The following is a 57,671-nucleotide window of genomic DNA, read 5'->3' on the forward strand; positions in this document are numbered from 1 at the left end:
CACAGCGGCGGCTTGTTCAAACTCTAATTCTTTAGCATGGTTAATCATTTGTTTTTCAAGCTGTGCAATGCTCTTTAGCAAGGACTCTGGTGATAAAGCAATATATTTTGATTTAGGCTCGGCAGCCATAAGTGTTTTGCTTTTACCAAAGTTACTTATATCCACCACTTTTTTATTGAGTTTTTGTGGAACGATGCCATTTTCCAGATTGTAACTATGCTGAATTTCACGACGCCGCTTGGTTTCACTGATGGCTTTTTCCATAGAACCAGTGATTTTATCCCCGTACAAAATAGCTTTACCTTGCGGGTGGCGAGCAGCCCTACCAATAGTTTGTATTAATGAGCGTTCTGATCTCAAGAAACCCTCTTTGTCTGCATCAAGTATTGCCACCAAGGACACTTCTGGCATGTCTAAGCCTTCACGCAGTAAGTTAATGCCTACCAATACATCAAATACACCTAGGCGTAAGTCTCGGATAATTTCAACCCGCTCTACGGTGTCAATATCGGAATGTAAGTACCTTACTTTCACCTGATGCTCAGTGAGGTATTCACTCAAATCTTCAGCCATACGTTTGGTGAGTGTAGTGACCAGCACCCGCTCATTAATTGCAGTGCGAATACCAATTTCTGATAGCAAGTCATCCACTTGCGTATTCACTGGACGAACTTCAATTTCAGGATCCAATAATCCGGTGGGCCTAACCACTTGCTCTACGAACTCTTGGTTGGTTTTATCTAGTTCAAATTTACTGGGTGTTGCCGACACAAATATAGTTTGTGGGGCAATAGCTTCAAACTCGTCAAATTTAAGGGGGCGATTATCTAAGGCCGAGGGCAACCTAAAACCGTAGTTAACTAAGTTTTCTTTACGTGATCGGTCACCTTTATACATCGCGCCTATCTGCGGAACAGTAACGTGAGACTCGTCTATCACCATCAGACCATCATTGGGTAGATAATCTAACAACGTTGGAGGTGGCTCGCCTGGTGCACGATTTGATAGGTATCTGGAGTAGTTTTCGATCCCCGAACAATAACCTAACTCGTTCATCATCTCGATATCAAATAATGTGCGTTGCGAGATCCTCTGTTCTTCTACCAATTTGTTGGCCGATAACAGCTGACTTTTACGCTCGTTCAACTCTTCTTTAATAAACGAAATAGCATTAAGGATGGTTTCTCGCGGGGTAACGTAGTGAGTTTTAGGAAAGATAGTCGTTCTGGCCATTACGGCTTCTTCGGCACCAGTTAAGGGGTCAAAACTGGTTAAGCGCTCTACTTCACCGTCAAATAATTCAATTCTTACTGCATTTTTATCAGACTCAGCGGGAAATACATCAATCACATCCCCTCTTACTCTAAAAGTAGAGCGCTGAAAAGCAGCGTCATTTCGGGAGTATTGTAACTCGGCGAGTCGACGTAAAATTGCGCGCTGATCAATCAGATCGCCAACACTAAGGTGAAGCATCATTTTTAAATATGATTGAGGATCACCCAAACCATAAATGGCAGACACAGACGCCACTAATATTACGTCTCTTCTCTCTAATAAGGCCTTGGTGGCGGATAGGCGCATTTGCTCGATATGAGAGTTTACTGATGCGTCTTTTTCTATAAATGTATCGGTGGTTGGTACATAAGCTTCTGGCTGATAGTAATCGTAATATGAGACAAAAAACTCTACGGCGTTATTTGGGAAAAATTCTTTCATTTCACCATACAGTTGCGCAGCCAAAGTTTTGTTCGGCGCTAACAAAATTGTTGGGCGATTTTGTTCAGCAATAACATTGGCAATAGTGAAGGTTTTACCAGAGCCTGTTACACCAAGTAAAGTCTGGTGAGCGAGTCCATCAACCAAACCTTCATTTAAACTGTCAATCGCTTTTGGCTGGTCTCCGGCGGGCTTGTAATCAGACACTAATTCAAAAGATTTTTTCATTGCATAGTAACCAGTCATCAAAAATCAATAAGTTTACATTCTACTTTAATAGACGCCAGATTAAACATCAGTATTGTATCTCACAATCATTTCCTAATGACTCAGAATACTATAGTGGCATTTGGCTTTTTGTAGCAGAAACGGCTATTTTGGGGACAGTAACGTTATTGTAATGAAAAGTAATGCACACTTTTTTTTACATGTACATAAAAAATTTTAGTCGCGGCTATTTTTTGAGCTTTTACTCCAAATATAATGTAAGTCATTGTTTTTAATAAGTAATCACAATAAACAGATTTAGATCAATTTTACGCTGATAGCCTATATTCATTGGGCTACAGAGAGATTGTTTAATTTGATGCACATAGTTATCCACAAAATCAGTGGATAACTATCGCAAACGGGCAGCATCAAAGGCTTTTAGAAGTTGTGTATAAAAAAACTCAGTGTAAGCTAACTGAATGTTGCTTATGTTTTATCTTCATTTACACTGCTGACCAATTTTTGTACCAACAGATCGAGTTTTGATCAGCATTTGCTCATAACTGCATGTAGTTTGAGCAAACAGACACAAAATCTCATTTTTGATGTAGAAGTAGTTGACAGCTATAGGGGCAATTATTACTATGCGCCCCGCACTTAAGCAAAGCGATTCCCCAGTAGCTCAGTTGGTAGAGCGGTGGACTGTTAATCCATGTGTCGTTGGTTCAAACCCAACCTGGGGAGCCAAATCCTAGTTTAAGTACAAATCAAGATTCCCCAATAGCTCAGTTGGTAGAGCGGTGGACTGTTAATCCATGTGTCGTTGGTTCAAGCCCAACTTGGGGAGCCAATCTTGATTACAATAGGTTAGACCTTATATGATTCCCCAATAGCTCAGTTGGTAGAGCGGTGGACTGTTAATCCATGTGTCGTTGGTTCAAGCCCAACTTGGGGAGCCAATCATATAATTAGATAGATTTTAAGAATTCCCCAATAGCTCAGTTGGTAGAGCGGTGGACTGTTAATCCATGTGTCGTTGGTTCAAGCCCAACTTGGGGAGCCACTTAACTATCTAGATATACCTTATAATTCCCCAGTAGCTCAGTTGGTAGAGCGGTGGACTGTTAATCCATGTGTCGTTGGTTCAAACCCAACCTGGGGAGCCAAATTCCAGAAAAAAGACGTCTTATGACGTCTTTTTTTGAATCTCCTCCTCGCCATTTCCTATTGATAAATGTGCTAACTTTAGACCTTTGAGCCAATAGATAAACAGCGACACTATCTCTGTGGTTTATCGAACGGAATCTCCATCGTGGCAAGCAACTACATCATCTACAGCCAAACCCAATCTGTTAGGCTAACTAAAAGAAAAGAGTTCGCGCCAACCGTAGACTTGAACCCTACCCGCCCCTTTGTTCATTAGGCAAATCCCACTACCCCCTCCCATTATACTCAGATTATTTTCTGTCTTTCTTTTGCGGTTTTCGTAACCAATCAAGGAAGACTTAAGTCGATAGGTAATCAAGTCACACACCAAGCGCGCTATAATATTTTGTTAAGGGGAATCAAACCATGAAACCAAAGCGATTCACTCAGCTATTTATTACACTTATTATAATTAGCAGTAGTACTTTCGCACTGGCCAAATCCATCGAAGAACGGCCTACCTTCCAACATGGCGAATATCGATTGCTGCTTATTACAAAACATCAGCCAATACGGAATAGATAAAAGGAGTCGTTTTTTATAACGGGCGATGGCGAAATGCCCTATGACACTAATGAATACTACGACGTTACTAGCAAGTGATACTCGACGCTGGCTTTGCTGTTTTTAGTTGGGATAAGCCCGGCCTTGGAGATGAAAGTGCTTATTCTCCTGCATTTTTGGCCACGCTGCTGGAATGGCTAAAAGCACGTAAAAATTAAACAATTAGTGTACTAATTCTCGTCTTTTCTTGCATTTCTTTAGCAAACCAACCATCTTAATATTATATTTAACTGCTAAACAGCTAACCATCTGATAGATAAGTCTATTGTTTGCATGTATCATAGGCGGTTACGGATGATGCTTTATTGTACAGGATGTATATGAAAGGTCTTAGAACATTCTTTGTTGTAAATGCTTTCTTATTTATCGCATTGTGGGTTGCGCTGGTTGGGGTACACGTACAGCTTTTTAAATTAGATTTAGCACGAGAAAACCAGCAAATTAACGCCCTACTCAGCTTACAGTTAAGCGAGGCAAGTCAACTTAATCAAGATTATCTATCAGAGCTTCGAGACCATCATAAGCTTAGCTTTATTTCTACTCAGTTAGCGATAGATAATACTTTGGCGCTGGTGGGACCAACTCAACACTGGCTAGTAGAGCTTGCCGAGCCCGCTAAAACACGCTTGCAGACCATTCAGGTTGGTAAATACCAAGTCAACTTCAAACCTTCCTTTGAGTTTGTTAGTGACGGGTATTTAAAGCTGTATTTAACCATCGCTAGTTTATGTGTTTTGGGTTACTTTTTGACAAGTATGCTGTACTTGCGTGCCATTTCCCGGGTCAAATCAAAACTCAAAAAATTAATTAGTGCCGAGCGTTTAGTTGATGAGAAACCTGTGTTGGGCGCTGTTGGTGAATTGATAAAAGAACAAAAGCTAGAATTAACTCAGCAGATTCGTCAACAAAAGCACGCCATAAAACAATTAGAAAAGCAGGTAGCTTTAGATCCTTTAACCGGCCAACTAAATCGACATGCTTTTCGCCAGCAGATGCAAGGCCTATTAAAAGAAAACGCTAAAGATACCGTTTTGTTTCTAGTGAGGGCCTCACAGCTTCAAGATATAAACAAAGCCCGCGGCCATCAAGCAGGTGATGACTACATTAAAGATGTGGCAAAGATCGTTGATTACTGCCGCAAAGAATACCACAGCAGCCTGTTATATCGCCTGCTCGGAGCAGAGTTTGCGCTAATTATACCTCACTTTCCTGCTAGCCGCGTGAGTCAAGTTGCCCAAGGTATTAAATCATCTCTGAACGACTACACCAACAATAAGCAAATGCAAAGTGCGGCATATACCGGTATCACCGAGATAAAACCTGGCGATAGTATTGAGAAGGTCATTGCCCGTGCAGACGCCGCTGTAGCGATAGCTCAGAGCTTATCGCCTAATGGGTGGGAGATAGTACTAGAAGACAGCCAAACGCTAGAGAACAGTGAATTACAATGGCACAGTACTATTAGTTCGCTAATTGCCAAGAAAAACTTCCGCTTAGCAGCTCAGCCGATACAATCCTTACACAGAACCATGCCCGCTTATCATGAAGTGTTCATCCGCTTCTTGTCTGATAGAGATCAACAGTTACCTACTGAAACCACTTTAGTCATGGCTCAGCGCCTAGATATGATAGTGGCATTAGAAAAAGCCACGATAGCCTTCATATTAAAAACCATTGCTAACCAAAAAGCAGAGTACCGTTGGGGTATTAACCTAAGCAAACTTATTTTGATCGACCCAGAGTTTTGCGAATGGCTAACGCAAACACTGCTGACCTACCCCACGTTAAAATCTCGAATCGTGTTTGAACTTGAAGAAGAAGTGTTAGACATGTATTTAAATAATGCCAAGAAGCTATTTGAAGTATTGCGCCGTAATAGTTGCCACACCGCAATCGCAGATTTCGGAAATGGCATTGGCTCATTTAAGTTATTTAAAGAGCTAAAACCCAATTACGTGAAAATTAGTAGCGATTTAGTTCATCAACTTGAACAAGATAAAACCAACCAACAGTTTGTCAGTATGCTGGTTGAAGTATCACATCGCTTAGGCTGTCAGGTTATCGCTCAGGGCGTTGAAACCCTTGAACAAAAGCAATTATTAGAATCTATGTATGTTGATAGCTTACAAGGCTACTTAATCGCTCGACCTGAGCTAATTAGCTAGTTGTGCAGAGGTTGTTGGTAAATGACTTGGTTACTACTTCCACGCCACTGCAATTTAGGATCGGCTAAGGCTTGCTCATATTTTCCGTCTATTAAGGTATCAACAAGCTTAACTACTGCTTGTTGTTTGGCGGTTAGATCTGCCAATAGATAACCCGTCCACAACCAAATATCTTTGCCTACACACTCGGTTTTTACCCGTTGAACTAAACGATGCACCGCTGCTACGTTGTTCGGATGTAAAGGGTCTCCGCCACTAAGGCTTAAACCTTTACGCCGAATACGAGGATCGTTTAGGTCATCAATAATTTGTTGTTCAAGTTGTTCGGTGTACAAGTGGCCTGAATTGCAACTCCAAGATTTTTGGTTGTAGCAGCCACGACACTGATGCTCGCATCCAGCAACGAACAAGGTACAACGGGTACCTTGTCCATTTACCACATCAACCGAATGATAACTTAGATAATTCATTTACAGGTGTTTGACTCGTCGTTTAACTTCTTCTTGCTTACCGTAGTTAAACGGGCGCGCATCGGGGCTGCCTAAATAGCCGCATACTCGTCGTGTCACTGACACCTTGCTAGCTTCTGAATTACCACATGATGGGCACTCAAAACCTTTACTGGTGCAGTTAAATTCGCCGGTATAGTCGCACTCATAACACTCATCAATTGGGGTGTTAGTGCCGTAATACGGCACTCGACTGTAGCTATAGTCCCATACGTCTTCCAGTGCTTCAGTATTATTTTGCATATTCGGGTATTCACCGTAGCAAATAAAGCCACCACTGGTTACCGACGGATATGGCAATTCGAAGTCAATTTTATCGAATGGGTTTACCTTTTTCTCTACGTCTAAATGAAAGCTATTGGTGTAGTAGCCTTTATCGGTAACATCTTGAATTACGCCAAACTTTTTGGCATCTAAACGACAAAAACGGTCACACAAGTTTTCACTTGGTGTGCTGTAAAGACTAAATGCATAGCCACTTTCTTTTTCCCAACGTAACGTGGCTTGTTTTAGAGCCGTAACAATACCTAAGGCTTTTTGTTGCAGCTGTTTGTTGTCATAAACGTGGTGGTCGTTACCATATAAGGCGTTAACCGTCTCATGAAGACCAATATACCCCAAGGAAATTGAAGCTCGACCATTTTCAAAGATTTTAGAGACGTCATCTTCAGCTTTTAGCCTCACACCACATGCCCCTTCCATGTAGAGAATTGGTGCAACTTTGGCTTTCACCCCTTTTAATCTCTCTATGCGAGTATCTAAGCCCATTTTGGCCACACTTAAACGCTGTTCTAATAGTTCAAAAAAGCGCTGTTCATCGCCCTTTGCTTCAATCGCTATACGAGGCAGGTTTAAACTAACCACGCCTAAGTTGTTACGCCCGTCATGTATGTCTTTGCCATCTTCTTGGTAGGGACCTAAGAAACTACGACAACCCATAGGGGTTTTAAATGAACCCGTTACTTCCACTACCTTTTCGTAATTAAGAATATCGGGATACATACGCTTAGACGCACATTCAAGGGCCAGTTGCTTAATATCGTAACTTGGGTCGCCCTTCTTGTGATTTAAGCCATCTTTAATGGCAAACACCAGTTTAGGGAATACCGCTGTTTTGGCATTTTTGCCAAGCCCTGCAATACGGTTTTCTAGAATAGACCGTTGAATAAGGCGTGAAGCCCAACACGAACCTAAGCCAAATCCGAAGGTAACGAACGGTGTTTGACCGTTAGCGGTATGTAAGGTATTTACTTCATATTCTAGCGATTGGAATGCGTCGTGACATTCTTTTTCTGTTTGCGCCTTAGCGTAAGCATCTGCGTCAGCAATATTCCACTGTTTAGCTGTGGCTAAATGTTTTTCGTGACTCTTTAATACGTAAGGAGACAAAATTTCGTCAATACGATTGATGGTTGTGCCGCCATAGATATGGCTAGCTACCTGGGCAATAATTTGTGCCGTAACCGCGGTAGCCGTCGAAATCGACTTTGGCGTCTCGATTTCGGCATTGCCCATCTTAAATCCACCGGTGAGCATTCCTTCAAGATCAATCAACATACAATTGAACATAGGAAAGAATGGGGCGTAATCTAAATCGTGAAAATGAATTTCACCCGCTTCATGGGCTTTAACTACGTCTCTTGGAAGCAAGTGAGTTTTAGCGTAGTGCTTAGCCACAATACCTGCTAATAGATCGCGTTGAGTAGGAATGACCTTGCTGTCTTTATTGGCGTTTTCATTTAATAAAGCAGCATTGCTTTGTTCAACTAAACCTCTAATTTCACTATTAAGCACACTACGTTTGTCGCGAGCCACGTCTCTATCGTGGCGATATTCGATGTAAGCACGAGCCAAAGTTTTGTTGTCGCTCTCCATCAAACAGTTTTCTACCGACGATTGAATATCGTTAATATCAACTTCTGTTTGAGTTAAAAACTGCTCGGTGACCTGTTGGGCAATTTGTAGTGCAACTAAGTTATCTTTGACACCTAGAGCTTCAGCAGCTTTCAGTACTGCGTCTACAATCCGCTTTGCGTCGTAAGGTACACGGCTTCCATCACGTTTTATCACGACTGTTTTCACGATTTATGCTCCAATTTATCTCACTCATTTAACTAAAAAAACACTGGACATCACGCTACTAAAGGGCTGGAAAGACAAAAGGTCTGAAAAAAGCCAAGCGGAGCGCTTATCCACATATTGTGGTGACAAATTGTAGATCCCACTAGATATGGTAGTCGAGTGATTTAATCGTTAAAGCAAATTCAAATGATCAAGATCAATCGAAGCTAAATAACTTAATTTGTTTGCTCAGAAATGTATCATTTATCACGGCAAATTATTGGTTCCTTTCCCACATTGAACTGACGGTTGTTATACGGTGATTAAACGAGGATAATAGCCGCTGGTTTCGCTGCATCTTACTTAAATGACTGAATATTTGTTGTTATTGATTAGTACTGTACTGGTCAATAATTTTGTACTCGTTAAATTTTTGGGCTTATGCCCCTTCATGGGCGTTTCTAGTAAAGTAGAGACGGCTATTGGTATGGCCTTGGCTACAACCTTTGTACTGACTTTAGCCTCAATGAGCTCTTATTTAGTGGAGCAATATATATTAGCACCACTAGATATTATCTACCTGCGCACTATGAGCTTTATTCTGGTGATTGCGGTAGTCGTGCAATTTACCGAGATGTTTGTGCAAAAAGCCAGCCCTGCTTTACATAGAGTATTAGGTATCTATTTGCCATTAATAACCTCAAATTGTGCGGTTTTAGGGGTGGCCTTATTAAACATCAACGAACAGCATGATTTGTTTGAATCAATCATCTATGGTTTTGGTGCAGCTGCAGGCTTTTCTCTAGTGTTGATTCTTTTTTCCGCGATGCGAGAGCGCTTAGTTGTTGCAGATATCCCGGTTCCGTTTAAGGGTGCTGCGATCGCCATGATCACAGCCGGATTAATGTCTTTAGCCTTCGTCGGGTTTGCCGGCTTAATTAAGTAGTATTGGAATATGTTAGAAGCCCTAGTAGCAATCACTCTATTAGCTTTGATATTTGGCGCCATTTTAGGCTACGCCGCGATCAAATATAAAGTCGAAGGCAATCCGATTGCCGATCAAGTAGAAGCCTTACTACCACAAACTCAATGTGGGCAGTGTGGTCACCCCGGCTGCAAACCCTACGCTGAAGCCATTGCCAATGGCGAAGCCATCAATAAGTGTCCTCCTGGCGGAGAAGAAACAGTCGCTAAAATAGCCGAGTTATTAGGTGTTGAAGCCATTCCACTGGATGAATCAGCGGTTAAAGATGATGACCGAAAAAAAGTGGCCTTTATTATTGAAGATGCTTGCATAGGTTGTACAAAATGTATCCAAGCCTGTCCAGTAGACGCGATAATGGGCGCGAATAAACATATGCATACGGTAATTACTAAAGAGTGTACCGGTTGTGAGTTGTGTGTTGCTCCCTGCCCTACAGATTGTATTGAAATGCGTGCCTTGCCTACGACGACTAAAAACTGGGATTGGCAACTAAACCAAATTGACGTAGCAATCATTGAGGAACAAAAATAGATGGTTGCTTGGATAGAAAAAATTAAACAAGGTTTCACTTGGGGCTACCAAGGTGGTGTGCATCCTGAAACCAATAAGCAAAACATTAACTGTGATATACCAGAACGCATCGCTGACCCCGAAATATTGAGTATTCCTGTACAGCAGCATATTGGTAGTGCCGGAAAATTATTAGTGTCGATTGGCGAAAAAGTTTTGCGTGGTCAAGCATTGACACAATCGCAATTTTTCCAAGCTCCGCCAGTTCATGCTTCGTGCGCTGGCGAAGTGATTGCTATTGAACCAAGAGTGAGCGCTCATGCATCGGCAATACCAGAGCTGAGCGTAGTGATTAAGGTGGATTCAGAGCAACAAGATGCGCAATGGCCGGCCCCTTTAACTGAAGAACAACAAACACCAGAGTTAATCTGCCAACGGGTTCACCAATCTGGCATTTCTGGCATGGGTGGAGCAGGTTTTCCTACTGCATTAAAGATCACTCCACATAAGCCACTAGACGTATTGATTATCAATGGCGCAGAGTGTGAACCTTATATCTCGGCCGATGATTGTTTAATGCAAAATTATGCTGAAGAGATTATCAAAGGTGTTCGATTACTACAGAAAGTACTTAAACCTCAACTCACTATAATCGCGGTTGAAGACGATAAGCCCGCGGCTATTCATGCGCTAGAGGCGAATACCGATGAAAGCATTGTTATTCGAAGTATACCGACTAAGTATCCCTCTGGTGGAGAAAAACAGTTAATCCAAGTGCTCACAGGTAAAGAAGTTGCTGCTCAGCAATTACCGCTAGACCTAGGAATGCTGGTTCAAAACGTAGGTACCGCTTATGCAATACATCGCGCGGTAGCACTTGGGGAGCCTCTGATATCTCGAATTGTTACCTTAGCCGGTGATTTAGTTACCTCTCCGAGCAATTATTGGGTACCTATAGGCACCTCGGTGGCTGACGTGATAGCGAACAAATTGCAAGCAGCCAGTACCACTCCAACAATTATGGGCGGCTCAATGATGGGCTTTATGCTACCAAGTAACTCGGCTCCGGTAGTAAAAACCACTAACTGCTTAATCGTTAATGATCCTCAAGCAGCCGCTAAAGAATCCCCATGCATTCGCTGTGGCGAGTGCGCGCAAGCCTGTCCTATGGGTTTATTGCCCCAGCAACTATATTGGTTCGCTCAAGGTAACGACTTATCAAAAGCACGTGATTTCAACATGATGGACTGTATCGAATGCGGTGCTTGCGCCTTCGTATGCCCTAGCCAAATTTCTTTAGTGCAACACTACCGAACAGCTAAAGCCAAGATTAAAGCCGAAGACGTCGCTCAACAAGAGGCTGATATAGCCAAGCAACGCTTTGATGCTCGCCAAGCTCGTTTAGAGAAAGCCAAGCAAGAACGTAAAGCTAAACACCAACAAGCAGCATTGCGTAGACAGAGCCAAACAACTAGCGACACCAGTAGCTCGAAACCCGATCCGGTCGCTGCGGCTCTCGCTCGCGTTAAACAAAAAGGCACTGAAGCGCCAAACGCAATACAAACAGAAACTGGCGAATGGATCCCCGACAACCAAGATGCCATTGCTCAGCGAGAAGCCCGCAAGGCTAAACGCCGAGCAGAAAAACAAAATAATGCGGGCTCGTCTAACCCTGCAGTGGCGGCCGCGATTGCTCGTGCAAAGGCTAAAAAGAGTATTAACCAGACTGACGCTGACAGTACGACAGAAGATGCCAACAGCCAATCGTCTAATCCCGCCGTTGCAGCGGCTATTGCGCGTGCCAAAGCTAAAAAGGCAGCGGGTAAACCGGTTGCGGAAGAGGCTAAGGAAGAGACCAGCGCTAAAGCGACAAACCCCGCTGTAGACGCTGCTATTGCAAGAGCTAAAGCGAAAAAACTCGACGCCAAGCATCTCTCTGAGCCTGCAGAAGCCAACCAACAAGCAGAGAAAAAGGTTAACCCTGCGGTAGCGGCTGCTGTCGCTCGAGCCAAAGCCAAAAAGTTAGCTGAAACAACAGAGACTGCTGACGTATCTCAACAATCAGAGAAAAAGGTTAACCCTGCTGTAGCGGCTGCTGTCGCTCGAGCCAAAGCCAAAAAGTTAGCTGAAACAGCAGAGACTGCAGACGTATCCCAACAAGCAGAGAAAAAGGTTAACCCTGCGGTAGCGGCTGCTGTCGCTCGAGCCAAAGCCAAAAAACTCGCCAATCAACAAAACGAAGAGAAACTAAACGATGAGTAATAACAAAATCCAAAGCTCTCCGTTTGTCCGAACACCACTTAAAACCAACACCTTAATGTTTTGGGTTATTTTATGCTTAGTACCGGGTTTATTGGTGCAAAGCTATTTTTTTGGCATAGGTACCTTAGTTCAAGTTTTATTGGCTAGCCTCATGGCAATATTCAGTGAAGCGCTTGTTATGGTACTGCGTAAACGCCCAGTGTGGGCAACGCTCAGTGACAATAGCGCCCTAGTAACCGGTGTACTTATAGGTTTAGCCATGCCGGCTTACGCGCCTTGGTGGATAACCATTATAGGGAGTAGTTTTGCCATTTTAGTGGTTAAGCACCTATACGGCGGGTTAGGCCATAATATCTTTAACCCCGCCATGGCCGCCTACGTATTGTTATTAGTTTCTTTCCCCGTCACGATGACCAGCTGGATGCCTCCGCAAAGCTTACTGACGGAAAGCTTGAGTAGTGTAGATGGTATCTCACTTATTTTTAGTAGCTTTACACTAGATGGTTTTAGCATTAAACAAATCGCAAGCATTGATGGCCACACCATCGCAACACCTTTAGATGAAATGAAAACTCAGTTAACGTTGGGCTTTACTTCAACCGAAATTGCGAGTCATTCGGTATTTGGTCGCTTAGCTGGAATAGGTTGGCAATGGATTAACTTAGCCTATTTGTTAGGCGGTTTAGCGCTGGTTTATTTAAAAGTGATTCGTTGGCATATACCAGTAGGCTTTCTGGGCACTTTACTGCTACTCAGTTTATTATCGAGTGCGATAAATCCTGATCATTCGATCCCGACACTTATTCAGCTATTTTCGGGTGCAACTATGATTGGCGCATTCTTCATTCTTACCGATCCCGTCAGCGCTGCAACCAGTAATCGAGGACGCTTAATTTACGCCTCGCTGGTGGCATTACTGGTATTTGTCATCCGTAACTATGGTGGTTATCCCGATGCTATTGCCTTCGCGGTGTTACTCAGCAACATGGCGGTACCAATGATAGATCATTTCACCAAACCGAGGGTTTATGGTTACGGCGAAGGAAGTAAAAAATGACGACTAAACGTCAATCTATAACGAAGAATGCTGGCATGTTGGCCCTGTTTGCTTTCGCTTGTACCCTGTTGGTTGTAATCGTCAATTACTTTACTGAACCGCGCATCGAAGAGCAGGTACAAAAGCAATTACTGAGGTCCACCAACGAAGTGCTATCAGCCTCATTAGCAGCGAGCCTCTATACTCAACGTTGTTACCAAGATATTAACCAGCAATATTTGGGCACTGATAAACCTCACTCAATTCGCTTAATCACATTGGATCATCAAACCAAGGCCTATGTTTATCAGGTTACCGCACCCGATGGCTATAGTGGAGCCATTCGACTATTGGTCGGAATCAATGTAAACGGAACGGTTAGCGGCGTAAGAGTAGTACAGCATAACGAGACGCCAGGTTTAGGTGATAAAATTGAAACCCGTAAATCGGATTGGATCTACCAGTTCGAGCAACAGCAGCTGTTAAGCGAAACGGATACACGATGGGCGGTGAAAAAAGATGGCGGACAATATGATGCATTTACCGGCGCAACCATTACGCCTAGAGCGGTGGTTAAAGCGGTGAAGAATGTGTTGGTTTACCATTCACGTAATCAACAAAAAATAGAACAGCTAGCCGAAGGGTGTTAAGGACTGCAATGACTGAATATAAAAAATTAGCGTGGCAAGGCCTTTGGAAAAACAATCCCGGCTTAGTGCAACTGCTTGGTTTATGCCCACTGCTTGCAGTCACCTCTACGTTAACCAACGCCCTGGGCTTAGGCCTAGCAACCATGTTGGTGTTGGTTGCCTCTAATACTACCGTTTCCCTGATTAGAAAATGGGTTGCTAAAGAAATTCGAATTCCTGTGTTTGTCATGGTGATAGCTTCATTTGTTACCTGTATTCAGTTACTCATGAATGCCTATACTTACGGCTTGTATCAAAACCTAGGAATTTTTATACCCTTAATCGTCACCAACTGCATAATTATTGGTCGGGCTGAAGCCTTTGCAGCGCGAAACCAAGTAAAAGCAGCCGCTTTTGACGGATTAATGATGGGTCTTGGTTTTGGTTTGGTTTTAGCGCTTGTAGGGGCAATAAGAGAGTTATTAGGCAATGGCAGTCTATTCTACGGGATTGAGTTACTACTAGGAGACTGGGCTTCATTTCTCTATGTTCAATTGATTGATTTTAATGAACACTTTTTAGTCGCAATCTTACCACCCGGCGCATTTCTAGTGATGGGGTTCATCATTGCGCTTAAAAACATTATTGATAACCGTGTACAAGCCAAACAACAAACCGCAGTAACCACCACGGAAAGTACTCAGCAACTATGAACAAACAAAAGCGCTTAGAAATCCTCACTCGGCTTCGTGATAACAACCCTCACCCCACCACAGAGCTAAACTTTAGTAGCCCTTTTGAATTATTGGCTGCGGTACTATTATCAGCCCAGGCTACCGACGTGTCGGTAAACAAAGCTACCGACAAGCTTTACCCCATAGCGAATACCCCTCAAGCTATTTATGATTTAGGCGTAGAGCAACTGAAGGGTTACATCAAAACCATAGGGCTATTTAATTCAAAAGCTGAAAACCTCATTAAGACCTGCAAAATTCTGCTTGAACAGCATAACGGCATCGTACCCGAGAATAGAGAAGCCCTAGAAGCCTTACCTGGCGTTGGTAGAAAAACCGCGAATGTTGTCCTTAACACTGCTTTTGGATGGCCAACAATAGCCGTAGACACCCATATCGACCGCGTGTCTAATCGTACAAAATTTGCTATGGGTAAAAACGTTAAAGAGGTTGAAGAGAAACTAATTAAAGTTGTTCCTGCCGAGTTTAAGGTTGATGTGCATCATTGGCTTATCTTACACGGGCGTTATACCTGCATAGCCCGCAAACCCCGTTGTGGTAGTTGTATTATTGAAGATTTGTGTGAGTTTAAAGATAAGGTGGAGCTGTAAGCTCCACAACATTATAGTAGGTCTTTTCCTAAAGATATCACTACCCTGCGGTTTCGATCCCGACCACGAATATTGCTATTAGTAGCAACGTGGCGTCGTTCACCATGAGCGGAAACTTCGATCACGCTTTCATCTAAACCACTAGACTTAAAGTAACTTTTCACCCAGTTAGCTCGTTTCTCGGAGAGTTCCTGATTGAGCCATTTTCCACCATAACTATCGGTGTAAGCATCAACCAATACCACGTCTATCTCAGGGTCATGTTTTACATAATTACCTATCAATTGAAGACGTTTCTGAGAACGAGGAGTCAGTTCATCGCTATTACTTTTATAGGTTAATACCGTGAAGGCGATGTCATCAAAGGAATACGGTAATAAGCGCCCTACGCACTTAAGGAAATCATTATATTGTTGTTTGAAGTTAATTGACGAAATACCGACAGCGGTTGTTTTATTATTCGCGTACCAATCGTCAAAGTAAAAAGTAGGCACGTTCCCATCTTCAAGTTCACTTAACATCTGCCAAGCCGGTTGTGCCGCGACATAACCGTCGAACTGCTGGTAAAAGGACAACTCACTAATTTGTCTTGAACTTGCACCTGGCTTCCATAATGGAGGAACACTACGGAGAGAGACTTGATGGGTTTCAGCCGAAATTTTGTACATGTCTAAATAGAAATCTAGATTAACGTCTTTAGAGGCTTTACTGACGAAGCTAGCGACACCAAAAGATGGAATAAAATGGTCCATACGGCATTCAATTGGCGTTTTATTTGAGATCACCCAAGTAGAATCATCCAGTGACGCAGAATAGTTGCGCACATAAGCATGTGACGAGGCCGCGTGTAGTGCCAGAGTTAACAACAAATAACGTTTCATTAGCAGAAATCCTCTCTTCTAGATAAATTATCGGCATTCAGCCAATTATCTTTAAAGCAAATTCGCGATTCTTTTCAGCTTTTGTAATAATGCGCGCCTATATGCACAGTTAGCCACATTATGACCATAACAGAACGTACTACCCAGCTTATGTCTAGCCGTTTTAGAGGCTATTACCCTGTCGTTATCGACATCGAAACCGCCGGCTTTAACGCAAACACCGATGCATTGTTAGAAATTGCAGCCTGTTTGCTCAGTTTTAATGATGCCGGAGAACTTTATGTGGCTGAAAGCGTTCAGTTTAACGTTGAGCCTTTTGTTGGCGCTAATCTTGAGAAAGCAGCCTTAGAATTCACCGGGATCGATCCTGAAAACCCCTTACGGGGTGCGGTAACTGAAGATACCGCGCTAAAAGAAATGTTTAAACCCATCCGCAAGGCTTTAAAAGCCCATGGCTGTAACCGAGCGGTCATGGTGGCACATAACGCTGCGTTTGATATGGGCTTTTTTAATGCGGCAGTAGAACGCTGTAAAATAAAACGTAATCCTTTTCACCCATTTGTCAGTTTTGATACCACCAGTATCAGCGCTTTGGCGCTAGGACAAACAGTGTTAGCCAAAGCATCGCGTGCAGCTGGTTTAGAGTTTAATAACGATGAAGCGCATTCTGCTTTATATGACGCACAAAAAACGGCTGAGCTGTTTTGTTTAATCGTAAACAAATGGCAAGCTCTAGGTGGGTGGCCATTACCTGCTACAGACGCCAATAGTGACCTAGGAACAGACAATGTTTAACCCCGTTGTTTTATCCGTTTGTTTAATGTTGGTGTTAAGCCTTTTAAGGGTAAACGTTGTTTTAGCGTTATCTATTAGTGCCATCGTTGGAGGCTTAGTATCTGGTATGCCCTTGGCTGATACCATAGCCAGCTTTGAGGGTGGCCTAGGTGATGGCGCCAATATCGCCCTAAGCTATGCTTTGCTTGGGGCGTTTGCCGTGGCGATATCCCGTAGCGGCTTAACTGATTTAATCGCCCACAAAATTGTTAGTGCCGTGGATCAACATCGCGACAAACGTTTGGCCTTGGTTAAGTGGTTGATGCTATTGGCGATCATTCTGATGGCGGTCTCTTCTCAAAACTTAGTGCCCGTACATATTGCTTTTATACCAATATTGATCCCCCCTTTGTTAGCAGCATTTAACCAGCTCAATATTGACCGACGTATCATTGCTTGTTGTATCACTTTTGGTCTCGTCACCACTTATATGTGGTTGCCCTATGGCTTCGGTAGTATTTTCTTAAATCAGTTGTTACACACCAATATCGAAAGTGCCGGCTTAGTCATAGATAAAGCGCAATTACCCATCGCCATGACAATTCCTGCTCTCGGTATGATTTGTGGGTTGTTTATCGCTGTGTTTGTATCCTACCGTAAACCGCGTGTTTATCAGACTGTAGCGCTAAGCAAACATTCTCAAGGCTCAGCAGAAGTCATCATCAGTGCGCCCCGTTTATGGCTTAACCTTGCCATCATCCTGATTGCTCTTGCTGTCAATGTGTACACCAGCTCGATTATTATGGGCGCTTTGTGCGGATTTTTATTACTGACTACAGCCGCTGGTTTACGGCCGCAGAATAGCCAAGACCTATTTGTCGAAGGCGTAAAACTGATGGCGCTTATCGGCTTCATTATGATTGCAGCAAATGGTTTTGCCGGAGTGATGAAAGCAACGGGCGGCGTACCCGACCTAGTCGACAGCGTGGGGCAGATTTTGGGTAGCAACAAAATGTTTGCTGCCGCTGTACTACTAATAATGGGGTTACTGATTACGATGGGTATTGGGTCGTCATTTTCAACCATTCCGATCATAGCCGCTATCTACGTGCCACTGGCTTTGTCCTTAGGTTTCTCTGAATTAGCCACTGTAGCGCTTGTCGGCACGGCTGCAGCGCTAGGGGATGCCGGTTCGCCAGCTTCAGACTCCACTTTAGGTCCAACAGCGGGCTTGAATAGTGACGGGCAACACGACCATATATGGGATACTGTGGTACCCACTTTTTTACACTTCAACCTCCCCTTATTGGTTTTTGGTTGGATTGCAGCTATTGTCTTATAAACAAGCGTTAACAAACTGTTTTAATGCGTTATTCAGGCATTCTGTTTAGCCCTACATATTTACTGGAAATCTAATTTGACTGACTTTTCGATACCAACTGAGCAACTAAGCCCTCACTTTGAATGTGATAATCTTGAGGTGAACACTCAAGTGCAATGGGCAAACTTATTACCGGTGGCAAAAGCTAGCTTCGACTATTTTGCCTCGCAGAACTTTGTTCAGCCTTTTTTGGTATGCCAAGCTCCCAGTTTTTTACAGCAAAAATCTATCATTAGCGCCTTAACGGCCAATCTGCCAGAGACTAAACCAGCTACCTACACAATGCTTTTTGATCCCAATCAGCCGACTCAGCCGTTGTTTTTCGAGCTGAAAGAGGATTGTTTATTACAATTTGATACGGCAATGTCTAAGCTAGCAGCCACCATTAGCAACGACAAGCTATCAGTAGAATTACTCGCTAACGAATTCATTGATGATGAAGCACTATTGAATGCTGCACATGTTCAAAATTTTAACGCGATGCTTGAACAAATCATCCTTTATCAAAAAGATCCAGGTTTAAGCGATGCGGTACATAATCTTTGCCAATACCTCGCCGCCGACACTAGCCAAAGTAAGGTGTGTATCGCTAAGTATTATAAAGCTTGGCAAGGTTGCCCAGGGCTAAACGTATGCCAAGATTTTTCTAGAACCTCGTTGTTTGGGTCGCTTTTACCTTTCTCTAAACAGGGCTTTGATTTCGCCAGCATTAAGTTGGGTCTTTTACACCATTCAGTTGGCAGCATCTTAATGTTGAGTTGCGAAGATGTATTAGCAGATCCTCAACTTTGGTTTGACCTAAAGGCCTCTATCAACACACAACATTTGTCTTGGTCTAAGGCTACCAGCACTAAACAAGCAACCATGCCAAACCCAATGCCTTATCAGCAAAAAGTGATTTTTGTTGGTAACGGCAATGCAGTAGCAGACCTGTATGAGTTAGATCCAGACATCGTTCAGATGAGTTTAATCGAAACAGAATTGCCTCACGAAGTCGTTGCCAATAAAGAAAACCTAGGCTACTACTTAGGGCAACTGCACTGTCTTTCAACACAGCAAGCGCTAGGTTTTGGACCCAGCTTGTACCACAGTGTATTAAAGCTCGCCACCAAGTTTTGTGAACACAACCAATTATTGAGTTTAGACTTTAACGCTGTTTTAAAACCATTACGTTTACTCGCACATTTAGGGCTTAACAGTGATAGCGCAGGCTTTAACCAAGCGTGTTATGCACTAGAACAAAACATAAACGCTCACCAAAAGTTTAGTGACCTTGCTTACAAAGACAAGCAAACAAAAATTGAAGTATCAGGTAAACAAGTAGGTCAAATTAACGGTTTGTCGGTGATTGATTTCAGCGGCTTGGGCTTATCGTTCGGTGAACCGATCAGAATTACCGCCAGCGCCCACCAAGGGGATGGTGATTTTACCGATGTAGAACGTAAAGCTGAGTTAGCGGGCAACATCCACGCCAAATCAATGATGATTATTCAAGGTTACCTTACTAGCCTATTTGCACGTGATCATCACTTCCCTCTTTCCGGCAGCATCGTCTTTGAACAGTCTTACCAAGATATAGACGGTGACAGTGCCTCGCTAGCGAGTACCTTATGTATGTTAAGTGCCTTAAGCAATGAACCACTTCATCAACATATCGCCGTGACAGGCGCAATGGATCAAAAAGGAAACGTGCTAGCAGTCGGCGGTATTAATGAAAAAATCGAAGGATTCTACAGAATCGCAACCTTAGATGGCAACACCGAGAAACACGCGGTGTTATTACCTAAAGCCAACGTTAGCCAACTCAATTTAAGTGAACAGGTAATACAAGCTTGTGAAAAAGGGTTGTTTACTGTCTATGGGGTTGAACACATCGATCAAGCTATTGAAATCATGTTCGGGCTAAAAGCAGGCTCACTGTTTGAAGAACAGACTGTTTACGGCAAAATTAATAAGCTCGTTGGTGCGAATGAAGCAGAACCTAGTGCATTAACATGGTTACTAAAAAAATTGTTCGGCTAAATCAAACTCTGGCAAATAAATCGCTGATCGGACTTGTTTAGCGCACACGTGTTCGCTAAAGTATCGGCAAATTTTCTAAAGGTAAAATTCATGACTCAGGTTTCACAAAAAGAACTCGGTAAAACTAGCTACGATCGCCAAGAACTGCTTGATTGCAGCCAAGGTCTTTTATTTGGTGAAGGAAATAGCAAGCTTCCAGCACCAAATATGTTAATGATGGACCGCATCCTAAAAATTACCCACGAAGGTGGTGAATTTGGTAACGGCGAAATTATTGCTGAGTTAGATATCACACCTGATCTATGGTTTTTTGATTGTCACTTCCCTGGCGACCCAGTGATGCCTGGCTGTCTTGGACTAGACGCAATGTGGCAATTAGTTGGATTCTTCTTAGGTTGGAGTGGTGGCCCCGGTAAAGGTCGTGCATTAGGCGTAGGCGAAGTTAAGTTTACCGGGCAAGTTTTACCTACCGCTAAGAAAGTCACTTACAAAATACAAATGAAGCGTGTAATCATGCGTAAGCTAGTGATGGGCATAGCCAATGGTGTTGTAGAAGTCGACGGAAGAGAAATTTACTCTGCGAATGATTTGAAAGTGGGTTTATTTACTGATACTTCAACTTTTTAAATTTCGATTCTATTTAGCATTAAAAAGCCCTGTCATCAGGGCTTTTTTGTATCTTCTTTTAATTTGCATCTAATCCTGAAACGCGTTCTTCAACAGCCTCTCGCCACCCACCGTACCAATAACCTCTTGCGTCTGCTCCACCATACGGACAGGTTTCTTTCGACCTACCTGACAAACCTGCTTGATAACCTTTGGCATGCGCTCTTTCTAAACGATCGCGTTTTTGTCTTTTCATAGACTATTCCTCATCAAGATCAGAAAAAAAATCAGAAGCCACTAAGGACTCCTGATCTACTATCGCTTATCGTTTTACAAAGATCAAAAACTATATTTTTTAGTTCTCGCTAACTAATTGATCTTTTTGTTGCATAAAAAAGACAATTTAGCTTTTTTTGAAGCGCCTCACAAAAACCAGAGGGAGCAATAACAGCAACCACAGTGAACTACTGGCGCCTTTGCGCTCATATTTAACTTCTTCTACATTAGGACATGCCGCAACGTCATCAATATCGGTAACATTAGGGTTACGTGTTAGCTTAAGTAATACCGCTCGAGGGTTAATCCCATAAATAAAATCATTGGCAGACTCATAATGAAAGCCACTAGCAAAAATATCGCCTTCTTCAGTAATATGAGTCGCATGTTCAATTCGATAATAAGGTATCTCTGCTTCACCATCTTGTTCATAACAAGTTAAGTAATTTAAACGCCAAAAATAAGAACTATCACCTTCCTTATAACGATTAATATCTAGCAAGATAGCTGACTGCCGCCTAGTTGTGCCGTTGTATGAAGGTTGATCTTCACCAAGACCATCCACCCAACCGACGAGTAAACCGTCATTATTTATACTGCTAAATTCACTGTTTGCGCCAGAAAACGGTTTATTTCTTAAGGGCCAAACTACACTTTCGTAGTCATCGGAATTTTCGTCATTGTCGTAAATAAAACCTTCGACAGCCCTATTTCTAGACTTAACTTCAACAAAACGTAAGTTTCCGATAACTAACGAAGAATCATTAATATCGTTAGCCCATGTATGGGATACAGCATCTTCGAAGTTACTATTATCACCATCAATTTTTATATTAGGAATTTTGTTGACGGTATAAGTGCCGTCTTCATTCTCAGTATAAAAGGCTGCACGACCGCGAGAGCCGTTGGTGCTGTTGTATACATCGTCTGATGAGGTGCCTACAAAAACACTGCCATTACCATTTTTCAATAAGTTGTAACTCGCCGCTTCTCCATAACGAGAGCGCACGTACCCGTCCACCAACTGAGTACCTTCGACTTGAGCACCATCATCAGCATCTGTAATATCCCACACCCAAGCTTGGGTATGAAAACCTGAACAACGGTAGTAATTTTCTCTGTTGCCAGTTTGGCATTCATTAAAGCTGTCGGTATTCCCCCCCGCATAACCAGTACTCGCCATACCTATAACTAGAGTTTTCCCATCTTTTTCAATAACTTGCAATCCTGATGACACGCCACCGTTATCATCGCTTAACTCGCCGCTAGTACTAAAGGCTGTGGGCAGCAGTGTCACTTTTGCTTGGTCACTTAATCTATACGCAAAGCCGCGCTGGATAAAATCTCTAGTATAACTGGTGCCTGAATCGTCAATAAAAGGGGCTGAATCATAACCTACCGCCCAGCCAAGGGTATTATTGATACTATTAACTCGAGTGTCAGTGGTATAAATCTCATTACTAATGTCATCGAAAACATACAATTTTTCTTTTACCGTATCCCAAGTGGGTAAAGGCTGGATGTTTTTACCGTCGGTGTGGTTGCCACTAACACTATTTTCGGCGACAAAAGACAAAACATTAGACAGATACTGAACCGACTTCTGTTCTCTTAGCCTGTCGCGGTAAGTTTCATAAAAGCTATTATCACCATATAAAAATAAACGACATACTTCGCTGGCATACTGACAGCCATAGTCATAAGTGGTGCGGTCAGAAAAGTCGTAAAAACGAAATGACGTGCGAAAGGTAAGTACATTACCTGCTACATACTCACCTTCTTCGCTGACGGCGGTAATACTAAGGTTACTATTAGCTTCTGCCAGCCCTGTTTCTGAGTCAGCAGAAAGTGGGATTTCTTCAATAAGGTAATAAGATTCGGTTTGTGCAGCATGCGCTAAACTGGCTGACAAAACTAAAGGCGCGAATACTAAGCTCATAGAGCAATTTAAAATAGACTTCTTCATGAATTTTTAAGTTCTTCCAATTCTTCCCAGCGTGAGTAGAGGTTTTCTAATTCCTCTTCTGCTTGAGCTAGATTACTTAATGCCGTTTGAACCAAGTTCTGTTCTAAATTAAAAAACTCGGGTTCATTTACTTGTAATTGTAGTTGCTCTACTAAATTTTCTGCAGCTTCCAATTTTTGTGGTAACTGGTCAAGCTCAAGCTTCAATTTATATGACAACTTCTTAGTTTGTTTTGTAGAACGTGGTGCGGCATCTACTTTTTCAGCCACTTTAACCGCATCAAATTGAGATTGCTTAGCAAGATAGCTTTCTACTTCTGAATACCCGCCAACGTGAGTACTAATGTTACCTTGGCCATCAAAATGCCAAACGTGGCTAGCCGTATTATCGATAAAACTTCGATCATGACTCACCAACAGCACGGTACCTGGATATTGGCTTACTAACTCTTCAAGCAACTCCAGCGTTTCGACATCCAAATCGTTGGTTGGTTCATCAAGTACTAACAAATTTGCCGGTTTTAAGAAAAGCTTGGCGAGCATCAAGCGATTTTTTTCACCTCCAGACAAGGCTTTTACCGGTGTAAATGCGCGTTTAGGATGGAATAAAAAGTCCTGTAAGTAGCCCATAACATGCCGTTTATTGCCGTTTATTTCTACTTCTTGTTTACCGCCGGCGAGGTTATCTAGCAAGGTTTTCTCTGGGTCAATATCTTGTCGATACTGATCGAAATAGGCAACGTTGAGTTTGGTACCTATTTTTAGGCTACCGCCACTGGCTTTCAGTTGCTCAAGCAAAATTTTAATTAGCGTTGATTTACCGCAACCGTTTGCCCCGACTAAGGCAATTTTATCGCCACGTAACACCAATAAATCAACTGGCGAGATGATAGGATGTTGGTCATTCGCGTAACTGAAACTAAGGTTTTCTGCTTCAAAAACAATTTTCCCAGAGCGTAAACCATCATCAATCTTCATATTGGTGGTGCCCTGACGATTGACGCGTTCGCTTCGTTCATTTCGCATCGCTTTAAGGGCCCTGACTCTGCCTTCATTGCGGGTGCGACGAGCTTTGATGCCTTGGCGAATCCATGTTTCTTCTTCAGCTAGGCGTTTATCGAAAAGCGCGTTTTGCTCTTCTTCAACACGTAACCATTCGGCTTTACCCTCTAGATAGGTGTCATAATTACCTGGCCAAGAGGTTAGTACTCCACGATCAATATCTACAATACGGGTAGCTATTTTTCGAATGAATTCTCTGTCGTGGCTGATAAAGACGATAGTGCCTTTAAAGTTAAGCAAAAATTCTTCTAACCATTGTATGGTTTTAATATCCAAGTGGTTAGTAGGTTCATCAAGTAACAATATATCTGGCTCGCCAGCTAAGGCTTTGGCTAAGGCGACTTTCCGCAGCCAGCCACCAGACAAGCCCTTCAGCGTTGCGTTGCCATCGAGCTTAATGGTGGTGAGTACTTTTTGAATATCACTATCAAACTTCCAGCCATCGACGACGTCGAGCTCGTGTTGAATATGCTGTAAACGCTTCAACTCGTTATCACTGGTGTCTTCAGTAATATCTGCGGTGAGTTGATAGAACTCCGTTAATAGCTTACCTATATGTGGCTTACCTTCAGCTACATAATCAAAGATACGTTGTTCACTGGCTTCTGGTGGGTCTTGTTGAAGTCTGGTGATTACGACATCGTTAACCAGCTGACGTTGCCCAGAATCGAGTAATACAGCACCTTCTATAACTTGTAACAAGGTACTTTTACCGGCCCCATTACGCCCCACTAAACACACCCTTTCAGCTTTATTAATTTGTAGGTTGGCTTTATTAAGGAGTGGTGTATCTCCATAAGCCAATAATGCATCTTGTAAATTAACTAACACGTACAACTCTCTATAAACTGTTCTAGTTGGCTAGAATCAAAAGGCCAATTTAATCGTTGTTGACTAGGTATATGGCAAAGTACTGGAATGCTATACCGATATTGTTCAACCAAAGACTCGTCGTCGATGATATCTTGCTCGCTTAACTCAATAATATTGGGGCTAGCCAAAATGAGTGCTTTTGCATCTTCACATAAATGGCAACCATCGGTACTGTATAACACCCAAGTCATAACACTAATCCTTGTGAATCATCCAACAATTATGGATTTGTTTATTTCTTTCAAAATCTGGAGACAACGACTGGCTAGAGACATTTTCTATTCTTAAACCGTGGCGTGCTAAAGCTTCTGCATCGATCTTAAATTGTCGCTTATTATTGGAAAATATCAGCTGCCCACCCGGATTCAACAGGCGTGAAACTGACAACAATAAATCTACGTGATCTTTTTGAACATCAAACACTTCATCCATTTTCTTTGAATTAGAAAAAGTAGGTGGATCAAGAAAAATCAAATCCCAACGTTGCGAGATTTGAGTTTTCAACCAGGCCATACAGTCAGCACGAATAAATTCATGTTTGTTCAAAGACAATTGATTCAATCTAAAATTGTCTTTTGCCCAATTTAAGTAAGTATTAGACATATCTACCGTGGTGACTTTTGAAGCCCCCCCTATGGCAGCATGAACACTGGCAGACCCCGTGTATGCAAATAGATTCAACACCGATTTTTTGTCACTATGCTGTTGAATATAATGGCGCATATTACGATGATCTAAAAACAATCCCGTATCGAGATAGTCGGTCAAATTGACATAAAATTGAGCGCCGTATTCCTTAACAACAAAGCGTTCTTTCTCGTCGCTGTTTCGCTCGTACTGTTGTTTGCCCTTCTGTTGAGCACGCTGCTTGATCACCAGTTTATCGTTATCAACCAAACCGCTTTGCAGTAAACCGGTTAATAAATCTAATAAACGGCGTCTTGCTTTGTTAGGGTCAATGGTTTTAGGTGCGCGATACTCCTGCACAATCACGTAGTCTTCATAGCAATCTACCGCAACGTTATACTCGGGCAAATCTGCGTCATACAGCCGGTAGCAAGTGATGTTGTCACGTTTGATCCACTTCTGTAGTTTCTTTTTGTTTTTCAACAAGCGATTTACAAAATCTTGAGCATATTGGCGTTGTTCCGAGTTACCGGCTTCACCAATTTGGTAAATTTTGAGCACACAAGCTAATGCGCCGTTAAAAAATTTATATTGTTTATCACTACGCAGGCGTAGATAGTCGAGTAGCTCAGGCGCCGCGGTGAATAGTGATAAACGCCATCCCGCATAATTTTCTCTAACACTCGCCCCAAAAGATAGAAAGAGACCTATCAGTTTAGTTAACTCACCTAATCGCTCACCGTAAGGCGGATTAGATAGAATTAAACCCGGTTCGTTGGGCGCACTGGGTAAGTTAGCGGCATCGTGGACATGCACTGATATCAAATCGCTTAAACCCGCTCTCTCAATATTGGCCTTGGCAATGGAGACCATTCGTTTATCTACATCATATCCGATTAAACGTTGAGTACATTCTGCCTTGCCTTTTATAGCTCGTGCTTCTGCTTCTGCTTGAATTTCTTGCCATGCACTAGCGGCAAAGTTGCTTAATCGTTCAAAGCCGAAACGACGTTGTATACCTGGGGCAATATCAGCGGCTTGCATGGCGGCTTCAATCAGTATGGTTCCCGAGCCACACATCGGGTCTACGAGGTATTTTTCTTGCCAAGCACTTCTGGTAACTAATGCTGCAGCTAAGTTTTCTCGGACTGGTGCTTCCCCCTGCTCGGTTCTGTATCCTCTTCTATGTAATGAGGTTCCCGATAAGTCGAGAGATATCGCTAAGTGCTTACCGGCAATACGCACAACTATACGTGCATCTTCATCCGTTTTAGCTACGTTTGGTCTAGAGCCAACATTGTTTTTAAATTGATCAACAATTGCATCTTTTACTTTTAAAGCACCAAATTGGCTGTTGTCGATAAAGTGGTTAGTGCCAGTACAGTGAACCGAGAAAGTCTGGTCAACGTTGAAGTACTTACCCCAGTTAATGGTAAGGGCACTATTGTAGAGATCATCCACATTGTCAGCCTGCGTCTCAACAAGACGTAATAATATTCGGGATGCAAATCGGGTCCACAAACAAATTTTATAAGCCGTTGGCCAATCACAACTAAAACTAACACCTGCAATTGTTTGTTTGCACTCTTCAGCGCCCAATGCTTTCAATTCATCTAAACACAAGCTTTCTAAACCTTTAGCGGTCGAAGCGAAAAAATCAGCCATTTTTATACTCAATTAGTTTAACCCGTCGATTATACCTTTTTTGGTAAGGATCAGTAGTAAAAGCCTCATACGGACAAATAATCGGCAACCAATAACATTAAGCAAATAATCTCTTGTAATATTGGTGTTCTCTGCGTACTATCCGCTCCGCATTAAACGGACGCGGGATGGAGCAGTCTGGTAGCTCGTCGGGCTCATAACCCGAAGGTCGTTGGTTCAAATCCGGCTCCCGCAACCAATTCTTACTTCGGTATGAATTGCCTAGCTCGAATAACTAGGCCGAACAACTATTCAAATCACTTAACTGATTCAGTTAAGACCGGACGCGGGATGGAGCAGTCTGGTAGCTCGTCGGGCTCATAACCCGAAGGTCGTTGGTTCAAATCCGGCTCCCGCAACCAATTCTTACTTCGGTACGAATTTCCTAGCTCGAATAACTAGGCCGAATAACTATTCAAATCACTTAACTGATTCAGTTAAGACCGGACGCGGGATGGAGCAGTCTGGTAGCTCGTCGGGCTCATAACCCGAAGGTCGTTGGTTCAAATCCGGCTCCCGCAACCAATTCTTACTTCGGTATGAATTACCTAGCTCGAATAACTAGGCCAAATAACTATTCAAATCACTTAGCTAAATCAGCTAAGACCGGACGCGGGATGGAGCAGTCTGGTAGCTCGTCGGGCTCATAACCCGAAGGTCGTTGGTTCAAATCCGGCTCCCGCAACCAATTCTTACTTCGGTATGAATTACCTAGCTCGAATAACTAGGCCGAATAACTATTCAAATCACTTAACTTATTCAGTTAAGACCGGACGCGGGATGGAGCAGTCTGGTAGCTCGTCGGGCTCATAACCCGAAGGTCGTTGGTTCAAATCCGGCTCCCGCAACCAATTCTTACTTCGGTATGAATTGCCTAGCTCGAATAACTAGGCCAAATAACTATTCAAATCACTTAGCTAAATCAGCTAAGACCGGACGCGGGATGGAGCAGTCTGGTAGCTCGTCGGGCTCATAACCCGAAGGTCGTTGGTTCAAATCCGGCTCCCGCAACCAATTCTTACTTCGGTATGAATTACCTAGCTCGAATAAGTAGGCCAAACAACTATTCAAATCACTTAGCTAAATCAGCTAAGACCGGACGCGGGATGGAGCAGTCTGGTAGCTCGTCGGGCTCATAACCCGAAGGTCGTTGGTTCAAATCCGGCTCCCGCAACCAATTCTTAGTTTTTCTATACCTTCTTTCAGTTTATTATTCAAAACAGCCACCTTTTGCAGCTGCTTTTCATTGATAATCTCTAAAATCCATACAAACCGATATTTTCTAGCTGCACACGTTTAGGCTGTCTAAGCACAAACAACGCTGATTCAGCAAGATCTTCAACCTGCAACCAACCTGGTTTTATTTCACTTTCGCTCGTCGGCGCTGGTACTTGAACCAAGCCAGGACACAAACTATGTACCTTGATACCGTATTCTCTTACTTCTTCTTGTAGAGCTGCAGCTAAACCCAGTACCGCAAACTTTGCCGCGCAATATGGACCTGCATTGGCGTAACCATTTTTTGCTGCTTGCGATGCAATGTTTAGAATATGACCGCTTTTTTGCTCTCGCATAGGGGGTAATACAGCCTGGCTAGTTAAGAAGGTGCCTTTTGTGCACGTGTCTACCACCAAATCCCAATCATCTTCACTGCAGTTTTCAATGGTATCGCCAACACCCAAGCCACTATTGTTAACAAGTATGTCTATTTTTCCAAAGCGGCTTAAGGCGAAGTTTTTAAGATCGTGTACTTGTTGCTTACTGCGTATATCAGCAGCAAAAGGGAGTACCTTCGCTCCTGTCTGTTTACTTAGGCATTCCGCTGATTGTTTTAGCTTGGCAAAATCTCTTGAGCTAATCACTACACCTACGCCCTGCTCTGCCAAAGCTCTTGCTATTGCCAATCCAATACCACTTCCACCGCCGGTGACAATCGCGACTTTTCCACTCAAGTTTTCCATATGTTGCTCCTTATGGGTAAATTTACAGCTGGTATTTTGCTCCTTATAATCCTAGAATCAACACTATAAGACTAATTACCTCGAACTATAGTACTACTATTCGAGTTTCAACCAATGAGTCGCAATGAGTCAGTTTTCCGAAAGATTACAAGAGTTGATGGGTGAGCAAAGTGTCAGTGGTTTTGCCCGTAAAGTAGAGCTTAATGAAAGCCTAATTAGAAAATATTTAAAGGGTTCCGAACCTAGTTTATCTAAGGCAAACCAGATAGCACAGAAGGCTAACTGCTCGTTAGAATGGTTAGCGACTGGAGAAGGTTACCAATACCGAAAAGCTGAAGTTGTAGACATGGAAGCCCTTGAAAAAGCAGTCGAGCTCACTTTAGCTGCAGCCGAACAACATGACTTAAGTGTTGAGAACGAGAAAGTTATGAAGGTGATTGTCGCGACTTACCAGTATTTAAGAACTACCCGCAAAAAAGACGGATATTTTGATCTACAAGAAGCAAGACCTTTTGTTCGATATGTCATGGGGTTATGCGGCTAATAAAAAGGCCGAGTTTATACTCGGCCTTTGTTACTGACTATTATCCAATGCCTAGAACTGCTTGTAATCTCGATAGCTTATTTTAAAGAAAATCACGTACAACACAGGAACAATCAACAAGGTTAGTACCGTAGCGACACCTAAACCAAACATTACCACTGCAGCCATTGACTCAAAGAATACATCTGAAATTAGCGGCGCAACGCCAAGAATAGTAGTAACAGCAGCCATACAAACAGGGCGTACTCGGCTAACCGCAGAATCGAATACCGCTTGATACGTCTCTTTACCCGATGCAATGTCAGAATTTATTTGGTCTAGTAACACGATACCGTTTTTAAGTAGCATACCCGATAAACTGAGCATACCTAGTAAGGCCATAAAGCCAAACGGCTTACCTAAAAACAGTAAACCTGACGTGATACCTATCATAGCCAACGGCACGCAACACCATATAACCAAGGGTTTCTTTACCGAATTAAACAAGAACACCGTGATCATAAACATGATCAAATAGCCCATTGGCAACGAAGCAAATAGCGCTTCCTGTGCGTCCCCTGATGACTCATATTCCCCGCCCCACTGCAACTCGTAGCCTGACGGTAATTCTAAAGCATCAATTTGAGGTTTGATCTTTGCAAACAATTCAGCCGGCAATATATCATATTCAAAATCGGCATCTGCGAATACTGTTAAGGTTCGCTTCTTGTCGCGACGTTGAATAATGGGATCTTCAAATCTTACATTAAAGCCATTCACTACTTGTTGAATCGGAATGTAAGTTTTTAAACTTGGGCTCCAAATTCGTAACCCTTCTAGGGAGTCGATATCGATACGCTCGGCTTCCGGTAAACGGCCGACAATAGGCAGCAAAGTGGTGCCTTCGCGATACAAACCAAAACTTGTGCCGGCAAAAGCAAACTCAAGTGTTTGGTCTATATCCGCCTTATTTATACCTAAACGCCTAGCTTGGGTTTCATTAAACTTTGGTTCGATGTATTTAACTCTATCACGCCAATCATGGCGCACGTTTACTGTTCCAGGGGTGTTATCAAATATAGCTTTGATATCACCAGCTATCGAGCGCAATACATCTGGATTAGAGCCTGAAATACGGGCTTCGATCTTGGCGTCAGTAGATGGACCAATTTCAAGGTTTTTAAATTTGAACTGTGCTTGAGGAAATTGCTGTTCGACCTGCTTACGCAGTGAGGACATCGCTGCCGCTGCAGTTTCAGCATCACTGGTTCTAACTGCAATTTGTGCATAAGAGCCATAACTCTTCTCCGGAGCATAAGTTAGCATAAAGCGCTGAAAACCTTTACCCACCGACGATGAAACAAACTCAACGGCATCTATCTGTCGGGCCATGTTTTCTATGCTAGATACTGACTGATGAGTCTCACGTATATCAGTACCTTCTGGCATCCATACGTCAACTAGAAATATCGGGGTTGATGAAGGTGGGAAGAAAGATTGCTTCACATAGCCAAAGCCGAATACAGACACTACAAACAAACTAACCACTACGATAAGGGTTGGCCATTTAAAACGTAAGCAGAAGTCTAACAGCGCTTTATAGGCATTAAAAAAGGCACCTTTATACGGGTCGTTATCATCTCCTTCGGTTTGCGCATCTCCTTCTTTGCCAAAAAACAACTGCGCAAAGAACGGCGTAATTGTGATAGCCGTAATCCAAGATAGAAACAGTGAAAACAACAGAACCCAAAATAACGAACCGGCAAATTCGCCGGTGGAATCAGGTGACAAGCCAATCGGAGCAAAAGCGGTAATGGCGATAATAGTCGCCGCTAATAAAGGCCACATCGTTTGGCCAACAATTTCTTGGGCCGCATCAAGGGTACTTAAGCCCTTTTTTCGCCCCATTAAAATCCCTTCTACGACGACAATGGCGTTATCGACTAGCATCCCGAGAGCAATAATGAGCGCCCCAAGTGATATGCGTTGCAGTTCAATCTCGGCTTGTTTCATCAGTATGAATGTACCTAAACATGTTAGGAACAAAATCAGACCGATCAAAATGCCACTTTTCAAGCCCATGAACACCAATAACACCACGATGACAATCACCACCGCTAAGATTAAATTCCAAACAAATGAGCTGACCGACTTATCAACTTCTTGCGGCTGGTTATACATAGACTCAATGGTCATACCCGCGGGTCTTGCGTGATCAATGTCGTTTAGTTTGGTTTCAATATTTTTACCTATTTCCACCACATTGACACCGCTGGTAAACGACACGCCAATATTTATCGCTTGCTGCTGATTAAAACTTACCAAGTTACTTGGGATCTCCTGATAACCTCGGCTTACTGTGGCGACGTCTTTAAGGTAAATCAGCTTATCACCGGTTGTGCCAGGGATAATCAGGTCACCGAGCTCCTCAACTGATTTAAAGATACCTGTGGGTCTAATAGTCAACTGATCGCCGGCTATCTTTATATTACCAGCTGATGTCACCATGTTTTGTGAGTTAAGCAAACTAGTAATAAGCGCTGGGTCAAGATTAAAGGTGGCGAGCTTTTGAATCGAAATTTCTATAAAAACTTGTTCAGTCTGTGCACCTGCTAAAGTTACCTTACCCACACCAGGTACTAATTCGATTTCACGTTTAACGTAATCTACATAATCTTGTAGATCTCTATAATCGTAGTTTTCCCCAGACACCATATACATGATGCCGTAAACATCCCCAAAGTCATCATTAACTAATGGTGTAGACACGCCTGGCGGCAATTGTGAGGTCATATCACCGACTTTACGGCGTAGTTCATCCCAAATCTGCGGCAACTCGTCAGGACCGTAAGTGTTTTTCATGGTCACGGTAATTTGCGACATGCCGGGGGTACTAAGTGAGACTATATAGTCTACATAAGGCAGTGCTTGTATCGCTTTTTCAATAGGGTAAGTGACTTCTTCTTCAACTTCTGTAGAAGTGGCACCGGGGTACATGGTAACCACTACTGCATCTTTAATCGTAAAAGGGGGATCTTCCAATTGCCCTAAACCACTAAATGACAAGACCCCTCCTATCAATAAAATTAGAGTGAACATCCAACTTATGATTGAGTTTTTTACAAAATAGCCTGCGATGTTCATTGCTTATCCTTCTTTAAAACCACTTTTTGACCGTCAACCAGTCGATTACCGCCAAGTGACACAATAACGTCACCATTTTGAAGACCCTGATTAATTTCAACCATGTTGCCGGTAAGGGTTCCTAGCACCACTTCTTGTTGCTCTACGGTGTGATCTTCTTTATAACGCCAAACGATGGGTCGTTGATTACCTATCGAAGACCCATCAGGCATAACCACCGAAGCAATAGGGACTAAAAAGTCTCGGTCATAGGTATAGGTCAAATCTGATAGGTCGATTGAGACTTTAGCCGGCATTCCTTCTAACACCCCAAACTCTTTATCAAAAGGCACTAAGAACGTAGCAATATAACTACGAGTACTTGGGTTTTTCTCTAGATTCAGTTCGTAAGGCACTGCTTTAAATACTTTGTCAGGAAAAGCTTCATAGACAACTTCAACCTCTAAGCTTCTAATTCTATCTGCTCCTAATTTAGCAACAGCGAGAATCATGTCGGGTAGTTGCACGTCAATTTCTACGTAATCCACTTTATGCATGCTCAATACCGCTAAACCAGGTTGAACATTGACAAAAGGGTCGGCAAACACGTCTCCAATAATGCCATCAAAGGGGGCTCTCAGTTCGGTATAGTCAAACATTAACAAAGCATTCTTATACTCTGCAGAAGCGACTAAATACTCTGCACGCATTTTGTCATATTCGCTTTGTGATAATAGCGCTTTGTCGAGTAACGCTTTGGCACGTTTAAACTGCTGCTCAGTGAGGGTTAAACGGGCTTTTCGGTCATCGACTACAATTTGGTAATCGCGTTTATCAAGCGACGCTAGCAGCTCTCCCTTTTTAACTTTTTGGCCCTTATTGATGTTTATTGATTTAATTTCGCCTTCAACACGAAAAGAAAGTTCAGCTAAATCATGTGCTCGGGTAATACCATTAAAGTCTCTTTCTACCGCATTAGTGGTGTCGGGTAAGCTATATACCTCGACTGTTTGAATGGGTAAATCAATATCTTGTTCACCACCACAGGCGGTTAATAGAGTGGCAAATGCGCAGCTAGCGATAAGTTTAATTTGCATGTTAAAGCCCTCTCTCTTTAATCCACTGCACGGCGGCTTGGCCGTCGCTAAGTTCTTGAGCCCCAGCTTGCACTAACCAATCACCATCATTTAGCCCACCAGTAACAATTCCCTTTTCTAGAGTAATCGCCTTTTTGTTTACAATGTTTTTTTCAGGATCCCAAATGAACACGAAGTTCAGTCCGGATTCTTCAACGAGCCCGCCAGCCGGCACAAGCAATTTATTTCCGCTAACTGCACTAGAGGATTCTATTTGCACTAAAGTAGCCATTCCCGGAAATATGTTAAGTTCTTCAGGTATTGGCATAGTTAAAACAATGGTGTAACTAGCAGTAGATGGATCTGCGACGGTACTCAATTCTTTAAGCGCAGCGGTGTACCACTGCTCTCTACCCTGAAACTGTACCGCCAAATTAGGCGCTAACTGTCCATTTCTTCGAGCATCTTGAAAGATACCAATTAAGCGTTCAGGCAATTGAAAGTTTACATCAATGGTTGATTCTGTTTGTAGGCTAAGCACTTGTTGTTTTTCGTACACAAATTCAAATTGCTCGGCATATTTACTGGCGATAAGCCCATCGTAAGGCGCCAGCAAAGTAGTATACGTTAAGTTGACTTCGGCTTTATCTAACGCGGCCTTGCTGATTGCATACTCGCTTTTTGATTTATCATAATCGCTACGAGAAATAACACCTTTATCAACCAACTGTTTCGAGCGGTCAAATAACACTTTGGCTAATTGATAATTTGCTTTGGCTACTTCATGCTCTTGGTTGTACATTGCTGGGTCCAAATTTGCCAGCGTTTGCCCTGCTTTTACAAATTGTCCGGGTTTCACTAAGATTTCGTCTAAGCGCCCCGCTACTTGAAAAGACAGAATAGCGGTATCAGAAGCAAATGTTTCACCAGGTAGGGTTCTTATGCGAGTCCCTTTACCAATCTCCACTTGTTCTACTTTAACCGGTCGTGGAAAGTTATTGACGGACTCTACGGAGTCGTTGTTACAAGCGAGCAGCAACAGGCTACTGGCAAAAACAGCTAGACCGCGATATGCACGAAATGTCATAGGGATCCCTAAGTTGATTGCAGAATACTTATTCAAAGTTAGTCGCTAAGTGCCTAATCTTCAAAATAATTGTGTGTATCTTAGACGCCGCATACAACAAAAGTTCAATAAATCGGAAAATATTGAATTGTTAGGGAAAAAGTTAGCGCTGTAACGGGTACAACGCTGAGTAGACAGCCGGATGCCTTAAGTTACTTTGGCTTCACCATCACCGTTAACCGTGAACTACACACTAAATCATTGGCTTGATGAATATCGATTTGCCAAACTTGCATGGTTTTAGCGATTTTAATGGGTTTTGCAGTAGCCACCACTTCACCACTACGTACCGCTTTTAGATGATTAGCATTGACCTCTACGCCTACGACAAAAGCACTGCTACCGGCAACACAATAAGCCGCGCAACTGCCTAAGCTTTCAGCTAGCACTACACTAGCGCCCCCGTGCAACAAGCCCATTGGTTGCTTAACCCGATCTGTAACGGGCATAGTAGCGACTAAATAATTGTCGCCCACCTCGGTAAACTTAATATCCAGAAAAGCGAGCATATTGCCCTCGCCCATCTGGTTTAAGCTCGCCAAGTTCATTGGCAAATTCCAAATACTCAAGGCAGTAAGCTCAACAATATTTGTAGTGGATGTTTAGGCTTTGTCCCCTCTAGCCGTTTTACCTGGCTACGGCACGAGTAACCAGTCACCATGCAACGCTCTGGCGGTAAGCTGGCCATTTTCTGCTTCCAACTCAAGTCGTAGATAGCCTTAGACGTTTCATATTGTTTTGCGTCATGCCCGTAAGTTCCAGCCATACCACAACACCCCACGGCGACATCTTCGAGTTTAGCTCCAAAGCGGCTGAAAACATGTTGCCATTGTTTGAAGGCGTCTGCTTTTAAGGCTTTCTCAGTACAGTGACCAAATAAATACCAGGCCTCTGTATCACTCACTTGTTGTGATTCAACATGCTGAGGGGTGAGTGAATCTAGCCACTCTTGAACTACTTGTACTTCGAAGTCACCACGTTTATCACCTAAGGCATGGTTGTACTCGTCGCGGTAACACAGCACTAAGGCGGGCTCTACCCCAACCATTTTTATCCCTAGTTCTGCGACTTGATTTAAAAATGCGGCACTGGTTTGTGCAGACTTATTAAATTTACTCAGGAAGCCTTTAATGTGTTGTGGCTTGCCATTGGGCTTAAATGGCAACAGTACTGGTGTAATGCCCAATTTCTTCGCTAAATCAATGAAGTCTGCGACTAACTCAGCTTCGTAAAATGTTGTGAAAGGGTCTTGAACGATGAGTACCGTATTTTGTTTCTGTTCATCGCTTAAAGCTTGTAAGGCTTTATAGTCATATTTAGAGCTTAAACTTTCAGGTACTCGTTGCGCTAAAGTAGGAAAACTCAAAGCTGGTATATCGACCATGCCAATGGTTTTTGTCACTAAACCATTTACCCATTGTGGGGCCATTAAGGTATTAAATAGGCGTGGTGCTTTTGCCATTAGTGGAGCGTAACTTTCAACATAAGCAACAAAATAGTCTTTTAAGGGACGCAAATATCTGCCGTGGTAAATATTTAGAAAGCGCGAGCGAAAAGTCGGGACATCCACTTTAATCGGACATCCTGTAGTACATGCCTTACAGGCCAAACAGGTCTGCATCGCATCGTAAACTTCATGGCTGTAATCGTACTCGCCTTTAGACTTAGCAATACTATTACGTATTTTTAGTAAGAAGCTTTCAGGAGAAATAAAGCTTGAATTGATTTTTTGCTCTTGAGCTAAGGGGTCTATTTTAAGCGCCGCCAATTGCCTCAGCCATTCGCGCATTAAGCCTGCACGACCTTTAGGAGAATAGCGTCGATCACCGGTTGCTTTAAAAGAAGGGCACATCGGACTGCTAGTATCGTAGTTAAAACATAAGCCGTTACCGTTACATTCCATTGCATTTTTGTAGCTATCTCGCACTTCAATGGCAATTGCTCGGTCATACTCACCACGTTTTGTACCGTCTACAGAGACTAATAATTCTTTACTATGTAACGGGGTACATATTTTTCCCGGATTAATTTGATTGTGAGGATCAAATGCCGCTTTAATTTTCCTTAGCTCGGCGAATAACTCATCGCCAAAAAACGCTGGGCTATATTCAGAGCGGAAGCCCTTACCGTGTTCACCCCACATAAGGCCTTTATATTTTGCTGTGAGTGCAACCACTTGGTCTGATATCTCACGCATCAGTATTTCTTGTTCAGGGTCGCACAAGTCAAGTGCCGGTCTTACATGTAGTACACCAGAATCAACATGGCCAAACATCCCATACTGCAGTGCATTTGAATCGAGTAATTCCCGGAATTCTACTATGTAGTCGGCTAAGTTCTCAGGTGGTACACAAGTATCTTCAGCAAAGGCCACCGGTTTTGCACTACCTTCGGTATTACCCAAAAGGCCAACCGCTTTTTTGCGCATGTTGTAAATAGCGTTGATACTCGCTAGGTCATCACAATGCTGAAAGCCGATGACGCCTAACTGCAAAATATTGCTATCAGACAATGTGTTTAATAAAGACGAGACTTTTTCATTCTGGAGGACTTCATCATTTTCAGCGAACTCGACAATATTAATCCCCTGTAAATCATGCTCAGCAACATCGCTTATTAGATTGCTGACACTATCCCAAACAACATCTTTGCGGGCTAAGTTAAGTACTTTAGAATCGATAGTTTCTACTGAAAGAGCGCGAGCGTTAACCAAACTGGGTGCATGACGTAAAGCCGAATTAAATGAATCGTACTTTACCGTTACTAAGGTTCGAAACTTAGGGATCTCTGTGAGGTCCAGCTTAGCTTCGGTGATGAAGGCAAGCGAACCTTCTGAGCCACACAAAATGCGGGTTAAATCAATACTGTCTTTGTCTGGGTTATAGGCATTTTTCAGGTCATAACCTGTCAAAAATCGATTCAATTTTGGAAATTTCTGTTCCACTAAATCACGTTGATTTACACAGGCATGTTTAACTGCTGCATAGATACCCCCTAAGGAATGGCGCTGCTGATCTATTTGATCAAGAGCCAACTCACCGGTATCCAATTCTTCGCCACTCGCCAACACCGCTTTTAAGGACAACACATGATCACTGGTTTTACCATAAACCAATGAGCCTTGTCCGGAAGCATCGGTATTAATCATACCACCCAATGTTGCTCGGTTACTGGTTGATAGTTCAGGTGAGAAAAATAGCCCATGTTGTTTAAGAGCGGCATTTAGCTGGTCTTTAACAATGCCTGTTTCAACTCGAACCCAACGCTCTTCTACATTAAGCTCTAATACTCTGTGCATAAACTTTGACAGATCTACGACAATACCTTCAGTTAAAGATTGTCCATTAGTACCCGTGCCGCCGCCGCGAGGAGTCAATTTAATAGACTCAAATGCTGAAGCTGATGCTAATCTACAAAGCTGTTTGATATCAGCGCTGCTTTTAGGAAAAACGACAGCTTGTGGTAAATATTGATATACCGAATTGTCTGTAGCTACCGCTAGGCGACTAGCGTAAGTGGTACTAATTTCACCGGTGAAAGGAGATTGCTCAAGCTTATTTAGGTAATCAACATACAGTGATTCTAGAGAATTCTGAGGGTTTAACTTCGGGATCATAAATCCATTGTCCCACTCTAAGGTGTTAAAATTGGGACGATTATATCACGTGAAATCCTGCTGCTACATGATTTTAATGCTAACGAATGGTTGTACTAGAATTTGGTGTTTTGACAGTATTTAGCCTTGAACAACAAGGATGAAGTTAACATTAATCGCTAAAGGGCTGTGATTAATAGCACAGCCCTTGTTGTACTTGCCTAGACAATTTAAACGAGTTGTTGACTGCTTACTGCGAGTTCAATTTGCTTAGCCGTCATTTTTTTCACTAATAGCACCGCACGTTGCCCCAAGGCTACCTTTTCATTTGGGAAAACAATTGCTTTAGGCCCATCTTTAACGTAAATCTCGTTACAGCCATCTTGCGCTAATCGATAATTACTGGGGTATTCGCTAAAGTTGGCCTGTTGCTGGCTAAAACTAAATGAAAAGTCGGGATCTGTTTTGTTAATAACATCGCTGACTTGATACAACTTGGCCTGTTCGGCCTTAAAGGCAAACTCATGTAAATCGTTTTCCGCCAGCAAAGTGTCGAAAACCCTGTTTAGCTCACTAAATTTTGCCAGATTATTTTCACCAAATGGCTGTACTTTGCCCAATTCAACTGTAAATGCCACTGCATTATGATTAAAGCTAGAATGGTAACTAAAGGTAGGAGCGGGTTCGTTTGAAAATAACACACAGTCAACGCCACAAGCTTGTAACAAAGCTAAACTCGTACGTTTCCAAGGTTGGCCGTGCGTAAACGGATAAATAGCAAACTTTTCATGTTGAGAAGCACGAATAGCAGTATGTAAATCAAGATGGAAGGCCGGTAGGCCAAGATAACGCTGATAAAACAACAGCAGTATCTGTTCTAGCTCTTGGGCTCTTGCCACTTCGTAACAAGCTGCATATTTTTTATGCTGACCGATAAACAAACGATTGAGGTTTAGCCTTAGCTCTCGGCTTCCTTTTATCATGGCTGGAGGATTGCCAAGAATAATGAGTAATGGCTGACACAATCTTACTTGTTGCTTAAGTATTTTTGTAACCCATTGATCGAGTAATTCTATCGGACCCGTTTCATTGCCATGAATACCCGCTGAAAGCACAACCGCCCTGCTCGCTTCCTTTAAGGGTTCGAATAACATCACCCCTGTCGCCAATAAACTGACCTGAATATCCGTGCCAAGGCTAAAACTAAATGGCTTAGCGTGTTCGGGTGCATTTAGGGTGAATTGCAGAAGACCCTGTTGGATTAGCGTTGCTTGTGACACATCTTGCCCTTCGATGTATAAATTTTAAGGACTAGTATGCTGGTTTTTAAGCAATAAAAAAAGGGAGACAGAGTCTCCCTTTTTATCGCGAACTAATCGTTAAAAACGCTTAGTTTGGCACTACTTTTTCAAGATGCCAGATGCGCTCTACGTAATCTTCAATTGAGCGGTCAGAGTTAAATTTACCTACTGATGCTGAGTTGATGATAGCCATCTTAGCCCACTTCTTCTGATCACGGTAAGTCGCGTCAACTGCTGCGTACTCAGTAGTGAAAGACTCGAAGTCCGCCAATACTAGGTACGGGTCACCGCCTTCTAGCAAGCTGTGCTTGATTGAAGCTAGCTCACCAGGAGCACCAGGCGTGAAGAAGTCTGTTTCTAACCAATCTAGAACAGCTTTAAGCTCTGGGTTACCGTAGTAGTAATCCCATGGGTTGTAACCAGCAGCTTTAAGCGCTTTAACTTCGTCACAGTTTAGACCGAAGATGAAGATGTTGTCGTCGCCAACTTCTTCTGCGATTTCAACGTTCGCACCATCAAGAGTACCAAGAGTTAGGGCACCGTTTAGGGCAAACTTCATGTTACCAGTACCTGATGCTTCGTAACCTGCGGTAGAAATTTGCAGAGATACATCACCTGCTGGGAATAGTTTCTCAGCAAGCGTTACACGGTAGTTAGGCATGAAAACAACTTTTAGCTTGTCTTTAATGCGTGGATCGTTGTTAACTTTATCTGCAACCTTGTTGATCGCGTAGATAATGTCTTTAGCTAGCTTGTAACCAGGCGCAGCTTTAGAACCGAAGATAAATACTTGTGGGCCCATATCATAATCTGGGTTTTCAAGTAGACGACGGTAAAGTGCAAGGATGTGTAGCAATGCAAGGTGCTGACGCTTGTACTCGTGTAGACGCTTAATAAGAACATTGAACATTGCATCAGGGCTTACTTTGATGCCACATAGCTCTTCAATTTTGTCAGCTAGTTCTACTTTCTTCTCGCGTTTAATCGCCATGAAGTTTTTCTGGAACTCAGCGTCATCTGCAAACTTAGCAGCGCCTTTTAGCTCGTCTAATTTACGCGGCCAGTCAGTACCAACAGTATTGTCGTACATCTTAGCTAGCTGTTCGTTACATGCAAGCAACCAACGGCGAGGAGTTACACCGTTTGTTACATTTACGAAGCGCTCAGGCCATAGTTCGTAAAACTCTGGGAAAAGATCTTCTTTAACCAACTCTGAGTGCATTGCTGCAACACCGTTAGTTTTGAAACAAGTCACAACACATAGGTACGCCATGCGAACCATGCGAGTTTCACCTTCTTCAATGATAGAAAGGTGACGTTTCATTTTGTCGTTGCCAGGCCATTTAGCTTCAACTTGGTCTTCTAAGAAGCGACGGTTGATTTCGTAAATGATTTCTAGGTGACGTGGAAGTACTTTTTCGAACAAGTACACAGCCCATTTCTCTAATGCTTCTGGCAATAGAGTGTGGTTAGTGTAGGCGAAAGTTTCTGTACAGATTTTCCAAGCGTCGTCCCAAACTAGACCTTCTTCGTCGATAAGAATACGCATCAACTCAGGAATAGCGACAGTTGGGTGAGTATCGTTCAACTGGATTACAGCTTGCTTAGAGAACTGAGAGAAATCGCTGTGGTTACGTTTGTAACGACGAATGATGTCTTTTAGTGAACAAGCACAGAAGAAGTACTGTTGGATAAGGCGAAGTTCTTTACCCTGTTCGCTTTCGTCGTTCGGGTAAAGTACTTTAGATACTGCTTCAGCTTGTGATTTCTCAGCTTGAGAATCAACATAACCACCGGCGTTAAATACGTCCCAGTCAAAGAAGTCAGCCGCTTTAGATTCCCACAAACGCAATACGTTTACCGTTTTGGCTTCGTAGCCTACTACTGGGATATCCCATGGCACACCTTTAATTTGGCGACCCGCGTGCCAAACTTTACGCATTTTGCCATCTTCACCAAATACAGTTTCTACATAACCGTAAAGTGGTACTTCTTGAATTGATTCTGGACGGCAAATTTCCCAAGGGTTGCCGTATTCGCGCCAGCTATCAGGGCGTTCGATTTGTCGGCCGCCTTGAATTTCTTGACGGAATAAACCGTGCTCGTAGTGGATACCGTAACCTACCGCAGGGTAGTTAAGAGTGGCTAAAGAATCGATGAAACAAGCAGCTAGACGACCTAGACCACCGTTACCAAGAGCCATATCTGGTTCTTCGTCACAGATGTCGTTAATGTCTTTACCTAAATCGGTAAGTGCATCACGAGCGGCATCAAAAACACCAACGTTGTGAAGGTTGTTTATAGTTAAACGACCCATCAAGAACTCTAAAGAAAAGTAATGTACAGCACGAGAATCGTTTTCTGCATTTGCTTTAGAGGTTTCAGTTAAACGATCAAACACTAATTCGTTTACTGCAGAACACGTTGCTTTCCACCAAGCTTGGTTGTTAGCACGTCCTTCATCAGTACCGTGAGTACTGCGCAAGTGTTTAATAATTGAATCTTTAAACTCAACTTTCGATAACGCTAGTGCGTTTTTTGCTTTTGCCTTTTTAGCGGCCATGTCAATTTCCTTTGTATCTAACCTTTGTGGTGACATCTTCAAACGTAGTATTTGTTGGTTAACCGATCAGCAAATACTACTAAAGATCGTATGTGCTCAAAAATCCGAGCTCATGTTACCGATGCGGAACGACATTATATACGTTCTACATCACATTTAGGTAAAAAAGCCTCTCTCAAGACTAAATTTTTATGCATTTTCCTAAGAAAATACAATTTCACTCAAAGAACTGAAACGAAGTGTAAAGAAAACCCATCAAAAGCCCAGCCCTTGAAAATGCTTTCATGGAAAAACCGCCACCATTATTGATCACAATCAATTAAAACGGGGCTTTTACGCCATTCGATACAAAAACTGAACAACTACCAAATTAAAGTCAATTTGTAACAAAATTATTACAGAACTTGCAATTTAAAGCAGTTGGCATACGTTTTCAGGAGTTATCTATGCACAAAAAAAGGGTATTTATTCAATACCCTTAACTTGTCCGTTTAAATTATAGTCCAGCTTTTGCTAAAGCTGCAGAAACAATTGTTTGCGCTTCTTGTTCTATCTGAACTAAATGCTCTTCACCCTTAAAGCTTTCCATATAAATTTTATAAATCGCTTCAGTACCTGAAGGTCTAGCGGCAAACCACCCGTTTTCAGTCACCACTTTTAAGCCACCAATTGCAGCGCCATTGCCTGGCGCAGAAGTGAGTTTAGCGATGATCTTTTCACCCGCTAAGCTTTCAGCTTCAACCATCGCAGGATCTAAGGCGCTTAATACCGCTTTTTGTTCAATCGTTGCCGGAGCATCGATACGTTTATAGCAAGGCTCTCCAAATTGACTAACAAAACCTTGATAATGTTGGCCTGGATCTTTTCCGGTTACGGCAATAATCTCAGCGGCTAATAGCGCCAAAATGATCCCATCTTTATCGGTACTCCAAACACCACCATCTTTTCGTAAAAAAGAGGCTCCGGCACTTTCTTCACCACCAAAGGCGATGCTGCCGTCAAATAGACCATCGACAAACCACTTGAAGCCAACTGGAACTTCTTTAAGTTCACGGCCTAAGCTACCCGCTACTCTGTCGATCATTGAGCTAGATACTAAGGTTTTGCCAATTGCGGCCTCTGCTGGCCAGCCCTTACGGTGAGAATACAAATAGTTAATAGCAACCGCTAAGTAGTGGTTTGGATTGAGTAATCCACTACTGCGAGTCACGATACCATGACGATCATAATCGGGGTCATTAGCGACAGCGACATCGAACTTGTCTTTCAACGCAATCAAACTCGCCATGGCATAAGGTGATGAACAATCCATGCGGATCTTGCCATCTTTATCTAGCGTCATGAATGAAAAAGTCGGGTCAACACGATCGTTGACAACTTCAATGTCTAAGCCATAGGTTTCGGCAATCACTGACCAGTATGCAATACCGCTTCCGCCTAGTGGGTCAACGCCAATTTTGACTTTAGCTTTAGCGATCGCATCCATATCCAATACGTTAGCTAAATCATCTACGTAAGGTTTAATGTAATCAATAGCTACAATAGAAGGCAGTTTAATCGCTTGGTCGTAACTTAAACGTTTAACCTCTTTTAACCCATTAGCAAGAATTTCGTTGGCACGGTCTTGTACAACTTTGGTGACATCACTGTCAGCTGGACCACCGTTTGGCGGGTTGTATTTAAAGCCACCATCTTCAGGTGGATTATGAGAAGGAGTAATCACTACACCATCGGCTTGTTCTTTACCTAAGCGGTTGTAAGCCAAAATAGCATGGGAAATAACCGGTGTAGGGGTATATCCCAAACCTTCTTGATAGCGAACTTCAACGCCATTTGCTGCAAATACTTCTATCGCAGAACAAAAAGCAGGTTCTGATAAGGCGTGAGTATCTTTACCAATATAAAGAGGACCAGTGGTACCTTGTGCTAAACGATACTCTGCAATTGCCTGACTCACTGCCAAAATATGGTTTTCGTTGAATGCACGTTGGCTTGAACTGCCGCGGTGGCCTGAAGTACCAAATGCTACCTGTTGCTCACGTATGCTTACGTCAGGGCTTAATAAATAATAGTCCGCGACTAAACGAGGAATATTGGCAAGTTGCTCAGCCTGAGCTGGCTTTCCTGCTAGGGGATGAATAGCCATTTATAGCTTCTCCGATGCTTAAGTTAAAGTTAAATAAAATTTATTACACTGCTTCACAAAGACGGTCTATGTGCGACTGTTCTAGACCCATTTCACTGGCTACGTGTTGAAGAATGTAGCGCTTACGGGCGGTATTAGTATTAGTGATAACCCAGAAAGGTGTTTCTGGAATAGCCTGGGGTTTAGTTGTTTTTCCGGACGCAAGTAAAGCCTCTTTGCTTTGAGAGAAATACTCTCGTTTGCTGCCTTTAATGACACACGCTTTGATAAACCGCTGACTGTCGACATGATAAAGTTGCGATAAGATAACTAAAAAACGTTTGGTCGAGCTTGATTCAACCGCTATTTTATCAAAATCAAATTTGTTCAATAAATTAGCAAAATCAGTAGGTACTGAAGTCATGGTCGACTCCAGTTTAACCGTTTCGTCTTCTTGTTCTTGCTGTTCTATAAGCGGAGGAACTAAAGGCTCATCGAGTGTTTGTATACCATCAACGTTGAGCAAGCGGCGCAAAATGTCCGAAGCATTTTCACCTATATGCTTAGTTTGTCCAGCAATGTATAAATACAAGTCTTCTTCAATCTCTATCGTTTTCATCGTCACTTTTCGTATTGCGCCCTAACTAATATAACCAAATATTATACATAGCAACGTTGATAACTCACCAACAATCATGAACAAGCTCACTAAAAGCTGCTTTTTTGCACGTAATTATTGCTTATCAAGCTTGTGAAACAGATTGATGAAATGCAAACTAGCCAACACATTTCACTCGGAGACCGAGCATTGAATCTGCATTTCAAACAACATGGTAACGGTTACCCTGTTTTGTTAATTCACGGCCTTTTCGGCAGCTTATCCAATTTAGGCCTGCTGGCTAAACATTTAGAACAACTTGGCTATCGGGTCATTAGTATAGATGCGTTAAATCATGGCCTATCCCCCCGCTCTAACTCTATGTCTTACCGAACGCAGGCCGCCGCCGTCAAAGCCGTATGTGAAGATTTAGCTATAGATCAATGCGCCGTGGTCGGTCACTCTATGGGGGGGAAAATTGCCATGGCTTTAGCCCAGCAATACCCCGGTTTAATCAGCACCTTAGTGGTGGCAGACATAGCACCAGTGAGTTACCAGCACAACCATACAGCCGTGTTCTCGGGGTTGATGAGCTTTCAGCCGAGCACTATTAGCAGTCGGCTTGAAGCGGACAAATGTTTGGCAAAACACATTGTAGAACCCGGCGTTCGCCAATTTTTATTAAAGTCGTTAACTAAAGTCGACGGGCAATGGCGCTGGCTTTTTGACGTAGAAAAACTTTACGCCTGTTATTCAAGTATCATTGACTGGTCCGCAGGAGAGTCTTTTAGCAAGCCTTGTTTGTTCATAAAAGGTGAACTGTCAGATTATATTGTGGCAGATTACCAAACCCAAGTTGCCCAGCAATTTCCGAATGCCAGCTTAAAAGTCATCGCTGGCACAGGACATTGGCTACATGCTGAAAAACCGGCACTTTTCAATCGTTTGACTGAGCAGTTTTTAGCCGCCCATATTTAACAACTGTCGATGCTTTATGATATAGTGCGCGACGAATTTTTCTCTCAAGGATAGTGATGTTCGCTAAGCATATTGATTTAATAGAAAGCCTTGCCCTTAATATCGGCTTTGTGGTTCTGTTTTTCTTTATCGGCATGGCTATTCAAGACGTACTAAAAAAAGGCAATGTCCCCGCTTTTGGCCGAGCTATCGTTTGGCTAGTACTATTTTTGGGATGTGCAGGCTTTATTGCAAAAGGTCTAATTCAATTGTCTTGGGAAGGCAATGGTTTAGGCTAAACGGTTGTTTCAGAATTAATGGCAAAACAAAATACAGATCGAACTACTATTGATCTATTCGCAAGTGAAAAAAGAGTTGGTAGACCTAGAACCAATCCTTTGGAGCGTAAAGATCAACTAAAAGCCAATAAACGAAATCAACTTAAACGAGATCGTGCGAATGGGCTTAAAAGAATCGAGTTAAAAGTTGAACAGCAGCTTTTCGAAACACTCAATCAGTTAGCAACAGCATCGGGCATCAGCCGAAGTGAGCTGATTGAAAAGATGTTACATGAACAAGTTACTCAATTTTCAACAAATCAATAGTTTGTAATACAGGTGAATTTTATGGCGAGCGTAGGAATATTTTTTGGTAGCGATACTGGCAACACAGAAGCCGTAGCCCAAATGATCCAGAAAGAACTGGGAAAAAAACTGGTAGAAGTGAAAGATATTGCCAAGTCATCAAAAGAAGATATTGATGAATTTTCATTGATATTGTTGGGTATTCCTACTTGGTATTACGGTGAAGCTCAATGTGATTGGGACGACTTTTTCCCAGATCTTGAGCAAATCGATTTCTCAGAAAAATTGGTAGCCATCTTTGGCTGTGGCGATCAAGAAGATTACGCTGAATACTTCTTAGATGCGATGGGTACGATAAATGACATAGTCGTTAATAAAGGCGCGACAGTGGTCGGTCACTGGCCAATCGAAGGTTACGACTTCGAAGAGTCAAAGGCCTTAGCAGACGATGCGCACTTCGTTGGTCTAGGTATAGATGAAGACCGACAGCCAGAGTTAACCCAAGAGCGGGTAAAAGATTGGTGTAAGCAAGTTTATGAAGAAATGTGTTTAGCTGAACTGGCTGACTAAAAAATTGGGCGTGAGCCCAATTTTTTTGTCTACTGCTAGCGAAGTTGGCCGCGTATATGCTTAACTTAGCTTAGAGGTTACAAATATTGCATAAGTTTATATTGCTAGTTCTGTTAAGCATTGCAGGCAACAGTTACGCCGACGTATGGTTCTATCAGGATCAACACGGCGTAATGCATTTTGCTCAAGAAAAAAAAGGCGCTAAATGGAGCCTTTTGATGCGGACACCAAAATCTCTAAACGAACCCAAAGCGTCAAAAAAATCACAACGTTTGCCTAGCGACCGTCCCTACCACCAAATGATCAATGACATCGCTAAACGCCACAAGCTCGACCCCGCTCTTATCCATGCAGTTATTGCCACCGAATCAAACTATAAAAAAAATGCTGTATCCAAAGCTGGCGCTATGGGTTTAATGCAACTAATGCCAGCGACAGCAGAGCGCTTTTCTGTCAGCGACCCATTTATTCCTGAACAAAACATCGAAGCAGGAAGTCGCTATTTGAGATGGCTATTAGATGAATTTGAATCCTTACAGCTAGCCTTAGCGGCCTACAACTCTGGCGAAAATACCGTTAAGCGGTACGGGTTTCAAATCCCCCCTTACCCCGAAACACAAAACTACGTGATTAAAGTCATCGAACGCTACAAGCAAAACTTGTCACTTATCCAGTAAGTTAGGCGACATTGTCTAAAACGGGTCGGTACTGCCTTTTTAGGCGAATATATAATGTTCGCTCAACGACAGCGATCAGTTTTCCATGTTCATCAACTACTTCTACCGATACTTTTGGTTGATATTTACTTCCTTGGGCGGTTTGAGCTTTAACATTTTCTACGAACTGCTTGCTTAGGATAAACCTGCCATACACCTTACCCCTACCGGGGCTAATAAACTTAATAGCCGCTTCGCTATCCCATACATGATACTGCTTACCTAAAATCGCCATTAGTTGCAGCGGGTAAATAGGATCGGTCATCGAAAATATCGCCCCACCAAATTGAGAGCGATTAGCGTTTTTGTTCCACCATCTAAATGCCAGCCTTACCTCACAATAATCAAAGTTAGGCGATAATTTGGTCATTTTAATACCCGCCCCCCAAAATGGAGGCCAGAGATTAAGTACCGTTTTAGTGACTCTTGCGTGCTTTAGATAGAAATCCATAATACCAACTGGTCCGATTTGTTAAATGTAGGTTAATAAAAAATCGCTTAAGCTACAAGTTTTCTGTTGAGGCTTTGAGTTTGCAAGCTAAGTCCGTATACTATCGGGCAGTTATGGAATCAATAACAGCAAGGGATAAATAGTCACCTATGTCTGATAATAATCAAGCACTAAAGAAAGCGGGTTTGAAAGTAACCTTACCTAGAATGAAAATTCTAGAGCTACTACAGACCCCAAATAATCAACACATCAGTGCTGAAGATTTGTATAAGCTTCTCATAGAACAAGGTGAAGAAATTGGTTTAGCGACAGTCTATCGAGTGCTAAACCAATTTGACGATGCTGGCATTGTTACTCGACACCACTTTGAAGGTGGGAAGTCGGTATTTGAATTAAATAGTCAGCACCATCATGATCATTTGGTGTGTTTGGATTGCGGTAAGGTGATCGAATTTAATGATGAGACCATCGAGCAGAAACAAAAAGATATTGCTGCTCGAAACAACATAAAACTCACCAACCATAGCTTATACCTCTATGGCACCTGCGTTAAAGAACAGTGCCCTAACAAAGAAGATTAGCCACAAAACAGGTGGGTATAAATCCACCTGTCTTTTAGTTTGCCGCGTAGCCCCACCGATTGACCAAATCATTTTCGACTCCGATATGATCTAGAATCCTCGAGGTCACATGCGAGACCAATTCATCTATAGTCGTGGGCTTGTGGTAAAAGCCAGGGCACGCAGGGAGAATATCTACCCCTAGCTTGGCTAATTTCAACATGTTTTCTAAATGAATCGCTGAAAATGGCATTTCTCGGGGAACGAGCACTAAGTGCCCTTTCTCTTTTATAACCACATCTGCAGCCCGTTCAATTAAGTTATCAGACAAGCCCATGGCTATAGATGCCAGAGTTCCCATACTACATGGGCATATCACCATAAATTTGGGAGCTGCTGAGCCAGAAGCAACCGGAGAAAACCAATCGTTCTTTCCTGGCACCAATATTTGTCCAGCTTGAGCATTAAAACGCTCCTTCAGAAATGGTTCAGCCTGACTCCCGCCTGGCCACTGCTCTCCTAACTCCGTAGCAATGACAACTTTTGCCGCGCTAGAAATTAATAAATGTATTTTATAATTGGCTTTAACTAATTGCTCCAATAAACACACCGCGTAAGGCGCACCTGAAGCTCCTGTTATTGCTAAAGTAATCTCTCTATTTTTCATTTTTTGTGCGTTATATTTTTGAACACGCTAATGAGAGGCGCGTATTTAGTGATGTAGCTAAATTGTAACGCTAATAAGTGAGGTAAGCGACTTGTTCTAGAAAAAGAATATTGTATATAGACCAAGTAATTAACTACACTTATCAAAAGGAATTTACTAATTTGGCTTATGTCTAAAATCGAAATCCCCATCAATGCGCTAAAAGTAGGCCACTACATTTGTTTACCTATTGGCTGGACAGCTCATCCGTTCATGCGCAATAGCTTCAAGATAAAAAACACTGAACAACTCACCGTTATTAGATCTTTGGGCTTAGAGTCGATAACCGTTGTGCCGAATAAATCTAGTGTAGAGGTAGAACAAGTCGACACGACGAGCGTAGATAAAGCCCCCGAGATTGAAGTGCCGGTAGATAACGAGCAAGCTTGGTTAGATGAATTAAGACATAGCCAAAAACGCGCCAATAAAGGCTATTTACAAAGTGCCGACAAATTTAGAGAAGCCCTAGCCAAATTCACCAGTAAACCAGAAGAAGCTTACTATAGTATTTTTGAACAGGTAAATCACACGGTCCAATTAATGTTCAAATCTACCTCTGCTCACAGTGTCTTCCTCAGTCTTGAACCAAGTAGTAACGAAGATATTTTTTTCCATAGCATCAATGTAGCTGTACTGGCGGTGTTAGTGGCGAAAAGTAGTGGTTTTACAGAAAAGGAATGCCAATATCTATGTATAGCGGCAATGGTGCATGATATCGGTGAGCTTAAGGTTCCTCAGCAGATTAGAAGAAAGCCAAGCGCTTGGACCAAAGCAGAAGAAAACTTTTATCAAACACATCCAAACTTTAGTATCGATTTGATAAAAAAAGCGGGTTCTTTTCCAGATGAAATAATACCAATGGTAATGAACCACCATGAACGTTTAGATGGTAGTGGCTTCCCCAAAGGCTTGAAGGCCAACGCACTAGACAAATCAACGCAATTACTTTCTGTTGTAGACACTTTTGAACACCTTTGCTCCCCCTTACCCTCGCAAAAAAGTATGACGCCACAAGAAGCGTTCGCATTTTTGTATAAAAGCGCCACGACCAAATTTAATAAAATGTATTTGGAGCAACTAATGAAAACCCTTGGTATATACCCACCAGGATCATTAGTTAGCTTATCCAACAAAACGTACGGCATGGTGATGTCCAGCAACCCCAAAGAAAAACTAAAACCCAGAGTTTTACTGCTAGAAAACGGTAAAAGTTTTGATAATTCGAACTTGCTAGATCTGAGCAAGGTTGATACAAGCATAACTAAGACTGTCAGGTGGGAGGATATTCCTAGTTCCTTGACCAAAAACTTCGATGCTAAACTTCGTTGCTGTTACTTCTTTGACCCCGAGCAATAAACTAAAGGTTTGTTTGCCCATAAAAAAGCCCGATAAATCGGGCTTTTTACATTTTATACCGATGGCAAATTACTTATCTTCAGCATCTTTAATGCCTTTAGCTTTTTCTCGTAAGCCCTGAAGCATGACATAAAATACCGGAACCAAACAGGTGCCCACAATGGTTGCAGCGATCATCCCGCCCATCACTGCGTAACCCAAGGATATGCGGCTCGCGGCACCAGCACCTGTAGCAATAACTAAAGGAATTACGCCTAAAATAAACGAAAATGCCGTCATTAATACCGCTCGGAAACGCAAACGAGCCGCTTTAACAGCAGCGTCACGAATACTCAATCCGCCTTCACGTAATTGTTTAGCGAACTCAACAATAAGAATCGCGTTTTTACAGGCTAAACCTATCAGTAACACCAGTCCAATTTGAGTATACAAATTGACATCTGAGCCCATTATCCAAATGTAGATAAATGCGCCTAATATCGCAATGGGTACGGCAAGCATAACCGAAATAGGCACTGTCCAGCTTTCATACTGGGCGACTAGGAATAGGTAAGTGAAGATAAGCGCTAAGCTAAAGATTAATGGCGCTAAGTTACCGGCTTTCAACTCTTGATAGGTTTGACCTGACCATTCATAGGTATACCCTGCTGGAAAAGTTGTTTCCGCTATGCGTTTTACCGCGTCAATCGCCTGCCCAGAACTAAAACCTGGTGCTGGGAACGCATTCATCTTAACCGCACCGTACAGGTTGAATTGGTTGATGTATTCAGGGCCCAGTTTAGGCTCTACCGTTACGAGGGTATTTAATGGCACCATCTCATCAAACTTATTACGAATATAGAAACGAGCAATATCTTGTTCTGAGTTTCTAAATTCAGTTTCAGCTTGCATATTCACACGGAACACTTTACCAAAACGGTTAAAGTCATTGACATACATTGACCCAAGCATGGTCTGCAAGGTCGTAAATATACTGCTAAGCTGTACCCCTTGTACTTTCGCTTTTTGGCGGTCTACATCAACGAATAACTGTGGTACATCAGCGCGGTAAGTACTAAACGCAGCGGCTAATTCAGGAGCTCCACCCGCTTCAACGGCAGTCGCTCTCATCACACCTGCCAAATCGGCTGGTGAGCGGCCTAAAGTATCTTGAATAAAGAACTCAACCCCAGACACTGTACCAACACCAGGTAAAGCCGGTAACGAGAAGCCTACTGCTTGGGCATCACCATAACTTGCTAACAAACCATTAGCGCGAAGTAATATCTGATCTTCTACCAGCGCTGGATCGGTACGTTCATCCCAATGAGACAAAATAACAACCATTAAGCCAGCATTAGATGAAACGGCTCCAGAAATAATCGAATAACCACTGGCCGAAATAACATTAGTTACCCCATCGAGTTTATTCAGATCATCTACCATTCGTGCGACAACATCTTTGGTACGGTTAATCGAAGCACCATTGGGAAGTTGAACATCGATGAAAAAGGCTTTTTTGTCTTCGGTAGGTACAAAGCCAGATGGCAATGAGGTTGCCAAGTAACCGGTCGCGCCAATCAATAAGACATAAACAACCCCAACTATCGACAGTTTTCTCACCATACCGGAAACGAAACCAGTGTATTTATTCGTTACCTTATCGAAGTTTTTATTGAAAAGTGCATGAAAACCTTTTTCATGCACTTTTGGAGTCTTAAGTAATGACGCACACAAGGCTGGGCTTAGAGTTAAGGCGTTTACCGAAGAAATTAGTACCGAGATACAAATGGTAATTGAAAACTGCGCGTACATTTGGCCGGTAATACCGGGCATTACCGCGGTGGGTGCAAACACAGCTAACAATACCAACGTAGTAGCAACTACGGGTCCAGTAACCTCTTGCATTGATTTGGTGGTAGCGTCTACGGCATTCAAACCTTCGTCTTGCATTAATCGTGTGGTGTTTTCAACCACCACAATGGCGTCATCAACCACAATACCGATCGCAAGGATTAAGGCGAATAACGACACCGTATTAATGCTCATGCCAGTAGCAAGTAAGAATGCAAAGGTACCAATTAGAGAAACCGGTATAGCAATTGCTGGCACCAGAGTTTGTCTAAAATCTTGTAAAAAGATATAAACAACAAAAATAACCAGAGCTACTGCTATCAATAAAGTTTCAAGCATTTCGTCGATTGAAGTTTCTACAAATTCCGTAGTATCGTAGAGAATTTTGTAGTCCATATCTTCGGGAAACTGCTCACCTAAGCGGGTTATTTCATCTCGAACCCCTTTCGCTACTTCGAGTGCATTTGCTCCACTAGCTTGATATATGAACAATAAAGCAGACGCTTTGTTGTCTAACATCGCTTCTGCATCGTAACTTGCAGCGCCTAACTCTACTCTTGATATATCCTTAAGGTAAACCGCGCTACCATCTGGGTTAGAGCGAATAATTATCTCTTCAAACTCTTCGGGATGACTCAATCGACCTTTAGTTGATAAGGTATATTGAAATTGTTGATCTCTCGGTACCGGCGCGGCACCAATACGACCCGCAGCTACTTGAATGTTTTGTTCCTGAATAGCCCCAATAGCATCATCAACAGTCACCCCTAAACTGGTCATTCGATCGGGGTTTAGCCAGATCCGCATAGAGTAATCCATGCCACCAATAATACTCACTTTAGAGACGCCATTAACGCGCGCTAAGTTATCCTTAATGTTAATCCCCATGTAGTTATTGAGGAATAAGTTATCTAAGCTTTCATTAGGTGATACGAGGTTAAGCATCATCAAGATATTAGGATCTTGTTTTTCGACCTTGACCCCATTACGTTGCACTTCTGAAGGTAAACGCGGCATAGCCTGTTGCACACGGTTTTGCACGTTTACCTGAGCCATATCTACATTACTTCCCACTTCAAAAGTCACGTTGAGGGTATAACTACCATCGTTCGCGCCCTTTGACTCCATGTAGATCATGTTTTCAACGCCGTTTACTTCGGCTTCAATCACCTTTGCAACAGTATCGGCAACCACTTCAGCGCTAGCGCCGGGGTAGCTTGTCGTTACTGAAACCATCGGTGGAGATATATTGGGGAACTCCGCGACCGGCAGCACCGGGATCGACAAAAAACCAGCCAGTGTTATTACTATTGCAATAACAAAGGCAAACTTAGGTCGATGAATAAAAAACTTACTAATCATCACCGACTCCTTAAGATTGCGTATCAGAGAATGGTTGTATCGTATCCATTTCGTGTTCTACTTCAGCCCCTAATCGGGCTTTTTGTAGACCTTCAGTAATGATCAAGTCGCCTTTTTCAAGCCCTTTCTTCACTTCCCAGTCAATGCCATAGCGTTGGCCTAGTTCAACATTTTTACGTTTAACCATGTCGTCTTCCACAGTTAACACATAGCGACCTTGCTGGTCTTCTTGAACGGCTCGCTGAGGAATGAGCATTACTTCTTGTTTGTCTGGCGATTCAATAATCACTGTGACATATAAGCCCGGTACAATAATATGTTCTTTATTTGGAAACTCTGCTCGAATAGCTAAGGTACCAGTGGTGGCATCAACTCGGTTATCTACAAAGTCCATTCTCCCCGTTTCATCAAATATACTTCCATCAGGGAAGCGAATTTTGACCGGAAAATCGGCTAATTTAAATGGTGTAGTCACTGATTTATGCGCTCGCTGAGCTTCAATGATCACTTTTTCTGGTAGTTGGAAGTTAATCCACACTGGTTCCATTTGGACCAAGTTAGCTAATACTGTTTGTTCTGGCGTAATCAGGTCGCCAGTAAACACTGAAGCTCGGCTAATACGTCCGGTGAAAGGAGCGTAAATTTTTGTATAACCTAACTCTAATTTTGCATTGTCTAATTCAGCATTAGCGCTCTGCAAAGCAGCTTTAGTTTGCAACTGTTTTGACAGCAAATTGTCGTAGTCTGATTGGCTAATAAAGTTGTCTTTAATGAGGCCTTCACCTCGTTTAAAGTTAAGAACTGCAGTGTCGTAGGCTGCTTTAGCTTGTGCAACAAAAGCCTGAGAAGAACGCACTGCCGCCTTGTATTGCTCAGGGTCCACTTCAAAGAGAAGATCGCCTTTTTCTACAATGCTACCCTCTTCTGCATTCATTGTAGACAGATTGCCTCTAATTCGAGATTTTAAAGCAATATCTTGGGTGGCTTGGCTACGGCCGACAAATTCGTTACTTGGAGTAACTTCTTCCATCGCCACTTCAAGTACTTTAACTTTAGCTTTAACTTCGGGAGCGGGAGGTGGTGCATTATCACAACCGCTTAACAACAATAGTGGAAGCAGTGTTATCCCTAATACTTTTGTTACGCGACTAACTGCTAATGTGCGTCTCATATACGATCCTTGTGTAAATTTTGAATACAGCAACTGTTGATAAGCATAGACGGTAACGCCCTACATGAAAACAGAAGGTTTCATTTTTGACTTTAATTTTTTGTATTTTTATGAAGACTAAACAATAGCTTACTCTTAACAAATATAGCATACAGAACAGTCACCAAATTTGGTACAATTAAGGCTTGTTTTTCAGGTTAAATACTATGCAGATAAAAACGATTGATAAACAGATTTACCAGACACGTTCTAGAAAAAGTTATCTAGGGATATCCGCAATATTGATTATTTCAAGCTTATTGTGGTCAACTATATTTATTGCACTGTTTTCGACTTCAGATGATAACTTTCGTTACAACTTATTGGGTGTAGTCACTGCGGTGATATGTTTAATTCCAATCATTACTTACTGTAAATCTAAGACGTGGTTTGCTGAAGTGATGTATGTTTGGCACTTAAAGCAAGAGCTCAACAAAATAAACAGAAAAATGGTTAAACTGCAAAAGGCTGCAAGCAAGGGTGAGGTTGAAGCACTAACAGCTATCAAGTTTAGTTATATCGGTAGCCGCCAAATATGGGAGCTAGACGACAACACATTGATGTTAAGTGAATTAAGCCTCGCAGAGCAAAAACTAGATGTCCTCATTGACAAGTTCAATGTCAGTATTGAACCCGATCAATACCAATCAAACGACTTAATGAAATACTAAACGTTTAAATGTAAGCAAGTATGACCATCAATAAGAATCGGTGAAATAAGTTGGTCGTCAGAAAATGCTTTTTTTAATGCCCCCTCAACGACCAGTTTATCGCCTAACTCCGCCTGCTTAGCGACCAACTCAGCGGGATAAGCCCACAGATTACAGTTAACCAAATGCTGAGCATCGTTACTATCGGTGATTAACTGCAACTTTAGGTAGCTCTGATTATTAACGCTTTTTCTAAGCAAAGATTTGTTCGCTATTTCACCCACTAAGGTCACCTTATTCCAATACAAGACTGAAGGTGCCCCAACAAAGCTGAGTTGCTCTGCTTCTATAGCGCTGACTATTTTCCCGTTTGAGTCTTTTTGATTTTTCAAACGCCCCTTAAGCACAACACCATCACCTGCTTTTGCATAAGATTTTAAGCGTTCAGCTTGCTCACCACGAGCTGTAATCTGAAAGACTTCCACTTGCTCTTTACCGGTTGATTTAGTTTTCTTTTTAACCAACATTTCAAATTGAGTAATCGCTGTACCATCACTAAAATAGCGTAGGGTAATGTCTTTGGTCACTAGATTACCAAGTAACTCAATATTTGAACGACAAATTGCTTGCAAAAAACACTCTCCATATAGGCTTATAAAGGATTTGTTGTAGTTAGCTGTTAGCGTTATGATCAGCTTTTACCTCAAACTCTGGGCTATTATGAAATACCCATGTCGATTAGACAAATACCTTTCCAAAGCAAAATTAGTTTCTCGTAGCGATGCCAAAAAGATCATCAAAAACAAAAGGGTCATGGTAAACCAAAAATCCGTAACGAGCACTCAGTTCGCGATACAAGAAATAGATAAAGTGTATTTGGACGAACAATTGCTGGACCTTCATGAACATGCTTATTATATGCTGCATAAACCCGCTGGATACTTAAGCACTGAAGAAGAAGCGGGTCACCCCAGTGCCTTATCATTGATTTTAGATGAAACACCAAAGCTTCATTCAGCTGGTCGTCTGGATATCGATACTACCGGATTATTGCTATTAACAAGCGACGGGCAATGGTCTCACAGAGTAAGCAGCCCCAACGCCAATAAATTTAAACAATATCGAGTTGAGCTCGCCGATGCTATTGATGACAGCGATTTAGCAAAACTACGAGAAGGTATTCTACTACGAGGCGAAGATAAACCCACTAAACCGGCAATAGTTAGGCGCGTAAATGAAACCCTCATCGATATTGAAATCAGTGAAGGTCGTTATCATCAAGTCAAACGCATGCTAGCAGCCGTGGGCAATAGAGTAGTCAGCTTACATCGCCAAATGATTGGTGAAATAACTTTA

The 57,671-nt window shown here is 42.5% G+C and carries 46 protein-coding genes and 12 tRNA genes (2 of these 58 only partly in view); 34 read left to right on the forward strand and 24 right to left on the reverse strand.

Going from position 1 to position 57,671, the window contains the following annotated elements:
- A protein-coding gene (uvrB, locus tag ACVFI8_RS00330) for an excinuclease ABC subunit UvrB (protein WP_457872703.1) crosses the window boundary here: on the reverse strand, window positions 1-1,944 show its 5' portion. 48 nt of this gene lie to the left of the window's left edge; 1,944 of the gene's 1,992 nt are visible here — the first part of the coding sequence; the start codon lies at window positions 1,942-1,944; its stop codon lies beyond the left edge, outside the window.
- A 653-nt stretch (window positions 1,945-2,597) separates the two neighbouring features.
- Here uvrB and ACVFI8_RS00335 point away from each other — a divergent pair.
- The 6 genes from ACVFI8_RS00335 to ACVFI8_RS00360 all read left to right on the forward strand — a co-directional run bounded on the left by ACVFI8_RS00335 (window position 2,598) and on the right by ACVFI8_RS00360 (window position 5,861).
- Window positions 2,598-2,673 (forward strand) — tRNA-Asn (locus ACVFI8_RS00335).
- Between the two features lie 27 nt (window positions 2,674-2,700).
- Window positions 2,701-2,776: transfer RNA gene (locus tag ACVFI8_RS00340), tRNA-Asn, on the forward strand.
- 33 nt (window positions 2,777-2,809) lie between these two features.
- Window positions 2,810-2,885: transfer RNA gene (locus ACVFI8_RS00345), tRNA-Asn, on the forward strand.
- Window positions 2,886-2,913: 28 nt separating this feature from the next.
- A tRNA-Asn gene (locus ACVFI8_RS00350) sits at window positions 2,914-2,989 on the forward strand.
- 27 nt (window positions 2,990-3,016) lie between these two features.
- Window positions 3,017-3,092, forward strand: a tRNA-Asn gene (locus ACVFI8_RS00355).
- Between the two features lie 924 nt (window positions 3,093-4,016).
- Entirely contained in the window at window positions 4,017-5,861 is a 1,845-nt protein-coding gene (locus ACVFI8_RS00360; protein ID WP_248715415.1) for an EAL domain-containing protein, read from the forward strand.
- On the opposite strand, the gene nrdG is transcribed toward ACVFI8_RS00360, so the two are convergent.
- On the reverse strand, window positions 5,858-6,331 hold the full coding sequence (nrdG, locus tag ACVFI8_RS00365) for an anaerobic ribonucleoside-triphosphate reductase-activating protein (RefSeq protein ID WP_248715414.1): 474 nt from the start codon (window positions 6,329-6,331) through the stop codon (window positions 5,858-5,860). The genes ACVFI8_RS00360 and nrdG overlap by 4 nt on opposite strands.
- Window positions 6,332-8,452, reverse strand: coding sequence for an anaerobic ribonucleoside-triphosphate reductase (gene nrdD, locus ACVFI8_RS00370; protein WP_248715413.1), 2,121 nt, complete (start codon window positions 8,450-8,452; stop codon window positions 6,332-6,334). It lies immediately after the preceding gene.
- A gap of 346 nt (window positions 8,453-8,798) precedes the next feature.
- On the opposite strand from nrdD, the gene rsxA reads away from it, so the two are divergent.
- The 7 genes from rsxA to nth are packed head-to-tail and all read left to right on the forward strand — an operon-like array spanning window position 8,799 to window position 15,198.
- The gene (gene rsxA, locus ACVFI8_RS00375) at window positions 8,799-9,377 is read left to right on the forward strand and encodes an electron transport complex subunit RsxA (protein WP_248715412.1); all 579 of its coding nucleotides are present in this window, start codon (window positions 8,799-8,801) and stop codon (window positions 9,375-9,377) included.
- A gap of 9 nt (window positions 9,378-9,386) precedes the next feature.
- Window positions 9,387-9,947 carry an electron transport complex subunit RsxB gene (gene rsxB / locus ACVFI8_RS00380; RefSeq protein ID WP_248715411.1) on the forward strand — a complete coding sequence of 187 codons (561 nt, stop codon included), beginning with the start codon at window positions 9,387-9,389 and terminating at the stop codon, window positions 9,945-9,947.
- Window positions 9,948-12,188: an electron transport complex subunit RsxC gene (gene rsxC, locus ACVFI8_RS00385; protein ID WP_457872704.1), complete on the forward strand. Its 2,241-nt coding sequence runs from the start codon at window positions 9,948-9,950 to the stop codon at window positions 12,186-12,188.
- Entirely contained in the window at window positions 12,181-13,245 is a 1,065-nt protein-coding gene (gene rsxD, locus ACVFI8_RS00390) for an electron transport complex subunit RsxD (RefSeq protein ID WP_457872705.1), read from the forward strand. The genes rsxC and rsxD overlap by 8 nt, the downstream gene beginning before the upstream one ends.
- On the forward strand, window positions 13,242-13,874 hold the full coding sequence (rsxG, locus tag ACVFI8_RS00395; RefSeq protein WP_457872706.1) for an electron transport complex subunit RsxG: 633 nt from the start codon (window positions 13,242-13,244) through the stop codon (window positions 13,872-13,874). Before rsxD ends, rsxG begins: the two co-directional genes overlap by 4 nt.
- Before the next feature lie 8 nt (window positions 13,875-13,882).
- Window positions 13,883-14,566 (forward strand): electron transport complex subunit E, encoded by a 684-nt coding sequence (locus ACVFI8_RS00400; protein ID WP_457872708.1) that lies wholly within the window; start codon window positions 13,883-13,885, stop codon window positions 14,564-14,566.
- The gene (gene nth, locus ACVFI8_RS00405) at window positions 14,563-15,198 is read left to right on the forward strand and encodes an endonuclease III (protein ID WP_457872709.1); all 636 of its coding nucleotides are present in this window, start codon (window positions 14,563-14,565) and stop codon (window positions 15,196-15,198) included. Before ACVFI8_RS00400 ends, nth begins: the two co-directional genes overlap by 4 nt.
- 11 nt (window positions 15,199-15,209) lie before the next feature.
- Here nth and ACVFI8_RS00410 read toward each other — a convergent pair whose 3' ends face one another.
- Window positions 15,210-16,079, reverse strand: coding sequence for a flagellar protein MotY (locus ACVFI8_RS00410; protein ID WP_248715405.1), 870 nt, complete (start codon window positions 16,077-16,079; stop codon window positions 15,210-15,212).
- Between the two features lie 120 nt (window positions 16,080-16,199).
- Here ACVFI8_RS00410 and rnt point away from each other — a divergent pair, with 120 nt between their 5' ends.
- From rnt to fabA, 4 genes are all read left to right on the forward strand, one after another.
- A complete protein-coding gene (gene rnt / locus ACVFI8_RS00415) occupies window positions 16,200-16,874 on the forward strand; it encodes a ribonuclease T (protein WP_248715404.1) in 675 nt (224 codons plus the stop codon).
- Complete coding sequence (locus tag ACVFI8_RS00420) at window positions 16,867-18,195, forward strand: Na+/H+ antiporter family protein (RefSeq protein ID WP_457872710.1); 1,329 nt, start codon at window positions 16,867-16,869, stop codon at window positions 18,193-18,195. Before rnt ends, ACVFI8_RS00420 begins: the two co-directional genes overlap by 8 nt.
- Window positions 18,196-18,270: 75 nt before the next feature.
- A complete protein-coding gene (locus ACVFI8_RS00425; protein ID WP_457872711.1) occupies window positions 18,271-20,256 on the forward strand; it encodes an AAA family ATPase in 1,986 nt (661 codons plus the stop codon).
- A 90-nt stretch (window positions 20,257-20,346) separates the two neighbouring features.
- A complete protein-coding gene (gene fabA, locus ACVFI8_RS00430; RefSeq protein WP_248715401.1) occupies window positions 20,347-20,883 on the forward strand; it encodes a bifunctional 3-hydroxydecanoyl-ACP dehydratase/trans-2-decenoyl-ACP isomerase in 537 nt (178 codons plus the stop codon).
- 58 nt (window positions 20,884-20,941) lie between these two features.
- Here the strand turns inward: fabA and rmf are convergent, their stop codons facing one another.
- The 5 genes from rmf to rlmKL all read right to left on the reverse strand — a co-directional run bounded on the left by rmf (window position 20,942) and on the right by rlmKL (window position 27,330).
- Window positions 20,942-21,118, reverse strand: coding sequence for a ribosome modulation factor (rmf, locus tag ACVFI8_RS00435; RefSeq protein WP_248715400.1), 177 nt, complete (start codon window positions 21,116-21,118; stop codon window positions 20,942-20,944).
- 147 nt (window positions 21,119-21,265) lie between these two features.
- Window positions 21,266-23,104, reverse strand: a complete 1,839-nt coding sequence (locus ACVFI8_RS00440; RefSeq protein WP_457872712.1) for a DUF3466 family protein — start codon at window positions 23,102-23,104, stop codon at window positions 21,266-21,268.
- Window positions 23,101-24,996 carry an ATP-binding cassette ATPase Uup gene (gene uup / locus ACVFI8_RS00445; RefSeq protein ID WP_248715398.1) on the reverse strand — a complete coding sequence of 632 codons (1,896 nt, stop codon included), beginning with the start codon at window positions 24,994-24,996 and terminating at the stop codon, window positions 23,101-23,103. The genes ACVFI8_RS00440 and uup overlap by 4 nt, the downstream gene beginning before the upstream one ends.
- Window positions 24,990-25,229, reverse strand: coding sequence for a glutaredoxin family protein (locus tag ACVFI8_RS00450; RefSeq protein ID WP_248715397.1), 240 nt, complete (start codon window positions 25,227-25,229; stop codon window positions 24,990-24,992). The genes uup and ACVFI8_RS00450 overlap by 7 nt, the downstream gene beginning before the upstream one ends.
- Before the next feature lie 4 nt (window positions 25,230-25,233).
- Window positions 25,234-27,330 (reverse strand): bifunctional 23S rRNA (guanine(2069)-N(7))-methyltransferase RlmK/23S rRNA (guanine(2445)-N(2))-methyltransferase RlmL, encoded by a 2,097-nt coding sequence (gene rlmKL, locus ACVFI8_RS00455; protein WP_248715396.1) that lies wholly within the window; start codon window positions 27,328-27,330, stop codon window positions 25,234-25,236.
- A gap of 161 nt (window positions 27,331-27,491) precedes the next feature.
- On the opposite strand from rlmKL, the gene ACVFI8_RS00460 reads away from it, so the two are divergent.
- The 7 genes from ACVFI8_RS00460 (at window position 27,492) to ACVFI8_RS00490 (ending at window position 28,546) form a co-directional block, all read left to right on the forward strand.
- A tRNA-Met gene (locus ACVFI8_RS00460) sits at window positions 27,492-27,568 on the forward strand.
- 86 nt (window positions 27,569-27,654) lie between these two features.
- Window positions 27,655-27,731, forward strand: a tRNA-Met gene (locus ACVFI8_RS00465).
- An 86-nt stretch (window positions 27,732-27,817) separates the two neighbouring features.
- Window positions 27,818-27,894: transfer RNA gene (locus tag ACVFI8_RS00470), tRNA-Met, on the forward strand.
- An 86-nt stretch (window positions 27,895-27,980) separates the two neighbouring features.
- Window positions 27,981-28,057, forward strand: a tRNA-Met gene (locus ACVFI8_RS00475).
- Window positions 28,058-28,143: 86 nt separating this feature from the next.
- Window positions 28,144-28,220: transfer RNA gene (locus ACVFI8_RS00480), tRNA-Met, on the forward strand.
- 86 nt (window positions 28,221-28,306) lie between these two features.
- Window positions 28,307-28,383, forward strand: a tRNA-Met gene (locus ACVFI8_RS00485).
- An 86-nt stretch (window positions 28,384-28,469) separates the two neighbouring features.
- Window positions 28,470-28,546, forward strand: a tRNA-Met gene (locus ACVFI8_RS00490).
- Window positions 28,547-28,625: 79 nt separating this feature from the next.
- Here the strand turns inward: ACVFI8_RS00490 and ACVFI8_RS00495 are convergent.
- The gene (locus tag ACVFI8_RS00495; protein WP_248715395.1) at window positions 28,626-29,330 is read right to left on the reverse strand and encodes an SDR family oxidoreductase; all 705 of its coding nucleotides are present in this window, start codon (window positions 29,328-29,330) and stop codon (window positions 28,626-28,628) included.
- 124 nt (window positions 29,331-29,454) lie between these two features.
- Here ACVFI8_RS00495 and ACVFI8_RS00500 point away from each other — a divergent pair, with 124 nt between their 5' ends.
- Window positions 29,455-29,874 (forward strand): helix-turn-helix domain-containing protein, encoded by a 420-nt coding sequence (locus ACVFI8_RS00500; protein WP_248715394.1) that lies wholly within the window; start codon window positions 29,455-29,457, stop codon window positions 29,872-29,874.
- Window positions 29,875-29,925: 51 nt separating this feature from the next.
- Here ACVFI8_RS00500 and ACVFI8_RS00505 read toward each other — a convergent pair whose 3' ends face one another.
- The 9 genes from ACVFI8_RS00505 to seqA form a co-directional block, all read right to left on the reverse strand.
- Entirely contained in the window at window positions 29,926-32,997 is a 3,072-nt protein-coding gene (locus ACVFI8_RS00505) for an efflux RND transporter permease subunit (protein ID WP_457872713.1), read from the reverse strand.
- Window positions 32,994-34,073: an efflux RND transporter periplasmic adaptor subunit gene (locus tag ACVFI8_RS00510; RefSeq protein WP_457872714.1), complete on the reverse strand. Its 1,080-nt coding sequence runs from the start codon at window positions 34,071-34,073 to the stop codon at window positions 32,994-32,996. Before ACVFI8_RS00510 ends, ACVFI8_RS00505 begins: the two co-directional genes overlap by 4 nt.
- Window position 34,074: 1 nt before the next feature.
- Entirely contained in the window at window positions 34,075-35,139 is a 1,065-nt protein-coding gene (locus ACVFI8_RS00515) for an efflux RND transporter periplasmic adaptor subunit (RefSeq protein ID WP_457872715.1), read from the reverse strand.
- A gap of 191 nt (window positions 35,140-35,330) precedes the next feature.
- Window positions 35,331-35,726 (reverse strand): hotdog fold thioesterase, encoded by a 396-nt coding sequence (locus ACVFI8_RS00520; RefSeq protein WP_248715390.1) that lies wholly within the window; start codon window positions 35,724-35,726, stop codon window positions 35,331-35,333.
- 17 nt (window positions 35,727-35,743) lie between these two features.
- Window positions 35,744-38,794, reverse strand: coding sequence for a D-2-hydroxyglutarate dehydrogenase YdiJ (gene ydiJ, locus ACVFI8_RS00525; RefSeq protein WP_248715389.1), 3,051 nt, complete (start codon window positions 38,792-38,794; stop codon window positions 35,744-35,746).
- 209 nt (window positions 38,795-39,003) lie between these two features.
- On the reverse strand, window positions 39,004-40,053 hold the full coding sequence (astE, locus tag ACVFI8_RS00530; protein WP_457872717.1) for a succinylglutamate desuccinylase: 1,050 nt from the start codon (window positions 40,051-40,053) through the stop codon (window positions 39,004-39,006).
- Between the two features lie 109 nt (window positions 40,054-40,162).
- Window positions 40,163-42,637, reverse strand: a complete 2,475-nt coding sequence (locus tag ACVFI8_RS00535) for a glycogen/starch/alpha-glucan phosphorylase (protein WP_248715387.1) — start codon at window positions 42,635-42,637, stop codon at window positions 40,163-40,165.
- Between the two features lie 496 nt (window positions 42,638-43,133).
- Window positions 43,134-44,783: a phosphoglucomutase (alpha-D-glucose-1,6-bisphosphate-dependent) gene (gene pgm / locus ACVFI8_RS00540; protein ID WP_457872719.1), complete on the reverse strand. Its 1,650-nt coding sequence runs from the start codon at window positions 44,781-44,783 to the stop codon at window positions 43,134-43,136.
- 43 nt (window positions 44,784-44,826) lie between these two features.
- On the reverse strand, window positions 44,827-45,381 hold the full coding sequence (seqA, locus tag ACVFI8_RS00545; RefSeq protein ID WP_248715385.1) for a replication initiation negative regulator SeqA: 555 nt from the start codon (window positions 45,379-45,381) through the stop codon (window positions 44,827-44,829).
- 132 nt (window positions 45,382-45,513) lie between these two features.
- Between seqA and ACVFI8_RS00550 the strand changes: the two genes are divergently transcribed.
- From ACVFI8_RS00550 to ACVFI8_RS00570, 5 genes are all read left to right on the forward strand, one after another.
- A complete protein-coding gene (locus ACVFI8_RS00550; RefSeq protein ID WP_457872721.1) occupies window positions 45,514-46,338 on the forward strand; it encodes an alpha/beta fold hydrolase in 825 nt (274 codons plus the stop codon).
- Between the two features lie 56 nt (window positions 46,339-46,394).
- The gene (locus ACVFI8_RS00555; RefSeq protein WP_248715383.1) at window positions 46,395-46,616 is read left to right on the forward strand and encodes a DUF2788 domain-containing protein; all 222 of its coding nucleotides are present in this window, start codon (window positions 46,395-46,397) and stop codon (window positions 46,614-46,616) included.
- A gap of 18 nt (window positions 46,617-46,634) precedes the next feature.
- Window positions 46,635-46,922: a LexA regulated protein gene (gene ybfE, locus ACVFI8_RS00560; protein ID WP_248715382.1), complete on the forward strand. Its 288-nt coding sequence runs from the start codon at window positions 46,635-46,637 to the stop codon at window positions 46,920-46,922.
- A gap of 21 nt (window positions 46,923-46,943) precedes the next feature.
- Window positions 46,944-47,471, forward strand: a complete 528-nt coding sequence (fldA, locus tag ACVFI8_RS00565; protein ID WP_248715381.1) for a flavodoxin FldA — start codon at window positions 46,944-46,946, stop codon at window positions 47,469-47,471.
- 86 nt (window positions 47,472-47,557) lie between these two features.
- The gene (locus tag ACVFI8_RS00570) at window positions 47,558-48,148 is read left to right on the forward strand and encodes a lytic transglycosylase domain-containing protein (protein WP_248715380.1); all 591 of its coding nucleotides are present in this window, start codon (window positions 47,558-47,560) and stop codon (window positions 48,146-48,148) included.
- A 1-nt stretch (window position 48,149) separates the two neighbouring features.
- Here the strand turns inward: ACVFI8_RS00570 and ACVFI8_RS00575 are convergent, their stop codons facing one another.
- Window positions 48,150-48,638 (reverse strand): DUF4442 domain-containing protein, encoded by a 489-nt coding sequence (locus tag ACVFI8_RS00575; protein WP_457872722.1) that lies wholly within the window; start codon window positions 48,636-48,638, stop codon window positions 48,150-48,152.
- A gap of 149 nt (window positions 48,639-48,787) precedes the next feature.
- On the opposite strand from ACVFI8_RS00575, the gene fur reads away from it, so the two are divergent.
- Complete coding sequence (gene fur, locus ACVFI8_RS00580) at window positions 48,788-49,219, forward strand: ferric iron uptake transcriptional regulator (RefSeq protein ID WP_248715378.1); 432 nt, start codon at window positions 48,788-48,790, stop codon at window positions 49,217-49,219.
- A gap of 34 nt (window positions 49,220-49,253) precedes the next feature.
- Here the strand turns inward: fur and ACVFI8_RS00585 are convergent, their stop codons facing one another.
- Window positions 49,254-49,865, reverse strand: a complete 612-nt coding sequence (locus ACVFI8_RS00585; RefSeq protein WP_248715377.1) for a flavin prenyltransferase UbiX — start codon at window positions 49,863-49,865, stop codon at window positions 49,254-49,256.
- A 168-nt stretch (window positions 49,866-50,033) separates the two neighbouring features.
- On the opposite strand from ACVFI8_RS00585, the gene ACVFI8_RS00590 reads away from it, so the two are divergent.
- Window positions 50,034-51,260: an HD-GYP domain-containing protein gene (locus ACVFI8_RS00590; protein ID WP_248715376.1), complete on the forward strand. Its 1,227-nt coding sequence runs from the start codon at window positions 50,034-50,036 to the stop codon at window positions 51,258-51,260.
- Between the two features lie 69 nt (window positions 51,261-51,329).
- Here the strand turns inward: ACVFI8_RS00590 and ACVFI8_RS00595 are convergent, their stop codons facing one another.
- Together ACVFI8_RS00595 and ACVFI8_RS00600 are read right to left on the reverse strand one after the other, a co-directional pair.
- On the reverse strand, window positions 51,330-54,455 hold the full coding sequence (locus ACVFI8_RS00595; RefSeq protein WP_457872723.1) for an efflux RND transporter permease subunit: 3,126 nt from the start codon (window positions 54,453-54,455) through the stop codon (window positions 51,330-51,332).
- A gap of 10 nt (window positions 54,456-54,465) precedes the next feature.
- Complete coding sequence (locus ACVFI8_RS00600) at window positions 54,466-55,626, reverse strand: efflux RND transporter periplasmic adaptor subunit (protein ID WP_248715374.1); 1,161 nt, start codon at window positions 55,624-55,626, stop codon at window positions 54,466-54,468.
- A gap of 206 nt (window positions 55,627-55,832) precedes the next feature.
- On the opposite strand from ACVFI8_RS00600, the gene ACVFI8_RS00605 reads away from it, so the two are divergent.
- Entirely contained in the window at window positions 55,833-56,336 is a 504-nt protein-coding gene (locus ACVFI8_RS00605; protein WP_457872724.1) for a DUF3087 family protein, read from the forward strand.
- Here ACVFI8_RS00605 and ACVFI8_RS00610 read toward each other — a convergent pair.
- Entirely contained in the window at window positions 56,333-56,947 is a 615-nt protein-coding gene (locus ACVFI8_RS00610) for a single-stranded DNA-binding protein (protein ID WP_457872726.1), read from the reverse strand. The genes ACVFI8_RS00605 and ACVFI8_RS00610 overlap by 4 nt on opposite strands.
- Window positions 56,948-57,035: 88 nt before the next feature.
- Here ACVFI8_RS00610 and ACVFI8_RS00615 point away from each other — a divergent pair, with 88 nt between their 5' ends.
- On the forward strand, window positions 57,036-57,671 hold the 5' portion of the coding sequence (locus tag ACVFI8_RS00615) for a pseudouridine synthase (RefSeq protein WP_457872727.1). 63 nt of this gene lie beyond the right edge of the window; only the first 636 of its 699 coding nucleotides appear in the window; it begins with the start codon at window positions 57,036-57,038; the stop codon falls past the right edge of the window.

The sequence above is a fragment of the Agarivorans sp. MS3-6 genome (genome assembly GCF_054112545.1).

Bases quoted from the DNA above. Each gene is read 5' to 3' on its own strand.
- ACVFI8_RS00360 (WP_248715415.1), top strand. From the start codon at position 4,017: ATGAAAGGTCTTAGAACATTCTTTGTTGTAAATGCTTTCTTATTTATC.
- nrdG (WP_248715414.1), bottom strand. From the start codon at position 6,331: ATGAATTATCTAAGTTATCATTCGGTTGATGTGGTAAATGGACAAGGT.
- rsxA (WP_248715412.1), top strand. From the start codon at position 8,799: ATGACTGAATATTTGTTGTTATTGATTAGTACTGTACTGGTCAATAAT.
- rsxB (WP_248715411.1), top strand. From the start codon at position 9,387: ATGTTAGAAGCCCTAGTAGCAATCACTCTATTAGCTTTGATATTTGGC.
- rsxC (WP_457872704.1), top strand. From the start codon at position 9,948: ATGGTTGCTTGGATAGAAAAAATTAAACAAGGTTTCACTTGGGGCTAC.
- rsxD (WP_457872705.1), top strand. From the start codon at position 12,181: ATGAGTAATAACAAAATCCAAAGCTCTCCGTTTGTCCGAACACCACTT.
- rsxG (WP_457872706.1), top strand. From the start codon at position 13,242: ATGACGACTAAACGTCAATCTATAACGAAGAATGCTGGCATGTTGGCC.
- ACVFI8_RS00400 (WP_457872708.1), top strand. From the start codon at position 13,883: ATGACTGAATATAAAAAATTAGCGTGGCAAGGCCTTTGGAAAAACAAT.
- nth (WP_457872709.1), top strand. From the start codon at position 14,563: ATGAACAAACAAAAGCGCTTAGAAATCCTCACTCGGCTTCGTGATAAC.
- ACVFI8_RS00410 (WP_248715405.1), bottom strand. From the start codon at position 16,079: ATGAAACGTTATTTGTTGTTAACTCTGGCACTACACGCGGCCTCGTCA.
- rnt (WP_248715404.1), top strand. From the start codon at position 16,200: ATGACCATAACAGAACGTACTACCCAGCTTATGTCTAGCCGTTTTAGA.
- ACVFI8_RS00420 (WP_457872710.1), top strand. From the start codon at position 16,867: ATGTTTAACCCCGTTGTTTTATCCGTTTGTTTAATGTTGGTGTTAAGC.
- fabA (WP_248715401.1), top strand. From the start codon at position 20,347: ATGACTCAGGTTTCACAAAAAGAACTCGGTAAAACTAGCTACGATCGC.
- rmf (WP_248715400.1), bottom strand. From the start codon at position 21,118: ATGAAAAGACAAAAACGCGATCGTTTAGAAAGAGCGCATGCCAAAGGT.
- ACVFI8_RS00440 (WP_457872712.1), bottom strand. From the start codon at position 23,104: ATGAAGAAGTCTATTTTAAATTGCTCTATGAGCTTAGTATTCGCGCCT.
- ACVFI8_RS00450 (WP_248715397.1), bottom strand. From the start codon at position 25,229: ATGACTTGGGTGTTATACAGTACCGATGGTTGCCATTTATGTGAAGAT.
- rlmKL (WP_248715396.1), bottom strand. From the start codon at position 27,330: ATGGCTGATTTTTTCGCTTCGACCGCTAAAGGTTTAGAAAGCTTGTGT.
- ACVFI8_RS00495 (WP_248715395.1), bottom strand. From the start codon at position 29,330: ATGGAAAACTTGAGTGGAAAAGTCGCGATTGTCACCGGCGGTGGAAGT.
- ACVFI8_RS00500 (WP_248715394.1), top strand. From the start codon at position 29,455: ATGAGTCAGTTTTCCGAAAGATTACAAGAGTTGATGGGTGAGCAAAGT.
- ACVFI8_RS00505 (WP_457872713.1), bottom strand. From the start codon at position 32,997: ATGAACATCGCAGGCTATTTTGTAAAAAACTCAATCATAAGTTGGATG.
- ACVFI8_RS00510 (WP_457872714.1), bottom strand. From the start codon at position 34,073: ATGCAAATTAAACTTATCGCTAGCTGCGCATTTGCCACTCTATTAACC.
- ACVFI8_RS00515 (WP_457872715.1), bottom strand. From the start codon at position 35,139: ATGACATTTCGTGCATATCGCGGTCTAGCTGTTTTTGCCAGTAGCCTG.
- ACVFI8_RS00520 (WP_248715390.1), bottom strand. From the start codon at position 35,726: ATGAACTTGGCGAGCTTAAACCAGATGGGCGAGGGCAATATGCTCGCT.
- ydiJ (WP_248715389.1), bottom strand. From the start codon at position 38,794: ATGATCCCGAAGTTAAACCCTCAGAATTCTCTAGAATCACTGTATGTT.
- ACVFI8_RS00535 (WP_248715387.1), bottom strand. From the start codon at position 42,637: ATGGCCGCTAAAAAGGCAAAAGCAAAAAACGCACTAGCGTTATCGAAA.
- pgm (WP_457872719.1), bottom strand. From the start codon at position 44,783: ATGGCTATTCATCCCCTAGCAGGAAAGCCAGCTCAGGCTGAGCAACTT.
- seqA (WP_248715385.1), bottom strand. From the start codon at position 45,381: ATGAAAACGATAGAGATTGAAGAAGACTTGTATTTATACATTGCTGGA.
- ACVFI8_RS00555 (WP_248715383.1), top strand. From the start codon at position 46,395: ATGTTCGCTAAGCATATTGATTTAATAGAAAGCCTTGCCCTTAATATC.
- ybfE (WP_248715382.1), top strand. From the start codon at position 46,635: ATGGCAAAACAAAATACAGATCGAACTACTATTGATCTATTCGCAAGT.
- fldA (WP_248715381.1), top strand. From the start codon at position 46,944: ATGGCGAGCGTAGGAATATTTTTTGGTAGCGATACTGGCAACACAGAA.
- ACVFI8_RS00575 (WP_457872722.1), bottom strand. From the start codon at position 48,638: ATGGATTTCTATCTAAAGCACGCAAGAGTCACTAAAACGGTACTTAAT.
- fur (WP_248715378.1), top strand. From the start codon at position 48,788: ATGTCTGATAATAATCAAGCACTAAAGAAAGCGGGTTTGAAAGTAACC.
- ACVFI8_RS00585 (WP_248715377.1), bottom strand. From the start codon at position 49,865: ATGAAAAATAGAGAGATTACTTTAGCAATAACAGGAGCTTCAGGTGCG.
- ACVFI8_RS00590 (WP_248715376.1), top strand. From the start codon at position 50,034: ATGTCTAAAATCGAAATCCCCATCAATGCGCTAAAAGTAGGCCACTAC.
- ACVFI8_RS00595 (WP_457872723.1), bottom strand. From the start codon at position 54,455: ATGATTAGTAAGTTTTTTATTCATCGACCTAAGTTTGCCTTTGTTATT.
- ACVFI8_RS00600 (WP_248715374.1), bottom strand. From the start codon at position 55,626: ATGAGACGCACATTAGCAGTTAGTCGCGTAACAAAAGTATTAGGGATA.
- ACVFI8_RS00605 (WP_457872724.1), top strand. From the start codon at position 55,833: ATGCAGATAAAAACGATTGATAAACAGATTTACCAGACACGTTCTAGA.